This is a genomic window from Skermanella sp. TT6, from assembly GCF_016653635.2.
Lineage (GTDB): Bacteria > Pseudomonadota > Alphaproteobacteria > Azospirillales > Azospirillaceae > Skermanella > Skermanella cutis.
This window is the reverse complement of the sequence record NZ_CP067423.1, coordinates 57,672-115,342: the sequence shown is the minus strand read 5'-3', so window position 1 is coordinate 115,342 and position 57,671 is coordinate 57,672. Positions and strand designations below refer to the sequence as shown.

Here is a 57,671-nt window from a genome sequence, read left to right as displayed (position 1 = left end):
GTATACCCTTGCGGTTCGATCCGACGGCAAGGGCGTGGACGCCTTCGCCGACGAGAACGAATTCCTCGCCAGCGCCATGTCGGAACTCGAAAGCGTCTCCGGCCGGAAGGCGACCAACCTCAATCCGACACGGGATGATGAAACCGCAAAGGTCATCCGACGCCGCTTGTTTGCGTCGATTGACGATTCCCGCGCGACGGAAGTGATCAACGGTTATCGCGAACTTTGGAGCATCCATCGCGACATTTTATCGGAAGAAGCCAGGCGCTCGACCACCAGCGCAGAATTCGCGCAGACCTATCCCTTTCACCCGGACGTTCTGGATACGCTCACCGGGAAAACGGCCACGCTCGGCGGCTTTCAACGCGTGCGTGGAATGCTGCGCATTCTGGCAAAGACCGTTGCGACCGTCTGGGCAAGCCGTCCTTCCGATGCGTCCGCGATCCACCTGCATCACGTCGATCTGGGATCGGATGTCATTCGCCGGGAATTCACGACGCGGCTGCAGCAAGGCGCCTTTGTGCCGGCGATTCTCAATGACATTGCTGGGCCGCCCGAGAAACTGGCTTTGGCCCAAGAGCTGGACGCGAAAAACTTCAAGGGCCTGCTGCCTTATGGCACCTACGTCGCCCGCACAATCTTCATCCACACCCTCGCGTTCAACAACGACCTTAAGGGCGTCGCAGCCGACCACTTGCGCTATTCGATCCTCAGCCCTGCAGCGGACCTTTCCTTCATCGACGATGCGAGGACGAAATTTCGCGCGGAATCCGCCTATCTCGATGATCGGCCGAACGCACCGCTGCGCTTCAACGCCGAAGCCAACCTAACGCAGGTCATCGGTCGGGAGGAGAAGAACATCGATCCCGGTGAGGCGCGCACCCAGCTTGTGGACAGGGCAAAGGCGATCTTCGGCGGCCAATCCTTCGACCTCGTGCCTTTCCCCGGCGGGCCATGGGATGTCCCGGACGACGTATCGGACGGCAAGCCGCGGCTTGTGCTGCTTTCTCACGACGCGCTGGAAATCGGCGCCGATCTTCGCGAGATGCCCGAGATCGTGGGACGCATGTTTGAGCGCAAGGGCGCCGACGGCAACGGCCTGCGGTCCCTGCGGAACAATCTGGTTTTTGTCGTCGCGGACGAAACCAAAGTGAACGAGATGAAGCGCGCGATCGTGCGCCGCCTGGCCCTTCAGGAGCTTAAGCGGCCCGAGCGCGTCAAGGAACTTGCCGAGCACCAGCAAGCTAAGGTCTTCGAACTCGAGAAGAAGTCCGAGACAGAGGCGGCTATAGCGATCCAGCAGTGCTATCGCCACATCCTCTACCCCTCGCGCAATGCGCTGAGCGGCACGGGCTCGGTGCAGCTAGCGCATTCGGTCATCGATATTCAGAATGCCTCCGAGCGCCCAGGATCAGGCCAGCTTCAGGTCGTTCGCCAGTTGCAAAGTCAGAACAAGGTTCGAGACGCTTCCGACTCGCCCGATTCCCCCTCCTACATCCGCGACCGCACACCCTTGAAGAAAGGGCAGATGACGACGCGCGATCTTCGCGACGAATTCCGCCGCGACCCCTCACTCTCGATCCTCCTGTCGGATGACGTGTTCCGCAAGGCGGTCCGAAAGGGCATCGAGGAAGGCGTCTATGTCTACAAGCGCGGCGATCTCCTGGCCGGGCAAGGCGATCCGATGCCGTCGATCAACATCGATGAAGAAACGACGATCTTCACGATGGACTTCGCCAAGACCAAGGGCGTGTGGCCTCGGCCGGCGCCCGCGTCGGCGGCCCAACCCGCATCGGCCGGAACTGGCGCTTCGATTTCGGGCGAGCCGCTCCCGCCGATCGGCGGAGCACCGGGCGAAGGCTCGGCGGTCGGCTTCGGCGAACGACCACAAGGTGGCCCGGATGGAGCTGCCGTCGCAAATGCCAAAGTGTTCACCGCCGAGGGCGTCTTGAAGGAAGCACTACGGAAGGTGATCGAACAAGCCAAGACCGCGAAGCTCGAAAAGGTAGATCGCGTGGTGATCCGCCTGTTCGAATATGGTGACGCCTTCAAGCTGATCCCGATCGCAAACACCGTCGCTGGAACAAAACGGTCGGTGAAGCTCACGGGCAGCTTCATCACAACGCAAGACAGCGAGATGCAGTTCGAATTCAGCGGCGTGGCGCAAGATGCGTCGACGATGAAGGACTACCTCGAACCTCAGTTCAGGGCGGCGAAGGAGACCGATCTGCAAACCAGTATTTCGTTTGATTTCGAAAACGGGCTCGCGCTGGATGGGGATGCCGCGGACAAATTCATCGAAAAGCTGACGCGCTTTGCGAGCGCGGCTGCGTATGTCGAAGCAACGGCGGAGGTGAAGTCATGAATGTGCCGCGCCGCAAGGACGAATTCATAATGGTGTCGAAAACCCAGCCCGTTTACGAACTGCGCGCCCGTCGCCATGGCCCTGGCGATACCGAGGTTGAAGTCTGGCAACTGCCATCGATTGTGACTCCACAGATCACCGCTCCGATCCGCCTTGCGGGCCTTCGCGGACGTAATCTCGAACTGGCTGAACACCGGGTACTCAAGCGCCTGAAGGAAAGCGGCATCCGCCTTGATCTCCTGCCGATCGAGGGCATGGGATCGGCTTTGTCGGAAGAAACCGCGCTGCGCCTCGCGCTGCTGTTCCGGACGCTCGCCCCAATGCGTAACCGCGACAACATGCGCCTCGTCGCCGAGGGCATCGAGGTAATGGGCAAGGAAGAAGCTGGCTATTGGCTCGGCATGTCGGTTCACCGCAAGAATCCGCGCCGCGTGCTGACTGCGCTCCGCATCCTGCTCACTGACCCAGCGAAATGATGGAAGATGAGCGTATGTCGGATGTGCGGCTGATTGAACGTTGGTTGCCGATCGCTGAAATAGGCATTGAGAGTCTTCGGGAACGCACGCCAATGACGCCGTTCCCTGCTCCCAACCGCTTGCACGTCTGGTGGGCGAGGCGCCCTTTGGTTGCGTCCCGGGCTGCCGTGTTGGCTTCGTTGTTGCCAGCCAATGCCGACCACGATGCCTTTCTCCATGTTCTGGGCATTCACGGTGATCCAATGGCGTCGCGCCGACGGATCGACCGGGCAAAGCGGATTGGCGAACGATTTGAAGGCGAGGCCTACACTTACAAGCGCGCTTTCTCATATTCACCTTCTCCATCGGAAATGGCTGCAATCCGAAGGCAGATTGGAAGCAACATATCTGTCCTCGATCCGACGGCGGGCGGCGGAAGTATTCCGTTCGAGAGCAGTCGGATGGGCTTTAAGTCGTATGCCAACGATCTCAACCCAGTAGCAGCTACGATTCTGAAGGCGACAGTAGAAACTCCGCAGCGTTTCGGCGTGAAACTTCTGGACGAGTTTGATGAAATCTCAAAGAAATTCGTCGCGCGACGCGAGGTCCTCCTTCGTTCGGCATACCCGCCTGAGCCGGAGAAGAACTGCGTTGCGACCAATTATATTTGGGCACGCACGATCTCCTGCCCGTACTGCGCGGGAACGATACCGCTCTCTCCGAACTGGCGCTTGAATGGGGCCGGCCTTGGGGTTCGATTGAAGCCCCATTTGGGCATTGGACCAGGGACCACTGGTCGCTTCTGCTCATTCGAGATCGTGACTAACATTTCAGAGCATTCGGCTGGAACCGTTTCCGATGGCGACGCCACTTGTCCCTTTCCAGATTGCGCCCGCGTTATCGATGGCGACGAGGTCAAGCGCCAGGCACAAGCCGAAGGAATGGGCGATCAACTGTTCACCGTCGTATTCAAGCGGCGCATCGAAACTAGGCTCAAGTCTGGGAAGCTTGGCAAGCCGAGATGGGAAAGGGGTTATCGAGCTCCTCGCACGGAAGACAGCATCGAGGCGGATATTGCCGCCCAAATAGATAGGAAGCTTCCAGAATGGGAGGCGCTTGATGTCATCCCAAGCGAAGCATTCCCTTCGGACACAAATGACGATCGACCACGTCAGTATGGTATGCCGCTTTGGCGGGATATGTTCTCGCCACGCCAGCTTCTTGGTCATGGACTGGCATCCGAGATTTTTCGTGACATGGTTGAGGAAGACAGACTCGCCGGTCGTCTGACTGATGTTCGCCGGGCCGCCTACATCTATCTCAGCTTCAGCCTCGATAAACTCCGCGACTACAACTCTCGAATGACACGGTGGCACGGCAATCGCGAAATCATGGTCAACACCTTTGATCGCCATGATTTTGCGTTCAAATGGTCGTATGCCGAAATGGTCATTACCACGGATAGTGTTGGTTATGATTGGGCTATCGAACAGACCGCGAAATGTATCAAGGAGCTTGTAGAGCTATCGACACCTACAGGGTCCAAAGATGGACCACTCTTTGGAGGAGAAAAGGTAGCGCCGGCCGAAGTTGTAATCTCGTCAAAGTCCGGCTCTTCTCTTGATCACATTGCCGACGGCTCAGTCGATGCTGTCGTGATGGACCCACCCTATGGCGCGAACGTTATGTATGCGGAGCTGTCCGACTTCTTCTATGTGTGGCTGAAGCGCACCGCGGGGCTAGTTGCGCCCGAGCTTTTCACAAGACGCCTTACCGACAAGCAATCCGAAGCAGTCGCCAACAAGGCCCATTTCAAAGGCCAGAAGGGCGCCGACGCGCTCGCGAACCGCGACTATCAGGAAAAGATGGCCGCGATCTTCGCGGAAAGCCGGCGAGTGCTGAAACCGAACGGCATCATGACCGTGATGTTCACGCACAAGGACACAAGTGCGTGGGATGCGTTGACGAAGGGATTGATCGAAGCGGGCTTCATTATCACCGCCTCCTGGCCGGTGAATACCGAGGCCGAAGGCTCTCTCCATATCAAGGACAAGGCCGCCGCCAACTCCACAATCTTCCTCGTCTGCCGCCCGCGCCCGGCAGATCAGGGCGACGAGACGACCTATTGGGAAGATGTCGAGCCGCTGGTGGCCAAGGCCGTCCGCACCCGGGTTGAAGAATTCCAGAAGGCCGGGATTACCGGCGTCGATCTCTATCTCGCGTCCTTCGGGCCCGCGCTGGAAGAATTCTCGCGCCATTGGCCGCTGAAGCGCGGGACACCGCGACCCGAACCGCTGGCGAAGAGACGCCGCAAGCAGGCCGAACTATTCGAGGAAGAGTTCGATCCCTACGCGGTGACGCCGGAAGACGCGCTCGATGCCGCACGTCGCGAGGTCAAGACGTGGCGGTTGAACCAGCTCACCCATACCAAGGGACGTGGCGATCTCGATGCGACCACCTCGTGGTTTGTGCTGGCCTGGGACGCGTTTAAGGCGCCGGTGTTTAGCTACGATGAAGGCCTGCGGCTCGCCCGTGCAGTGGGCGCCGATCTCGATGGCCAACTGATTGGCAAGGTCTGCGAAAAGAAGGGCTCGGATATCAAGCTCTGGGATAGCGCCACGCGCGCTGCCAAAAATGCACTCGGCCCCGCCGACGGATCGCGCGCCATGATCGACGCGATCCACCATGCCGCCCATCGTGGCAGGACGCGAACCCTAGAAGCGGCTTTCGATCTTCTCAAGGATGCGGGGATCGATGGCGATTCCCAATTTCTGGCCGCTCTCGAAGCCGTGCTGGAAGTTCTGCCACCCTCGCGTAACTTTGTCGGCTTCGATGTTGCCACCGGCGATGCAAAATCGGCGGCCGATGATTTCGACGCCCTTGAGAAGCTGCGTCGTCTCGCCTTCTCCGACAAGGTTGATGAGCCCCAACAGCTATCGCTCTTCACAGAGGAGGCTGCTTGACGCTTCTGCGCGACACCGCATGGCGCCTCAAATATACACCGGACGATGGTGACCTCGTCCGGCTATTCTATGTGCCTGCGTTGCGCTCGGCCACTCGATACGATCGCCTTACAGGCTATTTCTCGGCACGCGCCTTGGCGCTTGCTGCCCGGGGCGTCGAAGGGCTAATCGTCAATAATGGGCGGATGCGCCTGATCGTCGGCTGCACTCTCGGCGAAGAAGAGGTTGCGGCCATCGAGCGCGGCGAATCTCTCCGCGACGCCGTTGAACGGACGCTAATCAAGATGCCGATCTTGACGGCCGATCCGCGGACGATCGATGCCCTCGAACTTGTCGCCTGGATGGTGGCCAACAGCTTTCTCGATGTGAAGCTTGCCGTGCCCTGCGACCTCGACCGCCGGCCGATCCGCGACGACAGCATCTTTCACGAAAAGACCGGCATCATCGAGGACAAGACCGGCGATCGGATGGCCTTCAACGGTAGCATCAACGAAACCGAATTCGGTTGGACGCGGAACTGGGAAAGCTTCAACGCCTTCACGTCGTGGAATGACGGCCCGCGCGTTGACGAAGAAGAAGCAAGCTTCGCGAAGCTCTGGGCTGACCGCGCCCGCCGGGCGATCACGCTTGATGTGCCAACGGCGCTGCGCGAGCAACTGCTGACCTTCCTGCCCGACCCCGAAAAATTGCCTAAGCGCCTCGCTGAACACGACGACCAATCGACGGGACCATCGGCACCCAGACCGACTCAAGGACCGGCCCATGATGATGAGCCAATCACTATTGGGCCGGGGCCAAGTGTTTCGATCGATGAAGAACGCCAGGCCGTTTGGGAAAAGATCGCCAACGCTGCCGTTCAAGCCATCGGCGGCGATCGCGTGGGCGAAGCGACTTCCGCGGTCGTGCCTTGGCCGCATCAAATCCGCGCCTATCATCGCCTCTATGACAACTGGCCGCCGAAGCTTCTGATTGCCGATGAAGTTGGTCTCGGGAAGACGGTTCAGGCCGGGCTGCTGCTTCGCCAAGCTTGGTTGGCGGGCAGGATCAAGCGCGCGCTGGTCCTCGCGCCCAAGAACGTCTGCAAGCAATGGCAGATCGAACTACGCGAAAAGTTCAACCTGAATTGGCCGATCTACGATGGCCAGAAATTGACGTGGTATCGGTCGCCGGCGCGGGATCATGATTTCGAAAAGCCGGTGTCTCGCGAGGCGTGGCATCGTGAGCCATTCGTGATCATGTCGAGCCATCTCGCGAGGCGCCAGGATCGACAACGCGAAATTCTGGAAGCGGCCGATCCGTGGGATCTCGTTGTCCTTGATGAAGCGCATCACGCCCGAACGAAGGGCGCTGGAACGCCGCAAGCCAAAGGCCCGAACCGGCTTCTCCAATTGATGCGGTCGTTGCGGCGTCGAACGGACGGGCTAATCCTCCTTACCGCAACACCCTTGCAGGTCCACGCCACGGAACTCTGGGATTTGCTCGACCTGTTAGGCCTGCCGCCTGAATGGACACCGGATGCCTTCGTCCGCTTCTTCTCAGAAGTCGCGAAGGAACCTGTAACCAACGAAAGCCTCGATTGGCTTTCGGCGCTCTTCCGGGCGAACGAGGCCCATTTTGGAGAAGTCTCGCGGGCGGATGCGGAACGGCAGACCCGGCTGAGCGGACTGAAGACCCGGAAAGTCCTCCAAGCGCTGCGCGATCTGGTTTCGATACCGCGCCGGCAGCTTTCGCCGGAAGAACGCCGCACGGCGATTGCGATCATCAAGCGATCGACACCGGTCGGCGCGCTCGTTTCGCGCCACACACGCGAATTGCTGCGCAAATACTTCAAGGCCGGCAAGATGTCGGCTGCCATCGCAACGCGGCAAGTCGAAGACCGCTTCATTCCGCTGTCGGTAGAGGAAGGCGACCTCTACCAGCAGGTCGAAACCTACATTTCCGAGACATACAATGCCGCGGCGCCTGATGCCCGCAACGCCGTGGGATTCGTGATGACGATCTATCGCCGGCGCCTTGCGTCAAGTTTCCATGCCCTTCGGCAGACGATGGAGAAGCGAAAAGGTGGTGTAGGAGGGTTTCTCACCGCAGCCGATGAAGCCAGGATCGATGAGGACGTCGCCGACCAAGTCGAGGCCGGCGAAGAAATAGATATCGAAACTGTGTCAGAGGACGAGCGACGCGCCCTCGCGTTCGAAGAGATCGCGACCATCGAAACTATCGTGGCTGATATCACACTGCTGCCGACCGACACTAAGGCCATCGAGCTTTCGAAGGTTCTGGCCGAGCTCAAGGGCAGCGGCTATCCGCAGGTGATGGTGTTCACCCAGTTCACGGACACGATGGATTATCTTCGGGACCTGCTTGTCGGCGCCGGAAACTCGGTGATGTGCTTTTCCGGTCGCGGCGGTGAAGTGCGCAACACCGATGGCACTTGGAGGTTGATCACGCGCGACGATGTCAAACGGCGCTTCAAGGAAGGCCGTTCCGAAGTCCTGGTGTGCACCGACGCAGCTGCCGAAGGTCTGAATTTCCAGTTCTGTGGTGCTTTGGTGAATTACGATATGCCTTGGAATCCGATGCGCGTTGAACAGCGGATCGGGCGCATTGATCGCCTCGGTCAGCGGTTTTCTGATATTCGGATCATCAACCTGCACTACGAAGATACGGTCGAGGCCGACGTCTATCGCGCGCTGCGCAGTCGCATTTCGATCTTCGAAAAGGTTGTAGGCGGGCTTCAACCAATCCTCACGCGCTTGCCACGGCTCATCGAAGAATCGGTCTTGTCCACCTCGAACGCCCCTGACGCCAAGCGCAATGATGCTCTTCAGGCGCTCGAAAATGCGATATCTGCAGGGGACGATTCTGCCCTCAACCTCGATGAGTTCGCGGATGAAGACCTCGAGGTGCCGGTCCGTCTTGATCCGGCCATAACGCTTTCCAATCTCCGTGCCGTTTTGGACAGGCCGATATTGCTGCCGCTCGGGACAGAAGCTGTTCATCTCGACGAGAAGGATTACCGCCTCGTCGATGGATTTTTACCGCATGCGGTGCGTATCACCGTAGACCGCGAATTCTACGAGATGCACGCCGATAGCGTGGAGTTCTGGACCCCTGGCAGTCCAACATTTCCGGATTTGGATATCTATCGGCGCTGACTCACCTAAATGCGGTCATCTACGGATGGTCCTACATTAGCGGCGCATCTTGACTGACTGCGAAATCCGCGAGAGCTCGGCTGGCTACCCGCCAGCATCGCCTAAACACCACGGCTCGCGCCGGCCGCTCCAGATTCTGGCGAGGCCTTCACTGACGAGAATGTCGCCGACGTCCCTGCCGTTGACGCTCACGCTCGCAAGCGTGCGGCCATAGCGGTCCGTGCCTTGGCGCAGGACCTCGACGCGCTGACCCTGCAACAACTCCGCCAGTCGATGTTTTGAACGCTGCGCCAGATCGCTTTCATAGGCACACTGCCCCTCAATCTCCGGCGCATCGATGTTGAAGATGCGGATCGCCTCGGACTCCTGCGTCATCCCGAGCCGCAGGGAGTCCCCGTCCCAGACACGGATTTCGGCCGGTTCGCACGACAGTACGCAAAGCATGATGGTGACGACGACGTGGATACTCATTGCTCTTTATTGTTGCTGCTAATTCCGGAGAGATCGATGCGGATACCGGCCTTGTTCGGATCTTCCTCCGAAAAAGGCGGCTCCGATGGGCCGGTGCTCTCTGCCGCAACCCGAGCGCCCTGCTCCGCTGGCTGCGGCTCGGCAAGCTCGGTTTCGCCGGGGTCGGACTCATAGAACACCTGCTTTCCGTCGAACCACCCGGTCTTGTAGGCGAATATCGCCTCCTCAAGGACCTCCTGGGCGGGTGCTCCATACCATTTGGCGACGATGCGATAGACCTTGGCAAAGAGCGCGGTGCCCATGCCAATGTTCTTGCAGGAATCGAGTAGGTCCGGGCTGAGCTCGGAGATGTCCTGAATGCCGAGGCCGGCCGGGTACTGAGTCACTCCTACCCTGACAATCGACTGACCCAAATTCTGCTGGATGAGTTGCATCGCCTCGTACTCGGTCGATGGTTTCGGTACAAGGATGATGCGCTCCCCTGCCCTAACGGTGACGGTCAGATGGTCGGCACCGCCGGCCTCCTCGATGAATTTTTGCACGATCTCGACCTTGAGGCTGGGATCGGCACATTGCTGGATCAGTTCGGCATCGATCATGGTTCCCTATCCTATTCGTTGAACGCCATCACCAGCGGCAGGCCGAACAGCGAAGCCCACGCCTGCGCGCTCGACCGCTGGATGGCGACGATATTGGTGTCGCCGGTCCACCAGGCGTTGCCGGTTGCGACAAGCGCGTCCGGCGCGAAAAGCATCGACTGGATGACGGGCCAGATGATGAGCTGTTCGTAGCAGATCAGCGGCGCAACCCTCAGCCCGGCGAACTCGAAGACCGGATTGGCGAACAACCGCGCGTGCGCCCCGCCGGTCGTCCAGGGTTGCCACATGGAGACCGGGACCGGCATGCGCTCGCGGTAAAGGATATCCGCGCCCTTCCCCGAAACCCCGATCATCACATTGTCGTAGCCGACGGGATCGACGATCGCCGCACCGCCATTGACCAGGATGTCGAGGCTGGAAAGCTCGCGGGTCCAAAGCCGCTCTGTGGTGGCGCTCCACAAGCCCATGGCGCTTTCCGGCAGGATCACGACACGCGCGCCGTCGCTGGCGGCGGCCTCGACCAGCTGTATCGTCGAGACCTGCTGACGGTAGTCGGCATACTGGCCCGAAGCTTCGAACCTGAACCTGGTGTCGATGCCCCGCCAGCCTTCCGGCTCGGCCGGAAGCGTCCAATTAAAGGCGGACCAGGCGAAGGCGAGGGCTGCAACGCCGGCCGCAATCGGCCATAGGCGGGTCGTCATCGTGATCAACAGGGCGGCGGTTGCGGCAAGGCCGAACCAGGCCCAGCCCGGGAAGAGAATTCCAGCTGCGGTGATCGGATGTGCCCAACCGACGGTCCCGAACGGCGGCACGCTCATAAGGACGGCCGCTATCGCGTAGCGAAGTGGCTGGCGCCAGCCGCCACGCGACGTCCAGAGTGCAGTGTGGACGGCAACGAACATGAGCGAGGCGGCAAGCCAGAGGCCAAGGCCGATGGTGAGCTGCGCCCCGAAAAAGATCGAAGCGCCCTCCGGCAGGCCGCGCGATGCGCCGAGAAAATGCGCCAGCGCGACCAGGGCCGCGACCGTGCGCGACGGAGCGAGGGCCCAAAGCGCAGGGAAGGCTATGCCGAGGGCGAAGGTGAGCGGATGCCCACTCCACCCTATCGCTCCGGTGGCAGCGCCGCCGGCGGCGAATAGAATGGCCTGCAGAAGGCTACGGCGTGAAGGTGAGGATTTCCCGTGCGAGGCCGAGGATGCCGTCGGCAGGAAGCGGCCCAAAATATCTTGAATCATAGGAACCACCGAAATCGGAATGAAGAAACACTTCGCCCTTGGGCACGATGCCGCCCATCCAGGGCTTCATCGGCCGCCCCTCGGTGTCCTGTGCGTGAACGGTCGAAGCTGCCAAGGGCACATCATCTATGATGACCTGGCCCTCGACGCGGATGGACTGTCCGGCCAATGCGACCACGGTCTTGATGAGCGGCGCTGTTCCGGCCGGGCAACGACCTCTGGGCAGATAAAAGCGCTCGCGGGCGAGATCGACGGCAGGACCGGAAGGCGGGCAGATGAACACTCTGTCGCCGACCGCAACCGGGCGGTCCAGCGTTTCTATCTGCCAAAGGCCAAGCGGATAGGAGGGCGTGAAGTTCACGCGATAGCCGCCCCATGCAAAGGCTGCCGCCATCGAACCGAGAAGCACGGCGCCGGCGCCGATGATCGCAAGCGCCCTGCAATGTCTCGTCATCGGCTCATGCCCTGATCGCGGACCTGGCTCTGAGCCCGCGTCTCCTTCTGCGCCCGCTCATAGGCCGCAACGCGCTGGGCGGCACTGAAGCTCGGCCAGGCTGCCACCAGTTTCGAGCGGTCGCCCTCGGCGACTTGTGCCGCGGCTGCATCATAGGCCGGCCCTTTGGCCTCTTTCGAGCCAAGGAATGCCCGTTCCCCAAACCGCTGGTCGAGCGCCTTGTTGAGCTGGTCGATCTCTGCTTTCGCCATTTTGTCAGCAAGGGCAAAACCGAGCGCGGCCGAAAGGTCGTTGCGATCGATCGCATCGCGGATGCGGTCAAGCACGCCCTGCGCCGATCCGGACAATGCAGGAATGTCGACCCGGCTGCGATCGCGCTCGCGTGACAATTCGACGGTGCGAAGATCTCCGATCTCGGCGCGCAGCCGCACATATCGGGCAATATTGTCCTTGAGTGCCGGAACGTTGTTCAAGGCCCGCTGCCGCTCGGCCTTCGCGTCCGATGAGGCAAACATGCCGGTCTTGCCGCGCATCGCGCCGAAGGCTTCCGGATCGCGACCGAGCTGGTCGACGATGCGGCTTTGCGCTGCCTGCCTTTCCGCTACATTGGCGCTCATGATTGTGGAAAGGTTCATCGCATCGATCGCGCCATCGGGCTTCTCATAGACTTGAGTGACGCGGTCTCGAAGCTGGGTCCAGGCATGGGTGAGTGTGGCGTCTGATTGCAATTTGGCCTCCACGAGCTGCGGGATGGATTGCGCCCAGGTCGCGAGGCCGCGAACCCAGGGCTGGGAAACGGGAGAGGCAGTCGCGGCAGCCGCTGCCTGACGATCGGCGGCACGGCCGAACCGCCCGATGAAGCTTGCGAGCCTGGCGGCGGCCGTCTCGAGCCGATCGCGCTGCTCCCTGATCCAACGGAGCTGGTTTTCGACAAGGGCTTTCGCCACGCGCGCGCCGTGGAGGCCGCGGCTGTTGGCGTAGGAAAGCGCCTGCTCGTAGAGCTTCGATCCGGTGAAATCGAGCGTCGTGTCCTTGGCCCCGCGCTTCGACAGGTTCTGAATGAGCCCGCCCGCCTTCTCGAACGAGCGTCGTCCGAAATAGAGTTTTGCGTCATGCCGGTGCCGGGTCATCGCCACATAGGTCAGATGCCTGTCGAGCGAGAGGGTCGCCAGCACCTTCACCCGATCGATGGTGGCGCCTTGGGACTTATGGATGGTGGTCGCATAGCCATGATCCACATTGCGATAGAACCGCTGGTCGATCTCGACGCGCCGTCTGTCGTCTCCGATCTCGGTCACGATACGGCCCGTCTCGGCCTCGACAATGCGGCCGATCATGCCGTTCTTGACGCCAAGCGAACCCTCGTTCTTCAGGAACACGATCTGGTCGCCGACCGCGAAGTTCCGCATGCCGTCTTCCGTGCGGAAGGCATGGCCGTCTTCGATCAATCCGCGCTCGAGGAGCGCGCCACGCGCCAGCTCGTTCAGTGTCCGCACATCGTGGCGAAGATGCGCAAGGATCAGGCTCGACCGGTTCGGGTCGTAGTCGGCAATCCAGTCGCGAATGAGCGCGCTGACCGCCTGGTCCTTCAACTCCATTCCGACCAGGCGTCCCTTCCCCTTATAGGCGGAGATCGCCGCCCCGATCTTGCCTCGGGCAAGATCCATCGAGGCATCGCGCATCCACTGCTCACGCTGGCGGTAGATCGTGCCGAGCTCGGCATAACCGACGCGATCGGCAAGCGAGCGGAACGCAGCGCCCGCCTCGATCGGCTGTAATTGGTCGGCATCGCCGACAAGAACGAGCTTGGCGCCTGCATGGGCAACAGCAGAAACGAAGTCGGCCATCTGGCGCGACGACACCATGCCCGCCTCGTCCATGACGAACACGCATCTGTTGTCCAGGTGAAGGCGGCCCCCCTCCCATTGGAGCTGCCAGGACGCGAGCGTTCGCGACGCAATGCCCGCCTCCTTCTCCAGCCCCTCGGCGGCCTTGCCCGCGAGCGCACCGCCGACAACACGATAGCCGGAAGCCTCCCATGCTTCGCGCGCGGCCTTCATCATCGTCGTCTTGCCGGCGCCGGCGCGGCCGACGATGATGGCGAGGCGCTCGTTACCAGTGATGCGTTCCAGGCCGAAGCTCTGCTCGTCGGAAATCTGCGCATGGCCGGCAACGACTTCGGCGCGCGCGCTGATTGAGACGCCGAACCGGCCGTTCGTCGCAAGATGCTCGGCCTGGTTCCCCATCTCGGCCTCAATGCGGATCATGTCGCGCGTCGCAAAACGCTCCGGCAATCGCTCGCCGGTCTCGGGATCGACGCCCTCGACTTCAATCCTCACGGCCTCCGGACTTCCCATGACGCGCGCCAGCAAGTTGGCGAACTGGCCGGGATCATCGACATAGCGGTGCAGATATTTGGCGACATCGCGCTCGTCGAAGACGCTCTTCTCGCGCGCGATCGCCTCCAGCACGATCTCCGGCCGGCGCTCTATCCGGCGCGCATTCTCGCGCCGCGTTTCCTCGTGCAATGCGAGCCGTTCAAGCCTGGCCGCGCGCCCTTCAGCCTCCGCTTGCCGCTGAATGTTTTTGCTGGCAACACCGATATGCGAAGTCGGTTCAAGGTCGATGCCACGCTCGGCATAGGAGCGGCCATCGACGCGAATGTCATGGCCGTTCAATTCCAGATGCTTGTTCTGCGCGGCGTACCAGGCCTCGCGCATAGCGAGGAAGTCCGCCTTGTCACCGGCCCAGAGCTTGTAAACGATCTGGCCGGATTTCGACCTGACCGGCCGTCCGTCCTCTGCGATGACAAGCACCTTCTTGCCGCCGAAACCGTCTTCCGTCAGCGGGCGCAATGTCGTCATCAGATGCACATGCGGATTGCCCGGCGCGTCATGGTAAACCCAGTCCGCAACCAGCCCTCGCGTGCTCACATGTTCCGCGACGAACTCGCACATCATTGCGATATTCTGCTCGGCGGTCAGCTCGCGCGGCAGCGCCAGTATGAACTCCTTGGCGAGCTGAGCGTCCTTGCGGGTCTCGAACGCCTCCACCTTATTCCAGAAGGCTTCGGACGCGCCGGCAACCGAGCGATCGGCAATAAGCGCCCTTGCCCAGTCCGGCGCATCGCCCGGCAACACAAACTCTTCATGGACCATTCCGGGCTTGCGCGAGAAGTCTGCCACCCTGCCCTCGCGCTCGTTCTCCATGCGGGCGCAATGGCGATACGCAGCCGCCGCAACAGCACTGCGGCCTTCGCCGCGGCTGATCAATTGGGGTGTGAAGTGCGTGATCGCCACAGGGCAGGTGCTCTCTCGATCCGAACGCGAATGCTGTTCGGTCGAGCGCGGCCCATCCAGGGCCGGACGCGGGAACGTTGCTAGCAACGTATTACTGCGCCCTTGGACCGTTCTTCCGAACGGCGGGATTCTTCCCGCAATGCATAGGCTTCGCCTACCTGTGGTTTTTCGCAGGGTGCGCTGCGCGCACGTCAAATGCGATTCTCCGCATCGCAATGACCATCTACGAAACCGGAGAACCCCGCCGATGAGACGACCCTCTTCCCGTATCCGCGAGGAAATCGAACGCCTACAGGAGCAGCTGAAGCTTGCCGAAACCAAGGAGGCCGAACGCATCGGCCGGCTCGCGCTGAAGGCCGGATTAGGCGAAGTGAACGCATCCGACACAGAGCTGGTCACAGGCTTCGAAGAGATGGCAAAGCGATTTCAAGCGGGGACGAAACAGAAGACCTCCGGGCCGGCTGCTCGCTCTCAAACGGGCGCTCCTGATGCATGAGCGCCGCTACCGGGCGTCACAAACGGAAGCCCGGAAGAAGGATGCGCGCGAGAAGATCCAGCTCGGCGGTCTCGTCGTGAAGGCGGGACTTCGCAGTGCGGATCGCGCCGTCATTCTCGGCGCCCTCATCGATGCGGCTGCGCGGCTCAGCGACGCAACCGAGCGCGCTCGATTGGCCGCAATCGGAAAGGCGATATTCGATAATGACAGCGAAGAAACTGATGCTGCTGACCGCACCGGCGATGATGATGTTGGGAGCCGTTCTGGGGCTCCAGGGGATTGAGTCCTGGCTCGCCGCTTTCGGCACTTCGCCGGAAAGCTACCAGACCCTCGGGCGCGGCGGCCTTGTCGTCCCCTACGCCGCCGCGGCCGCGATCGGCGTCATTTTCCTCTTTGCCGCCAAGGGCTCACTTGCCATTCAGTCGGCCGGCCTCGGCGTCCTGATCGGCGGGGTTGCCGCCGCCGCGTTCGCCGCCATTTCGGAGACGCTACGCCTGTCCGATTTCGCCAGCCAGGTGCCGCAAGGAACGCTGTTTTCCTTACTTGACCTTTACACTATCGGCGGCGCGGCGACGGCCTTCGTCGCCGGCATGTTCGGATTGCGGGTTGCGCTGCGCGGCAATGCCGTCTTTGGCGCGACGGGTCCGAAACGGCTCTCCGGCCGTCGCGCCATCCATGGCGATAGCCATTGGATGGACAGCGCCACAATCGCAGGACTCTTTCCCGAAAGCGGTGGCATCGTCATCGGTGAGCGCTATCGCGTCGACGAGGATTCCGTCGCCGGCGTCAACTTCGATCCGCGCCGCAAGGAGACGTGGGGCAAGGGCGGAAAATCACCGCTCGTCTGCTTCGACTGCGGATTTGGCTCGACGCACGGCATCGTCTTTGCTGGTTCCGGCGGTTACAAGACCACCTCCGTGGTCGTGCCGACGGCGCTCAAGTTCAAGGGCTCGATGATCATCCTCGATCCCTCGACCGAGATTGCGCCGATGGTCGCCGCCCATCGCGAAGCGCATGGTCAGGACGTGCTCATTCTCGATCCGAAACGACCCGACATCGGGTTCAACGTGCTCGACTGGATCGGCCGCTTCGGCAATGCGCCGGAGGAAGACATTGCCTCCGTGGCGGCGTGGCTGATGTCGGAAAAACCACGCGTCACCTCCGGCGCCGACGATTTCTTCCGCGTCTCGGCCGAACAGCTCATCACCGGCGTCATCGCCGACGTGATGCTGTCCGATCCGGACGATACCAAGCGCGAACGATCGCTGCGCATCGTCCGCGCGCGACTGGCCGAGCCGGAAGAAACGCTCAAGGAAAAGCTCGCCGATCTTTATCAAAGCTCGACCTCCCGGTTCGTCAAAGAGGTCATCGCCCCCTTCATCAACATGACGCCGCAAACCTTCTCCGGCGTCTATGCGACCGCCGCCAAGGAGACGCACTGGCTCTCCTACGACAGCTACGCGGCCATCGTGTCGGGCAACACTTTCAGGACGGACGACATCGCCAATGGGCGCACGACGGTGTTCATCAATGTCGATCTGTCTACCTTGGAAAATCACCCCGGTATGGCTCGCGTCGTCATCGGAGCGTTCCTCAAGGCGATCTACAATCGCAATGGCGATCTCGAAGAGCGCGCCCTGTTCCTGCTCGATGAGGCCGCCCGCCTCGGCTACATGCGCATCGTCGAAACCGCCCGCGACGCCGGCCGCAAATATGGCATCACACTCCTGATGCTGTTCCAGTCGCTCGGGCAGATGCGGGAGGCCTTTGGTGGGCGCGACGCGACCAGCAAATGGTTCGAGTCCGCTTCCTGGGTGTCGTTCTCGGCGATCAATGATCCGGAAACGGCGAAGTACATTTCCGAGCGCTGCGGGATGACCACGGTAGAGGTGAACCACGTCAGCCGCACCTCGCGCGACATGGGTTCGTCCCGCACCCGCTCCCAACAGCTCTCGCAACGCCCGCTGATCCTGCCGCATGAAGTCACCCAGATGCGCGCCGATGAGCAGATCATCCTCACCGGCGGTAATCCGCCGCTACGTTGCGGTCGCGCCATCTACTTCCGCCGTCCGGAAATGGCGGCGCTCGTCGGCAAGAGCAATTTCCAACCGAAGACGGGAGCAGCTGGATCCTGAAACGGCAGCCGTCCCGCCCCCGTTTACCACAAGCTCGGGGGCTTCTCTTCGGCGCAATGTGGGAAGCGCGTTCAGCCCCCTCGCCTGCTCCGCTTCGCTTCGCCCCGCCTTGGGCGGGGTGGAAAACAGGGACGGCACGGGACTCTGTGCCTTGGCCGCATGACGGGCGGCTGTTCACGCAACTATTCTCGCTGACGAAGGGGGATCATCATTCAAGCATCACGACAAAAACCGACGTGGCTGGGTCCCGGCAAGGACTCGGATTTCGGCATTCGGACAGTTGCTGACCTTTGTCGAACGGCCAGCAACGTGACCCATGATCCAATGCCACTCATCCGGGGGCTCGAAACCAGGCGTTGGGCACAAGTGGCGCTCCTGCCCAGGCTAAAACCCACTGTGGCGCCTTCAAATGCGGGCGACAACTACCACCGCCGATTTCCTTTGCAATTCTATCTGTCGTTTGCTATCGCTAGATATCAGATTGTGAGGATGTATGACGGATACTGACGGTTGGCTCTCTCTTGAAGAGACCGCGATCTACTTAGGAATGGGCAAGACCGCGCTGTATGCGATGGCGCGCGAGAACCGCATCCCGGCGCGGAAGATCGGCAAGAAATGGATCTTCGAAAAGAGCGGGCTCGACCAGTGGGTACGCACCGCCCGCCCCCTGCAGTCGTTCTTCCTGGACGCTGAATTCGTCATCGACGGGAACGACCACCTCCGCGACCCACAGCGCGAAGGCTATCTGCGCACTTATGAATTCTTCCGGGCGGGAAAGAATAAGGCGATCCTCCAGGTTCCGGTCGGATGCGGCAAGACCGGCCTGGCTTCTCTCCTGCCGTTTGGACTCTCCGAGGGCAGGGTCATTGTTATCGCGCCCAACCTCACCATCAAGGACGGGCTTTACGAAGCGATGGACATCACAAACCGGCAGAAATGCTTCTGGCGGAAAGCGGGTGTGCTCAGCGCTGACCAGATGTTGTCTGGTCCGTTGGCATGTACGCTGGATAGCGGCAACATCTCGATAGCAACAAAGTCCCATATCGTCATCACGAACGTCCATCAGCTCGCGACCAACGTCGATAAGTGGCTGACCCAGTTTCCCGATGACTTTTTCGACATGATCATAGTTGATGAGGCGCACCACAGCGCGGCCGCTAGCTGGCAGAAAGTCATCGAGCGTTTTCCAAACGCCAAGGTCATCCTGCTTACGGCGACCCCATTCCGGGGCGATCGCCAGGAACTCGATGGCGAATTGGTGTTCCGGTATCCATTCCGCAACGCCACCCTGAAAGGCTATATCAAGCGCCTCAAGGCAAGTTACGTCGCTCCGTCGACCATTGAGCTCGGATTTTCCGACGCCGGCGGGCGAACGTACACCTTGGACGAGGTGCTGAAGCTCAAGGAGGAAGAATGGTTCAGCCGCGGCGTGGCGCTTGCTAGGCTGTGCAACAAGCACATCGTCGATAGCAGTTTGCAGAAGCTCGATGAGCTTAGACAAAGCGGGACGCAGCACCAGCTCATCGCAGTCGCGTGCTCCATCAATCATGCGCGGGAAATCCGTTCGCTGTATCAGGAGCGCGGCTTCAACGCCGACGTTATCCATAGCAAGCAGACGGAGGATGAGCAGGCGGCCATTCTTGCGGCACTGCGCAACGGCTCACTCGATTGTATCATCCAGGTGCAGATGCTTGGCGAGGGGTTCGACCATCCCAAATTGAGCGTTGCAGCGATCTTCCGCCCGTTCCGGTCATTGGCGCCCTACATCCAGTTTGTCGGGCGCATAATGCGGGTCGTTGTGCAGAACGATCCGGGTCATCCAGACAATGTCGGCCATATCGTCACCCATCTGGGCATGAACCTCGACGCACGCCTGAAGGAATTCAAGGAGTTCGAGAACGACGACCAGGCGTTCTGGGACAAGGTCATTGGCGGCGACGAACCGGAGGTACCGCAAGGGGTGCTCGACGGTAGCGCGCGGCTTCGTGCGGGCGACCAGGTCGTCGTCCACGGTGAGGTCGTCGATTCCTTGTGGGAAGAAGATTTCACGTCGGTCGAGGACACGCAGATCGTCGCGGACCTACGGGAACGTTTGAAGCTCCTCGGCCTCGACGACAGCAAGGCTGAGGAAATGGTTCGGCTCGCGCAGCAGTCTCCAATGCGAAAGAGGTCGGCCACGGCACCTTTCATGGTCCAGCCACAGCGTGAGTGGGAAGAGGCCAGGAAGCGCATGCAGGAGCAGGCTAAACGCCTCGCAAACGTGTTGCTGAATCATGTTGAGCTTAAACAGACCGGCAATGAGATGGTCTACAAATACAAATCCTTGAAGCTCACCGGCAGGAACAACTACATCTGTGCGCTGATGATGGTGAACAAGGAAATGCAAAAACGCCTGGGCAAAGAGAGGCAGCAGGCGACAACAGAAGAATTCCGTTCTGTCCTCGATAACCTGGACGACCTGCTGCAAGTGCTTGTCAGGCGCGTTCGCAAAGCGAAGGCGGAGTATGACAAAATCGAATCCTAGAGGGCCAACGCCTTCGCTGATTGGAGGCACGAACGGCCGCCCCAAGCGGACTCCCGTCAAACGCCTCAGCAAATGCTATCGCTGCCACGACGACCTCGTCATGGGAACAACCTGCATCGAGATTCCAAAGCTTGGGCAGGCCTATTCGACTGAACGGCGTGTGTGCGATGCGTGCTTCCAACTCATTCTGCGCAAGACAGACGATGACCTTGCCGAGATCAGGAAACTCTCATCCGTAGACGCTTCGGGCTAAATGGAGTCAACCGTTGCCGCGGTATTCCCGCCGACGCCGGTCATACTGACACGCTGCGTATGATCAATCGTGTGAAGCAGGCACAGGCCGGCAGATTCTAAGCGCCGACCAAAGGGGGCGGATATCAGTCGGAACCTGAAGGTCAACACCGAACCGGTCAAAGGTCAGCTTCTGGGCCATTAAACCGCCGAGCTCGTACGCTAAATTTTAGCACCAGCGTGACGCTGCACGGCCGCTCGGGGTGGCGTGCGGTCATTGAACCCCGTCGTCCTCTTCCTCGCCCACGCCGATTCAAGACTTGCGGAAGGCGTGTGCCGTTCAATCTGCAATGAGCGCGCGGAAATCGGATTCAGACATGGCCCGAATAGGAATGCCTTGGCCCGCCAATTCCTCGGCCCTTCTCCACTTGCCGGAACGTTCCCCACGCGCGAAACGATCATCACCCACGACGACCAACGTCGTTTTCTTGGTAACGCTATTTTCCACCTCGCAGCCTGCATAGGCGGCCAAATTGGCCTGTTCTTCCTGCCGCAAATCGAAGCCCCCTGTGAGGACGACAACCTCGCCATACAGCGGTCCATCAATGTTGCCGTCCCGACGTAGGTCGGTTTTTGCGCTTGAATTGCCTAAGATTGGTCTTCGGACCCGTTCTGCCCATCCGGCTACATCTAGTGAGCACTCTAGGCTCGCTCGAATGACAATTTCCGCCACAGCCCGCGCATCTTCGCCAGCGTCATGGTGCAGAAATTCAATGCCTAGATCGGCCGCGACATTCTTCAATCCGTACCCCGTCTTCCCGTACTTTTCCGGCCATGCTCGTCGCACGACTTGCGCACTATCAAGCCAAGTAGTCTCTGCGAAGCTGTGCCCGCACGCGTCGCAAGCGCGACCGACCGCGAAACGGTCATAGGGTGTATGACTAAAGACCGCCCCACACATCAGATGCGCAATCGATCGAGCGATCTCAGAAAACGGCGGAGCTCGATCAATGTCCTCTTCGGTGATCGACAAATTGGCTTGTTGCCACCACCCGAACCGATGATGTGTATTTACGGTCTGCGTAAAAGTCTCGACGATGCGCCCTTCGCGAACAATCACGAAGCCCATTTGGCAGATACTTTCTGGAAAGCTGCTATCCGCTGTTTCTACGTCTAGTGCGACAAAATCTAACCCCACCATCATCTTCGTCCTCCCGCCCTCTGGTGAGGTTTAGCTTAGAGTCCGGCGTCATGGAACGGAATTCCGGTAATCCTCCGCTGTCTTGGTCCGCAAACGGTCGACTTCAGCTGCAGCGCAAAGGTTGGGTTGTGGAGAAACGGCGCATGGCGCTGCCTGCTCGTTCAGATCGAGAAAACGTACGACAGATGTCCCCCACAAGGGGAGGTCCAAAGAGGGCTGAACGACCGCGCTCGGCGGGCCGGCCGGCACAGCTGAATGCCACGTTCCAGACGGCATGGGATTATCGGGTGGGGCCGTGCCTATCGAGAGACCGTAATTGTGCCCTGGTGCACTCCTGAGCCTGGGCTCGGTCGAGCGCCTTCAGTACGCCTGTCGCTTCCTCGAGCCGTTTCTCGTCGACGCCGTGCCTGGTGGCAAGTGGACCGAGATTCTTGCCCGAGCGCAATGCGGCCAGATCATCGCCGAAACGGCGCTCGAATGCGCTCGTGGTCTGCCGCAGCTCGACCTTGAGCTCGGGCGACAGCGCATCACCCCTATCAATCGCGCTCAGGAGCTCGCCGCTTGGCCGCCGGACCTCCACGCTGGCCCGCCGCACCTCATCATGACGCTGCTGCTGCATCGTCTGCCGGATTCCGTACACGATCTTGAGGTAACTCTCGGCGATCCCGCGAAGCGTGCGCTTTGCAGCGATCGCTTGCCGGTGTGCCTCCCGCTCCTGCCGGCTCGCAAGAATAGCGTCCCTTCCGGCAAGCGGCCCGAAACGCTCCGGAGCATCCCGCAACTCCGAAATCACCTGCCGATTGCCGATCTCGCCCTCAAGAGCGGCATTCCGGATAATTTCCACCACCGGCCCGTGGTCGGCAAATACCGCCTTTGCCGTGGTGATAAGGCGTTTCATAGCCTCGGTGGCGCTTTCGGAAGCGGCAATCCGTTCTTGCAGCTCGGCCTTGAGAACTTCCGGGGCAAGGGTACGGCCGGGAAGCAGTACAGCCCGCTCCGACTGTCCAATGTCAGTGCGGCTTTGGTTCCCCATGCGCGCCTGGCTCTGCTCGCGCGCATGTTCGCGTTGGCGCGCGTCGGTCAGGATGCGTGTCAGATAATGAGTTTCGCCATGGGTGCCGACCACCAGCGCATGGCGGACATATTCAGCATTGGTACGGATCAACTCACGGTCGAGCGCGAACCCCTTGGCCGCCGCAAACTGGTGCATGAAGGTCATGGTCGTGCGCGTATTGCCTTCCCGGAACGGATGGACCTTCCAGAGGTCGACAACCATGCCTGCAAATGAGGCCATGTCCTCCGGCCGCGACAGGTCCATGAGACCCGACCAGTCGCGGGCATTGAGTTGCTTCAGGCAGTGTTCGGCCTGGAGACGCGCCAGATGGAACGGCGCGTACTCGACACTGCCGCCGCCCAGTTTCTCCTCGGCCTTGACCATATCGATGCGGCGGATTTCGCCGGCGAACGGATACACCGGCGCGAAGACGCGCCGGTGTATTTCCAGCAGGTGCGCGAGGTCGAATTCGCCCTTGACCGGATTGTCGTAGAGACCCTTCAACGTCTTCAGGGTCTCCCGACGCTCCTTGCTGTCGAGTTTGGCCTGATCCCTGATGTTGAAATGATTGATGAGGACTGTTGTGCCCGGGTAAAGATAGGGGTCACTCATCAAGCGGCACGGGCACGCCTCGCTTCGACATAGGCTTCGCCCAGCTGATCGCAATCCGCTTCGCTCAACCGCCCGGCCTCTTCACACAGGACGAGGAACTGTTCGAACAGGTTCGGCTCATCTCGCGACACGGCCATTGCCGAAAGCGCGGCCTTGTGGCCGTCGGTCAGCATCGCTGCGACGATGGGCTCAAGCGGCTTCGGGTCGAGGGTCTTGATGACCTGTTTGGCAAGCCGCAACGCGTGTGCTCGATCCGCGACAACGGGGCTTTCCATTAGCGTTGCGGTCATGTTTCAGGCTCCTGTAACTTGCTCTTTTGTATAGCCGAAATTCGGCTCGAAAGCCAGTCTCGGCAGTCCTTTCGCCGCTAAGGCTGGCCATTCCATTTGACCGTGGCGTCAAGCAGAAGGCCCCGCTCCGGGGCGGCGAGGGCGTGCAGTGGCGCCGGTCACAGCACCTCTCCGTCGATGCCGAGGGCCTTCAGACGGGCATGGTCCTCGAGCGGCACGACCTCGTAGTCGTCGGACATGAAGCCGTATTCGCCGTTCCAGACGTCGCCGAGTTCGGCCCATGTTCCGTCCGGCCAGACGGCGATGTCCTGAGGATGAAGGGCCTTCGCTTCGGCGCGGTTGGTAGTCGTCATGTATGGTTCCTTTCGGTTGTGGCTGCTCGTCGGTGGAAGGCTGAAGGCCCCGCCTTGCGGCGGAGCCCTCTGGCGGGAGCCTCAGTCCCGGTTCGGTCGGGACCAGATCAGCTGAAGGCCTTCCTCGCTTTCCACCTCAACCAGGGTGGCATAGATCGGAGCGGGGAAGCTCGGATCGTCCAGCTTGACCGAAAGGTAGTCGCGGCCCTCGTTGGAGGTCTTCTGCCAGGCGGCGCCCAGTTCGACGTTGGCTGCCGCGAAGATGCGAAAGTGCGGACCTTTGTCGGAAGGGTTCTCGACGCGGACCAGCTTGGCCTTGACGTTGAGGTTGAGGGTCTTGATGACGCCGTTGAAGCCGGTGCCGGTGGAGGTGAAGGTGCCGATGGTAGCCATTTGTCTCATTCCTTTGATTTCTCGGGCCGCGACCGCCGCGACCTCGATGGCGGTCGACAGACCGGAGGCGATCGACCGGCACCCAACGGGCCGGAACGTCAGTGGAGGGCGGCAGGATGAGACTTTCTTGATCCGCGCGGAATGGCGGCGAAGCCGTCAGGGGAAGAAAGTCGAGACCAGCCGTTGCGGGGATGAGAGCGAGACCGAGCGCAGCGAGATCGGCCTTCGGTCAGACCAGCCACATCGAGGACGCAGTTGGGCGTGCCCGTAGCAGAAACAACCGGAATGAAGACGGACGTCCCTACATCGGCATCACCTTGCGGATCCCCGCGCGGCGAGAGGTGCCATCCCCATCCCGACCTCCCGTCATTGACCGGCCAGCGGCAGAGTTCCCGCACGGCAACGGTCGGGCCCTGGCATCAGGCCGCCTCCGCAATCCTGGCCGCCGGCTGAAGATCGTGCAGGTAGGTCGCTGCGCGTTGAGCGTGCGCGGCGGCCGAGAAAATGAAGCGCTTCTCGTTGGAGAGCACCTCGAGCCAGGACGCGAGGTAACTGGCGTGGTCAGGCCGCGGCTCGAGCTCCGGTACGATGCCGAGATCGGCGCAGAGGAAAACCGCCCCCAGTTCGGCGATCAGCTCCTCGCGACTGCGTTCGCTACGATCCTTGTGGTAGCGGCTGAGATCGCGGTTGACCCGGTGGGCCGGAGCTGTCCAGTGGATGGTCTCGTGCGCCCTGACGGCAACGAAGGATTCCGCGTCGCGGAAGCTCTCGAAGACTGGGAGCTGGATGTGGTCGGACGAGGGCGCGTAGAATGCCTTGGCGCCGCCATAGACGACCCTGGCGCCGGTCGCGTCAAAAAACGCATCAGCGTGGGCGATGCGCGTGACGGGATCGGTCACCGGCGGCGGCGCACCGTAATAGTGGTCCGGCAATCCCTCGATCTGGTCGACGTTGAAGACCGAATAGGCCTTAAGGAACGGGATACCGCGCTCGACCTCATCGCCGCGCTCGTCGGTTTCGGTCTTGGTGAATTGGCTGGCATAGACGACGGTCGAGCCGCTCTCGCCCTTGCGGACATGCCCGCCAAGCTCGATCGCTTGCTTGAACGTCATCCAGATGGGCGAAGCGAAGCCGCGTGCGACCGCCTCCGACCAGAGCAGGATGATGTTGATGCCCTGGTAGGGCGTTCCATTATGCCGCAGCGGTCGCGTGATGCGGCCGGCGGTGTTGGCTTCGCTCCAGGGTCTTACCCATGGGCGGACGCCTTTCTCGAGATCCGCGACGATGCGGTCGGTGATCTTCGCGTAGATGTCGACGCGGGGTTTGCTGTCTTTCCTGTTCATCATTCGAACCTCCATTCGAGGCCGCGCCGATCGCGGCCGTCACGAGGTCCGCCCGCGAGAGGACCGCAGGTCCGCGAACCCGGAGGATGAATCGGAAGAATGAGAGAGGTCGCAGCCGGGCCGGAACGGCAGTGGAGGACGGCTTCGCCGTTTCGCGGAACGAGGACCGGAGCAGGACCACCAATCGTGACGGCCGCGATTGCGCCGGCCGCGCCATGCGTCTTCCTGCTTCCCTCCGTCTCCCGGTCCCGCGCAAGCCGGACGCGGGTAAGGCCGCCCTATACCTGCTGAAGTTCCCGCCACCTATCACGGGAATAAATCGATCCCTTCCCAGTGATTCAAACCTGTCATTGGACGACGGATTCCGGCTGCGCGATTCTGCTCAGCATGATCGCGCAGCCATACCATCTCTATGTCGAACGCACAGACCCGGACCGGAGGATGGCGCGGTTCTACGCGCTGTCGATCGAGGAGACCCTGTTCGGCCAGACCCGCCTCGTTCGCCGGTGGGGCCGGATCGGAACACGAGGCCGAACGGTCCAGCATTCGTTCGACAACGAGCTAGATGCGGTCAGCCTATTCCTCGACCTGTTGCGAGCTAAGAGGATGCGAGGCTATCAGCCGAGGCGGGATTCTGTCGAACGGGCCCACACTTCCGGCCGCCATGCCTCGATAAGTCCCTCAACCTCGAGACGATACTCCTCGGGATAGATGGCGTTCGAACGGCGGGCGATCCCAAGGGTGGGAGCCCCCGAGGATGGGCGGAGCCGAAGCTCCGCCCGCGGCCCCTATCCGAGAGCGGCCATCTGCAGGTCGGCGGCCTGCCGGCTGACGGCCTGGCCGGGATTTTCGGCCTGACGCTCGTAGGGCTTCCAGCTCTCGCCGACGATGTGCTCGTAGGCTGCGACCACGCCCTCGGCGGCCATGCGCAGAGCGTGGGCCTGGATACCCATGTCGGCGGCGAACTCACGCTTGCGCTGGGCGGCGCTGTCGAACCCGACCGGGCCGTCGCGATCCTCATCGCGCATGTCGTTGGCGAGCCGGGCGGTCGCGTCCTTGGCCTCGGTGACAGCCTTGGAATAGAACTGCCCCGCCCCGTAGGCAGACCCGACATGGGAACCGACGATCCGCTGGAGATGGATCTGCATGGCCTTCTCGGAAAGGCCGTCGGAGAGGGTGTCGGCGCTTTCGATCAGGGTGCGCTCGTGGAAGTCCCGGATACCGTCGCTGTCGAGGACAGCGAGCCCGAAGCTCTCGGAGATGAGTGCGGCCTGGTTGGCATCCGGGCAGCACAGGCGCACCATTTCGAGGGTGGTGCCCTTGCGGAGTTGGACGACGCGAGCCTTGGTCTTGGTGGAGCGGGTTGAACTGGACATGAAGCAATCCTTTCTAGCGATGCCCTTCGGGCGATCCGGCCCCGTGCCGGTCTTCCCTGCGGGTGCGGTCAAAGAGAACCGGCGGAAACTGGACGCTTCAGGGTCCGGGGCCTGCCAGGCGAGCAAGGTTGGCTTGCGGACAAGCGGGGCTAACAGCCCTGCGCGGAACGCGGGCCAGCCTTGTCGAGACCGGCGGGCTCCGGCCGCATCGCGGCGCAAAGCGGCCTTGAAGGGGTCAGCCGCCGGTTCAGACCGCAGCAAACCCGCCGGGAAGACCGGCACGGGGTCGTTTCCATGAATTGGCTCGCGCGAGGAAGTGCGACAGATCAATCCGCTTCGCCGGCATCACGGCCGGACAGTCGCCGCAGGCCCTACCCGGATATTGCCCCGTTACCCGCACAGCCCGCCACACGGTTTCGGACAGGGCTGCCCTCCTGATCGCAGGTCGGGGCTCACGAAACCGCGCATGGAGACGCGCTGCGAAGGATCAGGCCGCGGAGGACCGCCATATCCAGCTCCGGATCGACCTCCGAGAACCCGTGCCGGCGACGGAAGGCGGCGATCGCCGCATCCTGGCGGGCGAGCTTGCGCGACAGACCATCGACCTCGCGGTGACGGGAAAAGTTCAGCTCCGATAGCGTGGCCCGGTAGAGCTGCTCGTCGGCATGGCTCCATGTCGACCTGGACTTCCGGTAATCGCGTGATCTGGCGCGGAAGGTGGTCATCAGGCGCTCCGCGCGCGCCGCAATCTGCCGCTCGATCAGCCCGAGATGGGCATGCGTCTCCCGGCGGGCAGCTTCCATGCGCGCCATTATGGCGATGTGCTCTGCAATCGTCATGAGGCGGCCTCCCGCAATCGTTTAGGTGTGGACGTGAGGGATCGCGGCCAGGCCTCGGGATACCAGTGCCGGATGGTCTCTTCGGCGCAACGTTTCTCGAAATCGGTGAAAAGATCGGGAAAGGCCTGCGCAACGGCCGCCCAGCAGCAATCCTCCTCGTAGAAGCCGTCGGCGCTTCTCAGAAGGGGATGGATGTGGGCATTGCGGTCGGGGTCGAGATGGAACCCGCCATGGCTCGGGGTCGAATGGCAGACGACGCCTTCGGCATAGTGCGTGGCATGATCCGAGAGCCCCCATGGGGTTGCTTGCCGAGCCGGGATGCTGCGGCGGGCCAGTCTACGCAATTGTGCCTGATGTCGGGCGTTCTCCTCGACACGGGCGCGGAACGCCGCTTTGCCGTCGAGCTGCCCGCCGTGACCATAGAAGCTGGACTGTTTCCATTCGGAGATGGGCAGAGGCAGCTTCCATGCATGGCCGAGATAGCGTCCGCCATTGTAGGCAGGGATCATCGCAAAAGCGTTCTCCCCAACCAGTGCCGCGAAGAGGCCATCGCTCGTTCGCCCGTAATACACCTCCGGGAATCCGGAGGTGTTGTCGATCGTTGCCTCGGTTTGAGCAGTCGCGTTCATGCCGCCCTCCCCTCGACGGCGTCGGCCGCCGCGGTATCGGCCGATACGTCCTCGAGCACCGCGTTAGGATACCGATGAGATTGCAGCCAGGTCTCCGCGTCCTGCCGGTTGGCGGCGAGATAGACGAGTTCGGCACCCTCGCCGGCGCGATCGAAGACCTGGACCGAGCCCGGTGCGGGTCGGGAGATCACCACGAACTTCGAGCCGCAATCGACCGAAAAGCTCTTGTGGACGCGCAGGACGATGACACCGCCGCTGCCATAATCGCCTTCATGCAGCGTGAAATGCGCGGGCGACGAATACTGCCCGGTCTGCCGGGCTGGCGTCTTGCGGATCAGGCGGCCGCCGCTATTGGCGCTCTCCCATGCCGAGAGTTTCTTGCGATGACGCTCGGGCGGGCGCGGTGTGCCGTCGGAGTAGCGGATGATGGAACCGAGCGGCACGAGATCGTAGATCAATTGAGCGGACATATTGTTTCTCCAGTGGTGCTGTTGATGAAAACAGAACCGCCGCCGGCGCGATTGCCGGCGGCGGGGTGGGTTGGGAGGAAGTGGATTGGCGGCCTATTCGGCGGCGACGCGCCAGGCTTCAGTTTCTTCGACGGTGTGGCCGTCATCGACCGGATGCTCGTTTGCCGTCGCCCCGGTCTGATCACCGTCGAGCTCATCGACTTCCCGCGCGGTGTCGTCGTCAGCCTCGTCCGGCGCGGCGTACCGGGCCGTCCAGCTCGTCAGCTCGGCGACGTCGGGCGCGAACAGGGCCGAGGGATGGACGAAGTGGCCTTCCTTGAAGTGCTCGACGAGGGCTGCGCGCGTGTCCTTGACGCGGGCACGCGGCAGGACTGGCGTGTCCTTGCAGGACGCCTCCAGCGCCGGCCGCGACAGGCACGACATGAACTCGTCCGTGCCCATGTTCGGCAGGAAGCCGTCGGCGCCGACGGTATCGCCGGCGACCCGAGCGACGATGCCGCTGTTGGTCCTGTTCTCCCGGCATGAGAGGACGTCGATCAGGACCTTACGCGCGACCTGGTTGAGCGTCTCACGATCGTATACGGGCCTGCCGTCTTCCCCGAAAAGAAGGGCTGCATGACGCTCCAGCCGCGCGTGGCCGTAGACCGTGCCCGAGGAACCGGAATCGACGGAGACGTTCCTGCCCGCGAAGGCGAGAACGAGCAGCGCCATCAGCATGTCCTCCTCGATTGGCGCGCGGGCGAGCGCCTCGTGCAGCGCATCGGTGCGGAAGTCCCCGATCATCTCGATCCCCTTGCGCGTCACGTCCGGACGGGCCTTGGGAGCGACCAGCCCCGTGTCTGTACCTGCGGCGTCGGTTGCATCACCCTTGCCCTTCGGCTTCTTTGCCTCGGGCATGCGATAGGCGACCGTCTGCACCTTGCCCTCGCGGTCGAGATACATCGCGGTATGATCGGACTTGCCGGCCTTGCCATAAACTCGCTCGGCCTTCGGTGGCAGCTTGGCGTCGCCCCATTGGCCCGCGTCGACGATGACGCCGCGCTTGGGAAGGTTGTTGGCCATCCATTCCTGCTGGGCGCCAAGATAGGCGTCGACGTCGGTCGTATAACGGCTGTCCTCGTCTGCCGGGGCGAACAGATCCTCGACCCAGGCGATTCCGTAGGCATGTGCCAGATCATCCCCGAAACTGGCATGTTTTGCGAACATGCGGGTCTTGGTCAGACCCTGCGCGACAGCCCACCATGAGACCTGCGGGTCGGCCTTGGATGGCTTGTGCTTCTTCCAGATCTCTTTCTGATCCTCGAGTGCGGCGGAAGCGATGGTGCGAAGCTGGCGCTCATCGGGCATGTCGCCCTTGGCCATCTGATCGAGCATTGATGGCAGGACGTTCGCCAGAAGCCGCAGCTTCTTGATCTGGCGAACCGGCAATGCCAGCGCGATGGCGATCGCCTCCTCGGTCCAGTTGAGCGCAACCAGGCGCTCGATCGCCCGCCACTGGTCGACGGGATTGAGCTGCTCATGGGCGAGCGTCTCGGCCAGCGATCGCATGGCGCCACCGTCCTCCGCGCGCTCGATCACCAGCACGGCGATTTCCTCGAGGCCCGCCGCGATTGCCTGCTTCACGCGACGATGCCCGGCATCGATGACAAAGCCGTTGCCGCCTTCGGTCTCGGGGGCGACGACAGGCGGCTGCACGATGCCGACAACCTTGATCGTGGCCAGCAACAGGGCGTCCGCCTGCGGGCTCGATTTGGAGCGCCGCGCCTTGTCGGGATTCTCCTTGAGCGCGCGCGGATCGACAAACTTCAGTTCCATTGGGATGCTCCGTTTCGGGTTGCGGACACCGCCGATCGCGGGTCCTTCTCCGTCTTCTTTTCTGAAGACATCCCCCGGCCCGCGGAGCGGACGGGCCGGTGCAACTGCCTGTCGAGCATCCCTGCCCGGCAAGCCAAGCGGGGCTAATCAGCCCTGCGAAGGACGACGCGGCCGGGATCGCGAGCCAGGCGGTTGAGCGCAGGCGTCAGCGGTGCGGCCGATCCGCGAGGAGGGTTTCTTTCCCTCCCTATTTTGCCAATTGGTTGCGGCTGCTTGCTGATCGTCTCGCAAGAACCGAGAATGTCGCCGTTCCTGTCGCTTTCTGGAATGAGCAGGACGCTAGAAGCGATCATCAGATCCCTGGAACGGAACGGCTGCTTTAGCGAATTTCCGCGGCTACGATCGCAAGCCATTTGGCTAGGAGGACACATGGGCGTACCGGACAGATTTGCCATCGAATATCCGCAACGCGCATTACAATTGATCGAATTGCTGGAAGAACCTGCGCGCAAGCACGATTTGCTCGGCTCGTTCGGTCTGCTGGCGGCAGCGGCGATCCTTACAATTCCCTACGAACGTATGCGGGCATCGCATGTCCTGGTTGATGGAGAGCGCGACGTCGATCTGGTGAAAAGCCTCAAGACGCTCGAAAAAACCAAATTCTTTGAGGCGCCGTTCTGGCAGTCTGCGCCGGACGTAGGAGCATGGCGGCAATCGCGCATCGTCAATTCCGTTGATGAAGTGCATGGCTGGCACGATCAGGAAGGAAGGCATCCACTTTCCGATGATGCGAACACCATCGAGAATCGCAAGGCCGGCGAGGTTCTTCGCGTGCTTCGCAACGCCTTGGCGCACGGCAATATCATCTATCTCGACAAGAACGGTCAGGAGATTGCTGGAAACCGGATGGTCTATATGGCCTTCCTGTCCCGTTACGAGGAAACACCTGAACAACGCGAGCAGGCTGAAACCTATCGCGTTCTGGTGACGACTGAGGAAGCCTTCCTCCATTTCGCAAAATCATGGGCGAACTGGGTTTGCGGTCTCGACCTCGACCCGCGCGTGGCGAAGGCAGCATGAACGGCGACCAAAGAAGGTCGCCGTTCTTTTCGGATCACGGGCGACCGCTCTTGTTCCGGGTCGCATCGACCAACTTGTAGGTCTGGCCGGACTTCGGCGTCGGCGGCATCGGCTCGCCGCGCGTAACGGTGCGCTCTTTGCCGGTGTCTCCACCACGGGGCCCGAGAATCCCGTATTGTCCAGAACGCGGGGCAGCATGCCCCGGCTTGAAAGTCTTTGTCATGATTGCCTTTCCGGAGCGCGCCTGATGCGAGCCCACATCCAACAAAATATCAGTACTTGACTTCAGGATCAAGTAGGAGAAAATAGGTCCCAGTTTCTAGCAACCCCGGAGGTCAATGTGGCCGCGTCAGCATCACCCCTTCTAAAGGCGACTCCTGTTCCCTCGTCGTCGTTCCTGCACGATCACGACGAGGTTTGCCCGCTGTGTGAACAGCAGATCCCGCACGACCAGATGGATGAGATTAAAGCGCGGATCGAGACGCGGCAGAAGAAAACTGCGGAGGAACTCTCGGCTCGCCTTCAGGAGCAGTTTTCCCGCGAGAAGGCCGATGCCGTTGACAAGGCCAACAAGGACGGCGCCGCCAAAGCCGTCCTCGCCCGCGAAGAGGGCCGCAAGGCCGCCGAGGCCGCAGCCCAGGAGGCGATCGCGGCGACGGTACTCGCAAGCAAAGAGGCTCAGGATCTCCTGTTGAGCCGCGTGACGCAAGCGGAGGCCGAAAAGCAGAATGCCGAACAGATGCGGGTCGCTCTCGAGGAGCGGCTTGCCCAGCAACAGCAGGAGCGCGGCGCCGCTATCGAGGCGGTCCGGCAGGAGGCCCTTGCGAAGCAGGACAGTATTCGGGCAGAGGCCAAGGTCGCCGCTGAAGCGGCGGCCAACGAGCGGGTCGCGTCTGCGGAGGCCGCCAGGCTGAAGGCTGAAGAGGCCGGGACGAGCCTCAAGGCACAGCTCGACACCATTACAGCTGAAACGGAAGCGAAGATCACGGCGCTGACAGAGTCCGCAGCGGCGCGCGAGATCGAAATCCGTTCGGAAGCTTCTGAGGCTGCCGCTGTGGCCGCCCAAAGCAGGCTCACTGAGCTTGAAGAGGCGAGGAAGAACGCGGAAGCCAAAGCGGCTACGGTCGAGAAGCAGCTCGCCGATCATCAAGCCCTGCTGGATCAGCGCCTCCAAGAACAGCGCGAGGCGCTCGAGCTCGCTCAGACTGCGGCCGTCAATGCCGAGAAGGCTCTCGCGTTTGAGGAAAAGCTCAAGCTGTCCGCGAAGGTGGCGGAGCTGACTCGGGCTCTCGACAAGAAGACCAACGAGGAGCTTGGCGAGGGCGCCGAGGTCGATCTGTTCGAAGCTCTGAAGGCTGAGTTCGAGGGCGACAGGATCGACCGCGTCAACAAAGGGCAGCCCGGTGCCGACATTATCCATGTCGTCATTCACAACGGCAAGGAGTGCGGCACCATCATCTACGACTCGAAGAACCATGGCGCATGGCGCAACGACTTCGTCAGCAAGCTTGCAACCGACCAAATGGCAGCCAAGGCGGAACATGCCATTCTTTCGACGAGCAAGTTTCCCGCCGGCGCGCGGCAGCTGCACCATCAGGATGGCGTTCTGCTAGCCAATCCTGCCCGCGTTGTCGCTCTGGTTCAGCTGATCCGCCACCACATCGTGCAGACCCATATTCTGCGCATGAGCGGTGAGGAGAAGACCCAGAAGACGGCTGCGCTCTATGACTTCATTACCTCGGAGCGCTGTACCGATCTGATTGCCCGGATCGACACTCACACGGACGACCTGCTCGACATCCAGGTAAAGGAAAAGAAGGCGCACGAATCTGTCTGGAAGCGTCAGGGCGAGCTCATTCGGTCGGTGCAGAAAGTGCGCGCTGAGCTGAGTAATGAGATCGATACGATCATCGGCACGGCGGGGGTGTGGGAGCAGGATAATGAATAACCCCGTCCCGATGGCGGGTCGCGAACGCGACAACGTCGTTAACCTCCAGGAGCGCCGGCTCGATCGTACCGTTCTTCGGACGTACCGCACGAAGGCTGACATCGACTCCATCCTTCCCAATGACAAGCAGCCGAGGCTCGGGCCTAAGGTTGACGAAGAACTGCAACGGCAGATCGAAGCCAATGGCGGTTTGTTCGAGCCACTACTCGTCGAACCCCATCCCGATTTCCCCGGAAAGTTTCGCATCATCGATGGCGATCGCCGGTGGACGAATTCGCGGGCCTTGGTAGAACAGGGGAAAGAAGAATTCCGCCAGCTTCCCATCGAGGTTACCGACCGCACACTGAGTGACGAGGATCGGCTTCGCGCGTGGATCTATATCCATCGGCAGCGCAAGGAATGGGACGCCAAAGAGAAGGAAATGGTGGCCTACCGCCTTGTCGACCTGATGGGACGCGCCAGCGCCGCGAACATACTCGGAATCACCGTTCGGGAACTGGACAAACTGGTCGATATTTTCGAGCTGTCGGAGAAGTTCACCAGCCTTCGCGACCCAAGCGCCGCCATCACCTGGGCGCGTGAGATGATGGGCGTCAGCAAGAAGCTGTTCACTCCCAGCATCGTCGACGCCGTCGTCAAGAAGGTGAACGACAAGCGCATAACCAACTCCAAGGACCTGCGCAAACTACGATCGATCCTCCCCGATCCGGTGGCACGCGCGCATTTCCTCAGCGACGCGGGGGATCTCGATTCTGCAATGTTGCGTCTGGGACCCACCGAGAAGAAGCCAAAGGGCGGATTGTCCGGGGATCTGGAGGCCGCGGTTGAAGCGATGAAGGGGGTACCCTGGACCACGTTGCAGGATCTCAAGGGCGACCCCGACATCCTGAAAAAGATCGATGACGCCGAGGCGCTCCTTCGATCATTGCGCAAGGCGCTTTCGTGAGTCCCGATCAATCTGCAACACGCGTTACGCGGCGCCTATAGGAGGTCCGATGATCATCGGCAACGTACTGTTTCTCGAAGAGTCGCTCGACCGGTACCTGCGCGCACAGGAGGGCGCAGTCGGCAACCACGTCCGCCAGAAAGTCAGCAGGGTGGACTTGATCAAGTCTGACGCGGAGATCGTGCACGCCCTTTTGCCCGAGGCTCGTGTCGCCCCGCTAAAGGTGGACTTCGACAATCCACAAAAGGACGCGCAGGAGGCACGCGTGCGGGTCCACGACATGTTTGACGGGATGGTGGAGATCGACGGAGTTCGTGCAACTCGTAGCTTCGCGTTCTCCGGCGACCCTGGCCTGTTTAGGTTGCGGACCAATCCATACTCAACCACCCTGCCTCATGGCGAAATCAGCAACCGGCGGGTCATTATCGGCATGTCAGGTCGGAACGACGCCGAGACGTTGAAGCGGGAGATCGATCGCCAGGAGCAGCTCTTGCGCGAATATGTGGAAACCTCGACAAAGCAGATCGAGGCGTACAACGACAAGCTTGGGGCGCTGCTTGGCGAAGCCGTCGCCAGCAGGCGCCAGCAGCTTGCCAGCCTCGAAGATCTCAAGAACCGCATTTAGGTTTAGGGCGGGAAAGCGGGTTTCCATTCATGCCGCCTGGCGGGTCGCATGATCAGCCGCCCCTACCACAACGCCGGGACCGTCATCCGTGCTGGCGGCGAGATCGGCTTCGAGATCGGCCAACTGCTCCCGCTTCAGTTCAAGCTCGGCCTCGAAGGCGAAAGTTTCGCCAATACGTGGCTGATAGGAGGCTACACGCCGGCGGGCATCCTCCAGCCGACAGCGATAATTATCCTGCTCGCCCTCGAAGTTCGACAGAGCATGCTCGAGGCGAGCAATCGCGCCGAGCGGCGTGACCGTGACGGCAAGGTCGATCTCGTAGTCGGCGCCGGAGCGCATCAGCACCGTGGTGTAGCGATACCCGTCCCGGCCGAAGCGCTCGCCTGAGAACTCCAGGTCGAAGCCGCCAATCGCGGCTATGACGACCTCGCCCTCTTGGCTGAGCTGAACAAGGGTGAGGATCTCCTTCATCAAGGCGCGGCCGGCGAGCTTGCGTTCGGTGAAGGAGGTTCCGGTGACGGTCATTGTGAAGGCATCGCCAGCGGTCGACACCAGACGCGCGATGTCCGTTCCGATTTCGGCGATGCGCCGGCTCGAAAGCTCGATCTCGCGCTCCGCGTCGCGGACCTGGCGGCGGATGGCGTGCTGGTCGTCGATATGGGCGGCATGGAGCCGGTCGAGACGGGCGATCTCGGCCTCAAGCCCTGCCTTTTGCATCAGGCGCTGATCGCCCGATGCGATGGCCTTGGCCATGGCGAACTGGTTGGCCTGCCCCTCGCCCATATCCTCGAGGCGGCGAATGGACGTGTCGCCCGATAGAGCCGCCGCGATGAACCGGGCCTTGCGCTCATTGTTCTGCCACATGGTGGCGTCGAGTGAACCGAGCGTCGCATAGGCATAGAGTCCGATTTCGTCGTGCTGATTGCCCTGGCGGATGATGCGGCCTTCGCGCTGCTCGATCTGGGAGGGGAGCCAGGGAACGTCGAGATGGTGCAGCGCCTTCAGCCGCGCCTGCACATTGACGCCGGTGCCCATGGTTTCGGACGACCCGATCAGGATGCGGACCTTGCCGGCATTGAACTCGTTGAACAGCCGCTGCTTGGCCTCCGACTTCTTGAAGTCCTGCATGAAGGCGATTTCCGACGGCGGCACACCGAGGCGGACGAGCTCGTCGCGGATCCAGCGATAGGCCGAGAAGCCGCGGGAGGCTTCGACATTGATGGTGCCGAGATCGGAGAAGATGAGCTGGCCGGCGCCGGACTTGTCGAAGGGCTTGCCGTCCTTGCGGACATATTCGTTCTCGGCCGTCTCCTGCCAGATGCGGAAGGTGTTTCGGACAAGCGCGTTGAGCTTGTTGTCATCCTCATTGTCCATGGCCGGCATGACCAGGCGCAGGTCGATCGCGGCATGGCGGCCATCGGTGATGACCGAGAGCAGGATATCGTCGCCGGGCTGCGCCGGACCCTCGCGCTCTTCGATGGCCTTGATACGATCATCGAGGTGACGCTGATAGGCCTTGAAGGCAGTGGTCGGCTCCGCCGTGATGATCTGCCGCTTGCCGCCGGCGATCTCCGGAACTTTCACATATTTCCGCAGGTCGGCGGGCTGCACCACGTCCGCGAAGGACCGGAACATGGCGATCAGCTCGGGGACGTTGACGAACTGGGCAAAGCGCGTGACCGGCTTGTATTTGCCGGACGGCTGCAGCTCGAGTTCCGTCGAGGTGTCGCCGAAGGTGGACGCCCAGGCGTCGAACTCGTGCAGTCCGCGCGCTGCGAGAGCAGCATTGTCCATCAGCCGCTGCACGGTGAACATTTCGCCGAGCGTGTTGGTAATCGGCGTGCCGGAAGCGAGCACGAGCGTCCTGCCCGGATTTCTCGTCTCGACGAATCGGGATTTCACGTAGAGGTCCCAGGCCCGCTGCGAGCCGCTGGGATCGACGCCCTTCAGCGTCGACATGTTGGTGGCGAAGCTGAGCTTCCTGAACTCCTGCGCCTCATCGACGATGATCTGGTCGATGCCGATCTCGGAGATGGTGAGCAGATCGTCCTTGCGGCTCGACAGCGCCTCCAGCCGCTCCTTGTGCCCCTCCTTCATGCGCTCGATGCGCTTTCGGGAAAGCCGGTCCTCGCGGTCGACCTTGGTCAGCAACTCCTCGTAAGCCTCGAGCTCGTCCTGAATCATTTGCTGCTCGAAAGCCGAGGGAATCGAAATGAAGCGGAACGCCGAATGGGTGATGATGATCGCGTCCCAATTTGCGGTTGCCGCCCGCGACAGAAAGCGATGGCGCTTCTCCTTGACGAAATTGGTCTCGTCGGCGACCAGAATCCGGGCATTTGGATAGAGCGCCAGAAACTCGCGGGCCGCCTGCGCCAGGCAGTGGCCGGGAACGACCAGCATGGCTTTGTTGATCAGCCCGAGGCGGCGTTGCTCCATGATCGCCGCCGCGATCGAGAGCGTTTTGCCGGCGCCAACGGCGTGGGCGACATAGGTCGAGCCAGCCGAGATGATGCGCCAGATCGCCCGTTTCTGGTGCCCATAAAGAGAAAAGGCGCCGGAGGCGCCTGGAAGCAGGAGATGGTCGCCGTTGAATTTTCGCGGCGCGATGTTGTTGAAGGTGTCGTTGTAGAGCCGCGCCAATCGGTCAGTGCGATCCGGATCGCTCCAGATCCATTTCTGGAACGCCGTCTTGATCTTCTGCAGCTTTTCCTTGGCCGCTTCGGTCTCGACGGTATTGAGGACGCGCCGTTCGGTGTCGCCGTCCTTCACCGTGTCGAAGATCTGCGGGATGGAGGAATTGAGCGCGTCGGACAGCAGCTGCCCGGCATCGCGACGATGCGTGCCCCATTCGGTCGTGCCGGCGGCGCTCCAGCCGAGTTGGCGCGCACTGACCGTCCAGCATGCAAGTTCGGGCGTGTGATGGATGCTGATGTCGGCATCCATCGTCTGTTTGACAAATGTGACAATGTCGGTCGCCGGAATCCAGGGTGCGCCGAGGCGGGCGGTGATGTCGGAGGGCCTGAGATCGGCGGGCTGGACGCCCTTGAGCGCTTCGACATTGCGGGCAAAGGCTGGATCGAGCGCAGCGGCGGCCTCGGCGGCAGCGAGCTTGGAGCGAACGGCGCCGGAGAGATACGCATCGGCGGTTTGCCAGGAACCGGACGTCGGATCCCGGAAGATCGCCTGCCCCAACTCGTCAACGACATCGGCGACATCGCGATGCAGCAATTCCGCGATGTGATCGGCGTCGACATGGCCACGTTCGTTGAGCACGACGGCGAGGGCATCGGCGGCCGACGTGATGATCGGCGGCGGCGGCGGCGCGATGACGCGCTCGGTGAAGATCGGGCCGGACCGGGCGGTATTGGTCTCGAGGTCGTAGTCCTCGATGGATGCTACCAGCCAGCAGTCGGGGTCGTCGAGGAAGGGCTGGAGATTGGGACGGCGATGCGTCTCCCGCACTTCGCCGGTTTCTGAGTCTTCGGTGGTCGAGACGGTGGTGAAGTTGATCGGCCCGAATTCACGCACGAAGTTCGACCAGGCAATGCGCAGCTTGACCTGCGCCGGCTTCCACTGCCGGTCGAATTCCTGGAGTTTCAGCACCTCGCGCACGGCGTCGCGGATCGGGATCAGCTTGCGAATGATGCGGGCCTGCTTGTCGGAGACGCCGTCCCCTCCCCGTCCCTTCCTGACGGTGATGGTCACGGCCTCGCCGTCGACCATTTGCATCAGGGCGGCGTTCTTGCCTATGAAATAGCTGCCTTCACGAGCGGTCGCGCCGTTCGGCATAGTCGCAGTTGATGCCGGGTCGTCGCCACTGTCGTCTACGTCGGGACCGCAGTCTTCCGGCTTGCCGTCATAGATGGCTTCTGGAAGCGCCTGGATCGCGGTCGCGAGCGCGGCGTCGAGATCGACGTCCGGGCGCGGTAGGCAGGTATAGGTCTCGTCGGTACCGTAGATGCCGCGCCGCAGCGCATGTTCGCCAAGAACCATATCGGGGTGCTCGGCGAACCAGCGATTGACCCGGATACCCCCGTCGTCCTCGCTCAGTGGTCGCACCTCCGCCAGATCGAGCCAGCCTTGATCGCCCGCCACCTCTCCGTCCTTGCGCTTGCGGAAGAAGAGGACGTCGACGATGACATCGGTTCCGGCATCGGCACGGAAGCTGCCCCCTGGCAAACGTATGGCGCCGACAAGATCGGCCGCAGCCGCGATCGTCCCGCGTGCACGGCCATCGGCCTTGTCCATGGTGCCGCTCGAGGTCACGAAGGCGGCCAGCCCGCCGGGCTTCAACGCCCGAACCGCCTTCACGATGAAATAGTCATGCAGGCGCAGGCCGAGCGCGCGCAACGCGCGGTCGCTGCGCACGGTGCGGTCGGAGAAGGGAGGATTGCCGATCGCCAGGTCGAAATGCGCCGGCAGATCGACCCGCGCGAAATCCTGATTGAGTATTTTGGCGCGCGGCTGCAGCAGACGGGCGATCCGGGAGGTAACCGGATCGATCTCGACGCCCGTGAGATGGGTGACGGGATGTAGCGCCGCCGGCATCAGCGCCGGAAACAGTCCGGTGCCGACACCGGGCTCGAGCACACGGCCGCCGCGAAAGCCGAGCCGCTGCAGGCCCGACCAGATGGCCCGGACGATATATTCGGGGGTGAAGTGCGCATACTGGGTGCAGCGGGCGAGCGACGCGTAGTCGCCGCCGTCGATCGCGTCCTCGAGGTCGGCGCCGATGTCCGCCCAGCCCTCGCGAAACTCAAGCTCGCCTGGGAGACGAAACACGCCGTTGGCGAGCTCGGAAGCGCCGAAGCCGGTGAACCGGATCAGCGCGGCCTGCTCGTCGACCGAGGCCGGACGCTGCTCATCGACGATCGAGGCGGCGAGCCGGATCGCCGCGATGTTGTCGCGGGCGCGCTCCCGCCAGGATTTGGCGAGACCGCGCGTGCCGGCGAGATGGAAGTTCTCGCCATTGGGCGCCCGGCGCAAGAGTTGAGCATCCGCCGTGGCGGGCACGGCAGGCGTGGGAGAATGCGGGGCCGGGTCGTCATCGTCCGGATCGTTGGCCGCACTGTCGGAAAAGGCGGTCACGCCAAGGCCGAGACCTGAGGAAAGTGCGGTATTGCCGAACAGGTCGAGCGTGAAGGGGTCGTCGTGGGACACGGGATATCTCCTGGGATTATGGCGAGCGCGATCACGCGACCCGCGTGTGCGGCCGCGCGAAACGCTGACGGGGTTGTGGGATGGGCTAGCGGGCGATCAGCGACAGCGAGACGTCCGTCTCGGTCAGTTGCACGCGCAGATGCGTGCAGCGCGTGTTCCGGTCGAACAGCGGGATCAGTCTTTCAGCGTCGAGGAACTCGATGCCGTCGTCACCACCAAAATGCCGGTTCTTGTAGTGCCACCAGTCGGGATTGCCGACCGGGTGGCATTCATCCGAATAGATCACGAGGGCGCGCTCACCCTCGGCGAGCTTGCCGTTGGAGAGGAGATAGACGCCCTGATCGCCGACCAGCCAAAGTCCCGGCTTTTCATCCTTACCGGGCTTGATGCCGTAGTAGGGATTGCGAAATCCCCCATTGACGGCGGCATCGGCGATGCCGCGCTCGATGACCTTGCGAACGCCGAGAATAGGAAATGTGAACATGACAGCCTCCGATCAGGCTGCAATCGCGGCGGGCAGGTAGCGGAGATGGACCGGCAGCTTGGCGCTGATCTCGGGGGCGGTCAGATCGTCCAGAAGCTTCAGGACCGTCCCTTGGCCGCCGCCATAGACCAGCACGGTTCGCTTGTCCTGGTCGGCCTCGGGCCACCGCTCACCCGCATAACCGCGATAGTCGGCATGGGTCGTGCTCCAGATATGGTCGAGCCGCTCCGCGCGCGTCATGGCACGGACGGGGCGGGATTCCCGCTCGATGATCACATCGCGCATGCGCTCGGCCGAACCCTTGGCCGACATATCGCAATAGGCGTGGAAGTAGCGTGGCCGCCCATCGATCGAGAGTGCGAAGAAGACGCTGGTGATCGAGCCGGTCATGAACTCGCGCATTGCGAACATGTCGCCGCGAATCCAGAGCGGCGGCAGGATCTCGAACATGTAGTCGTGCTCGGCCCGGCCGATCTCGAACCACTCGCCGTCATAGAGGCGGCCGGTGAGGCGTGCCTTGCTCATCGGCGCCGGGCCATGGCGATCGAACATATGGAACATCTGTTGGCGCGTGGCGACGCCCTCGAAGACCTTGCGGAAGGAAGTTTGGGTGATCATGGCGGCTCCTGTCGTCCGTCGGCATCAAGCGCGATCCTGTCCATCCGACCGGATCATCACCTTCATGCCTTCTCATCACCCATTCCCGCGGCCGCCTCTCCGGTCCGGCGGGTCAAGGGCCGGCGCCAGCCGGGCGCAGCTTCCCTTGACGCGACGGCCGGGCATGCGGCAGCGATTCCGCTCTGATATCCCCTTCCACTCCCGGGTTTCCTTTCCCCTGTCCTTTCAGATCGCTGTTCCAGTCCTGCGTGGATGGCCGCAGCCGCTCGTACCGGCACCCAGTCTCACGCACGATCTCCTGCAAACGACGGGCATAGATCTCGCCCTGCCGATCGTTGTCGGTGGCTGCGGCCATCAATATGTCGGGGTTCGAGGCGATCGACCGGATCGCGTTATCGCTGACGGGCGACCACCCGCCCCCGGTGCTGACGTAGAGGGTGTCGGCACGCATGCCCTCGAGTGCGGCAAGGCTCATGGCGTCGATCGCCGCCTCGGTGACGCAGAGCCGAAGCGCAGCCTCGTTGCCGAGACGGAACAGTTGCTTGCTGCCGCCGGTGGAGAAGCCGCGCCACTGGGGGCCGCGTTCTTCCCAACCGATCAGTTGCCTGGTTTGGTCGACATGCGCCGTCCAGATGCTGCCGCTCGGCCCCTCGCGCAGCAGGCCTTGTGCGATAGCGGCCTGCAGAATGGATACTGGGATCGCACGCTCATCTGCCAGATATCGCCAGGCGCGAGACCCGATGGTTGGAGGTCGTCGGCGCCGCCATCGGTCGGTGATCGAAAGTGGAATGCCTGTGCGCTTCGGGCAATTCCAGGACGGCGTGGCCGGAACATAGCCGACGAGACTGCGAACCGCCTCGACGGCCGCCGGAAAGGCGATACCGGCCAGGTGACCGGCGAGGGTGAAGACGTCGCCCTTGGCATCCGAGAGTGGATCGAACCAGCCCCTGCCATTGTGGATGACGATGATGATCTCGCCTGCCCCGCGCCGGTACTTCACGGCGCGTGTGGTGCTCTCCTTGACGTCCACCGTCCAGCCCTCGCGCTCGAGCACGGCGGCGCAGGGCACCTTGTCTCGCAATGTCTCGATTTCATGCTGCTCCATGGGTCAATCCCGCCGGCGCCGCGGGGCGTCCGGCCCTTTCCTTGTCCAGATCTGTTTGTCTACCTTTCCGGCAGGCCTCGAGGTCGGCCGCGAAGCCGGAAGGCCGCAGGGGCGCACCGGCTTGCCGGGGCGGCGCAGCCTCCCTTGCGGGCTTCCCGGCGCAAGCGGCAAAACCTCGTCCCAATAAGGGCTCGTGGCGTCCCGCCACCAGCAGGGAAAGGACGATGCGACGCGCAACCCGGCCTTCAGACGGCCGGGCGCTTGGCGCGCGAGGAAGGCCGGCTCAATGAGCCGGCCGACCGCCCTGGTAGGGATCGTATTCGAAGAGCGGCTCGATTTCGGCGTCGTCGAGTTCGTCGGCGGGCATGACGCCGTATTCGTCGTCGACCTTGAAGAGAATAACCGGCACCATCAGGGTGCGGGCGAGGTTCCAGGCATGGTTCTGTGCGAGTGAAAGATCGTGCGACATTGAAGGGCTCCGTCCATGGGCGGGGCCGATCCCCGCTCTGGTGCCCGTCGGGTCCGGGGCCCGGCCGCAATCACCGCGCAGGCGAAGCCGCAGCGGCCGCACGCTCGCGTAGCGGACCCCTTGTGGGTTGATTGGAGGAGGACGGACCTGGACCAGGAAGCCAGCACAGCAAGCGGGGGCGGACCTGCGCGTGGATGGATCCGCACCCAGTCGCATCCTTCCCGGTAGCAGAGAGCCATTGCAGAGACCGGGCTTGACGTGCCCTCAGTATTGTCGCGGCGACCCGCCTCTTCGTGTCATGGCTCAGGATCCGAATGAACTCGATGACGAAGTTCGTGATCGACAATCGACCGGACGACGTCGATATCCATCTCGGCCGACGGTTCTATCCGCGCCACCTCGGCAGCTACCTTTGCCCAGTGGAGGAACTGGCCGTCTTCGATCGCGCGGGATGTTGCGGCAAGCCGTTGTGCCTCATAATAGGCAGTCGGGCCGTGGAGACGGACGAGGCGCCTGGCGTCTTCCCGCCATCGGCGACGGATCGCACGCCGCCTCTCTACCCACGCCAAAATCGCCCTCAGCATCTCAGAAGCACTCCCCCCAACTGCACGAATGCCCCTGCCCGCGTCAGGGATGGACGCCCGGAGGGTGAAGACCCGCACCGCGGGGCTTCAGCTTCGCCGACAGTCCGGTTCCGGAGGAAGACGCCCCACCCCTCGAAAGATTTTGAAGTTCACGCTATCCTTACCGGATGTGCAATGCCTATGAGCAACACGTTCGCTGGGTTGAATACTGCCAGATGATGCAGGCGTTGGAGCTGGAGATACCAACGCAACAGACAGAACTCGATCTGCCCCAGGCGGACGATATCAGGATCAACGATATGGGACCGGTCATGCGTGCGGCCGGCGACATGATCGAACTCGTCCAGATGAACTTCAGCTTCCCGCCATCGGGGCCCAGGGGTGGGCCGGTCTTCAATTTTAGATCGGAAGGGCGAGACTTCGCCGACAGCAAGCGCTGCCTGATCCCGGCATCGGGATTCTACGAATTCACCGGCAAGAAGTACCCCAAAACCAAACATCGCTTCAGCCTGATCGGAGCCCCCTTCATGGCCATCGCCGGGCTATGGCGTGAGGCCCAGGGCAATCACCCAGCCTCCTTCACGATGCTGACGACGAGTCCAGGGCCGGACGTCGCGCCCTACCATGATCGTCAGGTGGTCGTGCTCCAGCCAGATAACTGGGCGGACTGGCTCCGTTTAACCAAGCCGCAGGGCGAACTGCTCAAGCCCACCGGCCGAGGCCTTCCCTGCAATTGCAGTTAATTTGAGAATCCCGCAGCCCATATTCTCATGATTAAATGGTCAACCCGAACCAAACCGGCGCATTCTTTCGGTTAACTGCTAAGCGACAGCAGGGGAACAACTTCGACATTGTCGATCAGTCGTGTGTTGCCGAGCCAGGCGGCCACCAGCAGACGCGCGGGACAGTAAAGTGCGTTCAAAGGCCGAAGATCGGCGTCTGCTCGCAATTCCAGATATTCCACCTCCCGGTAGCCTGCCGAAAGGATGGCAGCGCGCGCCTCAGCCAGTGTCAGGCTGACCGGCGCTCCGTTGGCGATCTGTCCGGCTGCTGTGTGCAGAATCGACGCGAGCTTCGGTGCAGCCAGTCGCTCCGCCAGTGAGAGCCGGACGTTGCGCGAAGAGAGCGCCAGCCCGTCTTCTTCGCGGACTGTCGGACAGCCGATGACGGTGATCGGAATGTCCAGATCCCGCGCCATGCGGCGAACCACATGAAGCTGCTGGAAATCCTTCTCGCCGAAAAACGCGAGATCGGCTCCGGTCTGCAGGAACAGTTTGGCGACGACGGTGGCGACGCCATCGAAATGACCCGGCCGAAACGCGCCGCACAGGCCCTCGCTGACGCCGCCGACCGAAACCGCGGTGGCAAAACCCTCCGGATAGATTTCAGCAGCGTCCGGCGCGTAAAGCAGATGCGCACCCAGTGGCGCCAGCTTTGCAGCGTCCTCCACCTCGGTACGCGGATAGGCGGCAAGATCGGCTGCGCTGTTGAACTGCTTTGGATTGACGAACAGCGTCACGATCACCCGGTCGGCCTTTTCGAGCGCGGCACGCACCAGGCTGAGATGCCCTTCATGCAAGGCACCCATAGTGGGCACCACAGCAATGCTGGCTGCTTCGCGACGCCATCCCGCAACGATCGTGCGAAGATCCGCCACGGCCCTGACAATCGGAACATTCATGCCGCTTCTCCACCCTTGATCGTTTTGGGCTGATCGCGAAAGACATGCTCTGCACCTGGAAAGCGCCGCTCGCGCACTTCGTTTGCGTAGGCTGCGATCGCGGCTTGTGCCCGCTCCCCGAGTTCAGCGTAGCGCTTGACGAATTTCGGCCGGAAGTCCGTGAACATGCCAAGCATGTCGTCGACCACCAGGATTTGGCCGTCACAGGCTGACGAGGCGCCGATACCGATGGTGGGGATGGCAATGTCGGCGGTAATCCTGCGAGCGAGCGCTTCCGGCACCTTCTCCAGCACAACGGCAAACGCGCCGGCTTTTGAAACCGCGTCGGCATCGCGCAAGATGCGTTCCGCATCGTTGCCACGCCCCTGCACCTTGTAGCCGCCAAAAGTATTGACTGCCTGTGGTGTCAGGCCGACATGCGCCATCACCGGAATGCCGCGCGCGACCAGGAACTGGATCGTCTCCGCCATACTCTCGCCGCCCTCGAGCTTGACGGCGGCGCAGCCGGTCTCGGCCATCAGCCGGGCGGCATTGCGAAAGGCCTGTTCGGGCCCTTCCTCATAGGACCCGAACGGCATGTCCACAACCATCAGTGCCCGCTCGATGCCACGGCGCACCGCTTGTGCGTGCATGATCATCATGTCGAGCGTGACGCCCAGCGTGGACGGCAAGCCGTGCAGCACCATGCCAACGCTGTCACCGACAAGCACGATATCGCAGGTGGTATCGACAAGCCTCGCCATCGGTGTCGTGTAGGCAGTGAGACAAACCAGCGGCGTCCCACCCTTGTGTGACACGATATCGGGGGGCGTCAGGGCCTTCACTTCACCTGTCGCGCTCATGGCATTCCTTCCCTTACGTTAACCGCCTGAGGGCGTTTGGCACAATTTTGTGCAGATGCGAAGAACAAAAACTTCATGTCGCCGGAGACGTTGACGGCTGGTCGGGGGCAGTCCACGTTCGTCGGAAGTTGAACCAATCAGCCTCGACGGAGGCTTCGGACACAAGCCGTACGCAATGGAAGATACTCCCTCCAAAAACACTGAGGAGAACCAGAAAACGGGACCAGGGCCACGAAGTGAACGTGGATCTGATTGCGGTGCTTGTTCTGACCCCTACAACAGCGCCATTCCGGGTAAACTGGAGCGTGGGGTAGCTTCTGCGATTGCTGGGCCCGGGGACGGCAAGCAGACTGATTGCTGACAAGCTGACGGCGTCTTGGAGATGTCTCCCTGGTGCCGGTATTCTGACCGCACAGTGAGGAGCGTTGCCGACCTCCTTCCCTAGCTAGACGTGGACGAAGAAGCCTTCAGCGCGGCGATCTCTTCTTCATTCCGAAACAGGGCAACCTCATAGCGAACGGAGGACGTTCCGAGCCTGGCGACGCGGATACCGGCCGTTACCTTATCGGGGAAAGCAAGTTCAGAAAAATAGCGGCACCCGGTTTCGACGACGAGCCCAATCTGGTCGCCGCCATGGATGTCCAGCAGGCCCTCGCCGATCAGCCAGCCATTCACCGCAGTGTCGAACAGCGAATAATGCACCGCATTTGTTCATGTCACCATAGATGTCGTTATCCATCCAGCCGTGGTGATTGTGCGAAACGCGTTGTAGGCATTGCGCGACGTGGGTGAAGACCGCTCGCTCATCGTCTCACCATGCCGCGCGATAGATGGCGAGCGCATCCGGCTCCGAGACATTGCGCGGATTGTTGACCAACAACCGCTGCTGCTTCATCGCATCCGCCGCCATCTTTTTCAGATGCTCTTCGCCGATGCCGACATCCCGCAGGCGCGGCTGCAGGCCAAGTCTTTTCGATAGCGAGGCCAGTTCCTCAATGAACGCCGCGCAGCGCCCCTGCACACCTTCCTCTTGTGCGAGACGTGGGAAAGCGTCCGTGGCGATCTCGGCGTAGAGATGGGCGGCGTCGGGCGCGTTGAAGCACAGGACATGCGGCAGGACAAGTGCGTTCGAGAGGCCGTGCGGGACATGGAACGTCCCCCCGATCGGATAGGCAAGCGCGTGGACGGCGGCCACCGGCGAATTGGCGAAGGCTTGACCGGCGAGCATGGAGCCGAGCAACATCGCCCCCCTCGCCTCGACATCCTTACCGTCAAGCACCGCTTTTTCGATGCTGGCGCCGATGAGTTGCAGGGCCTGTCTGGCCAGCATCTTCGACAGCGGATTGTTGTTGGCGTTCTTCGAGGCATAGGCTTCGATTGCGTGCACCATCGCGTCGACGCCGGTGGCTGCGGTGATTGCCGGCGGCAGGCCCAGCGTTAGTTCCGGATCGAGCACCGCAATGTCCGGCAGGATGATAGCGCTGGACACGCCGCGCTTCTCCTCGTCACCGACGGTAATGATTGAAACCGGGGTGACTTCCGAGCCTGTTCCTGCCGTGGTGGGCGCCAGCACCAGAGGCAGGCGCGGTCCCTTCGCCTGCGCCACGCCCCAGGCGCCGTCGATGTCTTCGCCGGAGCCGAGAAGAAGTGCGGCCACTTTCGCCACGTCGAGCGACGAGCCGCCGCCGAAGCCTGCGACGCCGGTCGCGCCGGCTGAACGACCATTTTCCACCGCCTTCATCACGGTCGCCAGCGAAGGATCGGCTTCAACGGAATCGAAAATCGCAACCGACGCTCCGACGCTTTCCAGTGAGGCGATGGCTGCGTCGCACAGGCCGAGTTTGCGCAGGCCGGGATCGGTCACGAACAGCACCGTCGGGCCCAGCCGTTTGCCTGCGATCGCGCCGAAGCGCTTGGCCGAACCGGCTTCGAAGACGATCGAGGGGGTCGTATTGAAGGTGAAGGCTTGCATCGGGCGAATTCCTCTAGAGTCAGACGGCCGGAACGACTGGCTTTTCGACCAGATCACGCGTGTTCAAACTGATGCCGCCGCAGTTTACGCTGCTGCAGTTGCAGCAGCGCGCGGTGGAGGCGCATGCCGGCCGTCTGGTCCACAAGCAGAATTTTCGCCGGCTGATCGAACAGCAGGAACTGGTGGTTGATCCGCTATCACGGCTTCCTAGGAGGCCCGTGGGAACATCTCTTGCTCTAGTTCAGGCGCCGACCTCGTAGTATCGCAGAGTGCATTATTTGGCAGATCCCGAGCATGCTTCGACCTCACGAAGCGTTCCGGCTGCACGAGCTGCTTCTTCCCTGAGTAATTGGCGCCGCCAGTACCTGCCTGGCAATCGCGGCAGGTGTTATTCGACTCTCGCGCGGCCGAGCGAGGCAAGGTCGCCCCGGCGGGATCGTTCCAGCGGCCTGCGCCATGGGCGAAGCCGTCACGGCGCGGGCACCTCGGGGCTGGTAAGCGGACCGGCATTAGCCCGTCAGGCCAGCGTATAGGCCGTTTTGACGGTCGTGTAGAACTCGGCGGCGTAGCGGCCCTGTTCGCGAGGGCCGAAGCTCGATGCCTTGCGGCCGCCGAACGGCACATGGAAGTCGACGCCGCCAGTGGGCAGATTGACAAAAATCATGCCGGCGTCGGCATTGCGCTTATAGTGCGTCGCATGTTTCAGGCTGGCCGTGCAGATCCCCGAGGACAGGCCGAATGCCGTATCGTTCGCGGTCTCCAGCGCCTCTTCATAATTCTTGACACGAATTACCGCCGCGACGGGACCAAAAATCTCTTCGCGGCTGATGCGCATATTATTGGTTGCCTCGGTGAACAAGGCAGGCTGCAAGAAGAAGCCGGGCGTCTCACGGTTCAGCCTTTCGCCTCCACACACCAGCTTAGCGCCCTCCTCACGGCCAATGGCGATATACTTCTCGTCCTGACTGAGTTGGTTCTCGTCCACCACCGGACCGATCTGCGTTCCCGGCTTGAGCGCGTCGTCGACGACGAGGCTCCTAAGCTTTTCGGTAACTGCCGAGACAAAACGATCGTGGATGCCTTCGGTGACGATCAGCCGTGAGGAAGCCGTGCAGCGCTGGCCAGTTAAGAAGTATGCACCGTTGACGGCGCAGTCGACCGCCACGTTGAGGTCCGCATCATCGAGCACGACCAGCGGATTCTTACCGCCCATCTCGAGTTGGAACTTCCTGCCGTGTTCGACGCAGGAGGCCGCCACACGCCGGCCGGTCTCCACTGAGCCTGTGAAGCTTATCGCATCTACGTCGGGGCTATCGAGCATGGTCTGGCCGACGACCGAACCACGGCCCATTACGAGATTGAGTACGCCCTTTGGCAGCCCGGCGCGGTGGAGAATGTCAACCAGCTCCCAAGCGCAGCCAGGGGTGAGATCAGCCGGCTTGAATACCACAGTGTTGCCGTAGCAGAGCGCCGGCGCAATTTTCCACGCCGGAATGGCGATTGGGAAGTTCCACGGCGTGATGATAGCGATCACGCCGACCGGCTCACGCGTCACATCCACCACGACACCCCGACGCACAGAGGGCAACGTTTCGCCGGCCAGCCGTAGCGTTTCGCCCGCGAAGTAATCGAAAACCTGGGCCGCACGAATCGTTTCGCCGACTGCTTCGGCCAACGATTTGCCTTCCTCGCGCGACAAAAGTCGGCCGAGTTCGTCCTTGCGGGCGAGAATTTCGTCTGCCGCCTTGCGCAACACCGCGTGACGCTCCAAAGGGCTCGTGCGCGACCATGTCGGGAACGTACGTTTAGCGGCGGCGATCGCGGCTTGGGAGTCAGCTCGAGTAGCACGCGCATAGGTGCCGACGACTTCGTTGGTGTTGGAGGGGTTAATGTTCGGCGCGGCTTCGCCTTCGACCCAAGCTCCATCGATCAGGTTAGCATGCAAGGTTGTCATGGCGAGGCGGGTTCTCCATATCGAGTTTTTTGCGGGATTGCGGACCTTGTCGGAGATACTATATGGGTCGGACTCATGGTCCAGAGCGCTTCGGAAGGAAGTGTCGAACCGACAGCTCAAACTATCTAGAGATATTTCTTCAAGTCGTTCTTCTTTATCTTTCCATTCGGAGCGACCGGCAAATCGTGCATAACGATAATCTGTTGCGGCAGCTTATACTGGGCAAGGCGGCTCTTCAGAAAGGACTTAATCTCATCCACCTCGCACTGCCGTTCAGGCAACATTTCAACGAAGGCAATAATTTCCTCATTTCCCTCAACAGGACGTCCGAGCACGGCGGAATTTAGAATGCTGGGATGTGCATTCAGGGCGGCTTCGACTTCCGGAGGATAGACATTGAAGCCGGAGCGAATGATCAATTCCTTTGATCGGCCTTGAATAACCAGTTCGCCGCGTTCGTTGCGACTGACGATATCGCCTGTGTGAAGATAGCCATCCTCGTCGATAACTTCGGCGGTCGCTTTCGGCTGGCGATAGTATCCCAACATCACATTGGGGCCCCGGACCAGCAATTCTCCCGGCTTTCCCTCTGGGACATCGAGACCGTCAGGCCCGACGATCCGGATCTCGACCCCTTCTATCGGTGGACCAATATGGATGTCGTCGGTGCCAATCGAATAGTGAGACCGGCTGATCGTCGGCGACGTTTCAGTCAATCCGTATCCGTTCTGTAAGACCACGCCGAACAGCCGTTCGACATTTTTACGCAGTGACAGGTCGAGCGGCGCGGTGCCCGTGTAGACGTACCGGAGGTTATTTGGCGTGAGCTTTTCGCCCGTCTGTTCAACATGTGCCACCACCCGTGTCAGCATGGCTGGAACGGCGTTGAAAACCGTCAACTCTCCGCTGCGAACAGCATCTAGGGCCTCCTGTAGTGAAAATCGTGGCATAATTTTCATACGCGCGCCAGCGTACAACATGCCTTGCATCAACACGAGCCCGTACGAATGAGATATCGGCATGACACACAGGGCGACATCATCGGGAGCGAGAGACTGTGTTCGTCTTCCCCTGCTTGAGACGAAAATCAAATTGCGATGGCTAAGCATGACGCCCTTAGGGCGCCCCGTGGTCCCGGTAGTATAGATCAGAACGGCGACTTGCTCTGCGGATCCTTCGTGAACTTCTTCCGGCTGGCTGTTCTCATTTAACGGACCAACCGTTACGGCGCCGATATCAGTAAAGAGCCGAACATCAGCATTGCCGTCGTCCGCATTTTGTGCAGACAAGTTGGAATCGGTGCGAAATATACGCCGCGGCTGGCAATCCTCTTCAATAAGGGCAAGTTCATGCTTGCTGAGCCGGGCATTCGCTAGCACCGCCCATGCATCCAACCGGCTTGCTGCATACATTAGAACCACAGCCCTGATCGAGTTTTCGCAGATGATCATCACCCGATCACCCTGCCGAACCCCGAGTTGTCGCATTTCATCAGAGACAGCTGCGACCGTGTCGATCAGCCGGCGGAAGGACCAATCAATCCCGTTTTCATCTGTAAAGGCGATACGGGAGTCGCCGAACGTTGCCCCTTCCTCCAAGATCATATGAATGCGACGAGGCAGCTCGGCCAAAAAATCCATCTCAATTTCCCCAAATCCTGATAGCCTGCGCGGCAATTGGTATATCCAATTTGGTCATCCAATTTACTGGCTGTCAAGTAGATAGTGGATCCATCAGCCGAGTTCGTGGTCACGTATTGGGCGATTTCAAACGGCATTTCGGCCGCGCAAAATTTCCAAGATCCTGCGCCAGCCCCATAGGGACCGCCCTGCATCAACTGCCCCTACGCGGCCTCAGGCGCGACGAATAGACCGCCGCGCCTGAGGCCTGGGAGGATTTTGTGTGATTGTTACGAACTGCCGTTCTTTCCGAACATATTCTTCCAAGCGTCGGTGCCCGGCTTCGCTTCCCACTGCTTGCTGTCGGACAATGTGTCTATGCCCGCACGAACCCCCGGACGGTCTTTGATCGCCTGGTACCAACGATCAATGTTCGGGTACTCCGACAGGTCGCGTCGATGCAATTTCCGCGTGCGAACCCAAGGGAATGTGCTGATGTCAGCGATAGAATACTCGCCGGCGAGATATTCATATTCGGCAAGGCGCTTCTCGAGAATGTTGTATATTCGACCAACTTCCCGGTCGTAACGTTCGATGGCGTAATCGATCTTCTCAGTCGCATACACCATGAAATGATGTGCTTGGCCCAGCATTGGGCCCATCGTGGTATTCTGAAACACAAGCCACTTTAGCGTATCGTATCGTTTTTCCGGGTCCTGAGAAAGGAACTTTCCGGACTTTTCCGCAAGATAGAGTAGAACAACCGCCGATTCAAAAACAGCGTAAGGCTTGTTGTGCGGGCCATCGTGGTCAACGATGGCCGGCACTTTGTTGTTTGGATTGATCTTCAGGAATTCCGGCTCAAATTGCTTTCCTGCGGTTATATCAACCGGAATAACACGGTACTCCAAGTCCAGCTCTGCAAGCATTATAGCGGCTTTATACCCGTTGGGGGTTGGCCAGAAGTATAGATCAATCATCGCTGAAGAACCCCTATCCGACGATCTTGAGCCCTGTGGGCTTGTCGACGATCAGCCCAGGATTCAACATCCACTTCGGGTCCAGCTCGGTCTTGGCGGCTGCCAGCACACGGCGGAACAACGGATCGACTTCTTTGTCGTACCAAGGACGGAACGATTTGCCGACAGCATGATGGTGCGTGATGGTGGCGCCGAGCTCTATTAGGGCGTCCGACGCCACGTCGTGGAGCATCGAATAGGCTTCGAGGCTGTTGGCATGTGTCGAAGGAGCCATGATCGAGTAGTATGGAGCCGGACCGTCCGGATACAGGAAGGAGAACCTGCGGCAGACGATGCCACCGCCAAGATGTTCCTTCTGGGCCGTTCGCACGCGACGCATGATCTCGGTATCGACTTCTTCGAACCGATCCCAAGTATAGGCGGTTTCGAACGTGAAGCTCACGATTCCCATCGCAGCGCGCGTATGCATCAGCCGGGGCAGATACCTGAACTGGTGCCGCCAGTTACCCTGCGGCCCGCTGCGGCTGGTTTCCAGCGCGTTGTCTGCTGTTCCCGCGCGCTGCTTCACGACGCCACCGAAGTCCTTGCAGATTTCGAGACCACGCTCCAGCCATGCGTCCACCGGATGGTCGGCGGATTCGAAGCCCAGCAGCAAGACGGAATCGGTGCCGTCTCCAGCGCCGTAGAATTTGGCGTCCTGCTCGTCGAGATAGCGAGCGTTCGCCGGGAACAGTCCCGCTTGGGTGATTTGACGGACGGCCTTGGCACCCTCATAGAACGACTTGAAGGAGATCGATGCATTCGCACGGAATTTCACACGCCCCTGCAGACGCATCCATGCATCAGTGATGATGCCCATCGTGCCTTCAGACCCGATGAACATGCGATCCGGATTTGGTCCCGCACCTGAGGCAGGCAGCCGGCGATTCTGGATCGTCCCCGCTGGCGTGACGACGCGCAGGCTTTCCACCATGTCGTCGATATGCGTGAGATGGGTCGCATAGTGACCGGACGACCGGGTTGCGATCCAGCCGCCCAGCGATGAGAATTCCCACGATTGCGGAATATGGCGCAGGGTGAGGCCGTGCGGCTTCAGTTGTTCTTCCAGAGCCGGCCCGAGAATGCCTGCCTGGATCCGCGCGCAGCGTGACACAGGGTCGATTTCGAGAATCTGGTTGAGGTTGCCCAGGTCAATAACGACCACGCCGGGAAAGGCGTCGCGCTCGGGACCCCAGAAGCCTCCTGTGACGCTCGATCCACCGCCATACGGTATGCATGCATAGCCGTTTTCGCCACACCAGTCGAAGATGGCGGCAATATCTTCTTCGTCGCGCGGATAGGCCACGACGTCCGGAGCCTTCTTGAAATCGCGCCGGTAGATAAGGGTCATGTCCTTAAAACCCTTACCGTAGGTATGGACAACTCTGTCCCACTTTTCCGTGGTGCAGAAATCTTCCAGCGTTCGCGGGATCTTTATGCGCGACGGATAAAGTTCAATCTCATCAAGGGTCGGGTCCGAGAGAACTTCGATATCCTTAATCCCAAGCCGCTGCTCCACGCGGTCTCGCATGGTACGGATTTCGTCCTGGGAGTTATCTTCACCTTCATATCCCCACGACCAGAATTTCCTTCGCGTGCCATAGTAGCCGCTCTTTTCCTTCGCCACGGCGCTTCCTCCTTCGAGATTTTCGACGTCCAACCATCCAGGTGCGCATCGTTTGGGAAAACATCGCGATCTGGTTTGACCAATTTGGCATATCCAGTTTTCTCAGTCAATGGCTCTCGGAGCAGATCACGCTCCGAACTGCGCCACCGCTATAGTCGCGACCTCGCTTAAGGTCGCCATTGGGGGCGCACACGCTTCCACCGCCATGGCCGTGATCGGGCCAATTCCCGGCGTGGTCCGAAGGTGGGTGTATCCTCCCCGCGTGGGGCTTCACGGCGAAGGATTTCTCCAGCTCTCCAATCTTCGCGGCTCAACCGGTCGACCTGCTCGAGGTACGCGACCAAGGTCGAGGACCAGTTGGGGCATCGCTGGTTCGGCGGCATCAATCGCGGCAGCTAAGGTTTTCAGGTGAGCCGGACCTTGTGGTGCGATGATGCCGCGTTCGGCAAGATGCCCGCGCTGTAAAGGGCGGATGAAGCTTCCCCAGATCGGGCGGGTGAATAATCCCCAGTCGGTTTGTCAGGTTATAGGTCGGTGTCTGGCTGGGTAGAGGTCATTTTCGGTGGTCGTCCCCGGCGGCGTGGTTGAGGTTGAGGGGTAGTGATGGATCGGGTTCGAGTGTTGTCCGGGATCAGGTCGGCGTGGCGGCGGAGCCGGTAGCTGGCTCCCTCGATCTGAACGACAACGGCATGGTGTAGCAGGCGGTCCAGCAGCGCGGTGGCGACGACGGTGCCGCCGAAGACATCGCCCCATTCGGCAAAGCCGCGGTTCGAGGTCAGGATCATCGCGCCGCGTTCGTAACGGGCATTTACCAGCTGGAAGAATAGGTTGCCGCCCCCCGGGATGACGGGCAGATAGCCGATCTCATCGACGATCAGCAACTGGGGCCGGCACAGAAAACGCAGGCGTTCGCGCAGGGTGCCTTCCCGCTCCGCCTTGGCGAGCGAACTGACGATGTCGGCCAGGGTGGCGAAGTAGACCGAACGACCGGACTTGACCGCCTCGACACCGAGGGCCAGCGCCAGATGGGTTTTGCCGCAGCCGGGTTGACCGAGGAAATGGACCGCCTCGTGGCGATCGACGAAGTCGAGCTGGGCCAGCGCCATGATGCGGTCGCGGTCAAGCGAGGGCTGGAAGGAGAAGTCGAACCCGCCCAGGGTCTTGATGTTGATCAGCCGGCCCATCTTCAGCGCGGACCTGACGCGTCGCCCCTCCCGCAGGGTCAGTTCCTCGCCGAGCAGGGTGTCGATGGCCTCCAGGGCCGAGATCTCGCCGCGTTCGATCCGCCGCAGGATATGCTCCAGCACTTCGAGCGCGCGCGGCATGTTGAGACCGACCAGGTGAGCGCGGATGCGGTCGAGCGTGGCGGGGCTGGCCGCCGGATCGAGGGTGGTTGCGGTCATGGGACACCCTGCTGGCTGGCGAGACGGCGGCCGATCGCGTCGTAGATGGCCAGCGAACGGGGTGTCACCGTGCTGCCCCGAGGCTCGGGCCTGGCCTCCTCCCGGGCCGTCCTGCTGTTGGCCGGCGGCGGCTGGGTGCGGTGACCGGGAGCGATCCGGCGCTGGCCGCGGCCTTCCTGTGCCGGATGGGAGGCGATGAGGATGCCGTCCTCCAGGATGTTGACCGCGCCGGCGGTAATCTGCACCTCGACGGTCCGCCGGCGGGTGCTGTCGGGCACGGAGTAGAGATTGCCGGCGACGGAGACCATGCCGTCGCGGGTGATGCGGCGCTCGAGTGCCAGCACGGTGTTGAAGGGACCGGCCGGGAGGGCCTTGAGGTGATCGCGCTCCTCGGCGAAATGCTCGACGACGACACGCTGGGTGGTGGCGTGCAGGCGAACGTTGGCGACCTGGTCCAGCCACTGGACGAACTGGGCGTTCAGGTCGTCCAGATTGCGGAAGGTGCGGGCGAGGAAGAAGTCCTCCCGGACATAGCGGAAGGGCCGCTCCACCTTGCCCTTGGTCTGTGCCCGGTAGGGCCTGCAGGCCTTCGGCAGGAAACCGTAGCAGGCGGCCAGATCGAGGAGCTTGGCATTGTAGGCGATCCCCTTGGCCGGCTGGTCGGGGTCCTCGACGTCACCGAGCACGGCGGTCTTCATGCGGTCATAAAGGATCTGCTCGGGCACGCCGCCGAACGCCTCGAAGGCGGCGATGTGGCACCGGAGCACGGTCGGCAGATCCTGGCGGGCGACGAAGCGGGCCCACATCATGCGGCTGTGGCCGAGCACGATCGAGAACAGCCAGACGATCCGCTCGACGTCGGGCTGGTCGGTGAACACGGTCTTGAAGAAGGCGAAATCGACCTGGGCCTGCTTGCCGGGCGGTGTCTCGAACCGGCGCTCGAACTGTGTCTCGGGCCTGGGCCGGACGGTACGCAGGAAATCCTTCAGCACGGTATAGCCGCCCTGGTAGCCGAGCGCGCGGATGTCCCGGAGCAGACGTCGGCCGCTGAGTTCCGGGAAGGCCTGGAGGCGCTCCCGCAGATAGGGTTCAAAGGGGCCGACAAGGGTCTGTCGCGGGGGCCGCGGCGTGTAGGCGGGCGGCTCCAGCCCCTTGGCGATGTACTTTCGGATGGTCTTGCGGTCCAGGCCGGTCCGGCGCGCGATTGCCGACACGCTCAGCCCCTGGCGGGCGAGATCGAGAATCATGACGAGTTCCCCAAGTGTGACCACCCACGCCCTCCCTCAATCGACTGAGGGGATTATGGGCCAAGGGCGGCTACACGGTTCCGAGGCGCCTGCTCCGGAGCCGTGCCGTTGCGTCAGCCTGGGGAAAGTTCATCCGCCCGATCTGAGGAGTATTCACCCGGCACTTACACGCGCAAAGCGTCGATCAGCTGCGTCCGCTGGCGCACCTGCACCGACCAGACCAGATACGCCAGCTGAACGTACTCAAGCATCCCTTCGGGCGTGACGGTTTATGTTGCGAGCACGCCGGTCGACTTCCGCAAAGGGGCCGCGCTGTCGGTGAAGGCGGCCTGAATAGAAGCGGCCAATAACTAAAGGAGGTCCCACCCCGCCAATTGCAGCCAATGGCAGGAGATGGCGAAACGGTCACCCCGTCGCTTCCAGAACCTGATGTGTGGACCGGCATGGCGTTAACCAATGTCATCGGGGCTTTGAGGTGGAAGCGGCGAAAACCCATCAACCCATCGAGGCTCGCGGCGAAGACGTTGTCCA

General features: G+C 61.6%; 46 protein-coding genes and 1 pseudogene (1 of these 47 only partly in view). 15 read left to right on the top strand and 32 right to left on the bottom strand.

Translation table 11 applies throughout. From position 1 onward, the window contains the following. The 4 genes in view from IGS68_RS34140 to IGS68_RS34125 are tightly spaced (each overlapping or abutting the next) and all read left to right on the top strand, a layout consistent with a single transcriptional unit that may run on beyond the window. On the top strand, positions 1-2,365 hold the 3' portion of the coding sequence (locus tag IGS68_RS34140) for an ATP-binding protein (protein ID WP_246765470.1). The gene continues 659 nt to the left of window position 1, outside the view; 2,365 of the gene's 3,024 nt are visible here — the last part of the coding sequence; its start codon lies beyond the left edge, outside the window; its stop codon occupies positions 2,363-2,365. Continuing rightward, the gene (locus tag IGS68_RS34135; RefSeq protein WP_154386576.1) at positions 2,362-2,841 is read left to right on the top strand and encodes a DUF7680 family protein; all 480 of its coding nucleotides are present in this window, start codon (positions 2,362-2,364) and stop codon (positions 2,839-2,841) included. Before IGS68_RS34140 ends, IGS68_RS34135 begins: the two co-directional genes overlap by 4 nt. Then, a complete protein-coding gene (locus IGS68_RS34130; RefSeq protein ID WP_246670855.1) occupies positions 2,838-5,783 on the top strand; it encodes a DUF1156 domain-containing protein in 2,946 nt (981 codons plus the stop codon). Before IGS68_RS34135 ends, IGS68_RS34130 begins: the two co-directional genes overlap by 4 nt. After that, a complete protein-coding gene (locus IGS68_RS34125) occupies positions 5,780-8,938 on the top strand; it encodes a DEAD/DEAH box helicase (RefSeq protein ID WP_154386577.1) in 3,159 nt (1,052 codons plus the stop codon). The genes IGS68_RS34130 and IGS68_RS34125 overlap by 4 nt, the downstream gene beginning before the upstream one ends. Positions 8,939-9,022: 84 nt before the next feature. Here IGS68_RS34125 and IGS68_RS34120 read toward each other — a convergent pair whose 3' ends face one another. From IGS68_RS34120 to traA, 5 genes are read right to left on the bottom strand one after another with little or no spacing between them, the layout of a single operon-like run. Then, positions 9,023-9,409, bottom strand: a complete 387-nt coding sequence (locus IGS68_RS34120; protein WP_154386578.1) for a thermonuclease family protein — start codon at positions 9,407-9,409, stop codon at positions 9,023-9,025. Further along, the gene (locus IGS68_RS34115; RefSeq protein ID WP_154386579.1) at positions 9,406-10,008 is read right to left on the bottom strand and encodes a TraH family protein; all 603 of its coding nucleotides are present in this window, start codon (positions 10,006-10,008) and stop codon (positions 9,406-9,408) included. The genes IGS68_RS34120 and IGS68_RS34115 overlap by 4 nt, the downstream gene beginning before the upstream one ends. Positions 10,009-10,019: 11 nt before the next feature. Continuing rightward, positions 10,020-11,243, bottom strand: coding sequence for a conjugal transfer protein TraB (locus IGS68_RS34110; protein ID WP_154386580.1), 1,224 nt, complete (start codon positions 11,241-11,243; stop codon positions 10,020-10,022). Next, positions 11,164-11,697, bottom strand: coding sequence for a conjugative transfer signal peptidase TraF (gene traF, locus IGS68_RS34105; RefSeq protein ID WP_154386581.1), 534 nt, complete (start codon positions 11,695-11,697; stop codon positions 11,164-11,166). The genes IGS68_RS34110 and traF overlap by 80 nt, the downstream gene beginning before the upstream one ends. Beyond that, positions 11,694-14,996 (bottom strand): Ti-type conjugative transfer relaxase TraA, encoded by a 3,303-nt coding sequence (gene traA / locus IGS68_RS34100; protein ID WP_185910479.1) that lies wholly within the window; start codon positions 14,994-14,996, stop codon positions 11,694-11,696. The genes traF and traA overlap by 4 nt, the downstream gene beginning before the upstream one ends. A gap of 247 nt (positions 14,997-15,243) precedes the next feature. On the opposite strand from traA, the gene IGS68_RS34095 reads away from it, so the two are divergent. The 4 genes from IGS68_RS34095 (at position 15,244) to IGS68_RS34080 (ending at position 20,151) form a co-directional block, all read left to right on the top strand. Continuing rightward, positions 15,244-15,492, top strand: a complete 249-nt coding sequence (locus IGS68_RS34095) for a TraC family protein (RefSeq protein WP_154386583.1) — start codon at positions 15,244-15,246, stop codon at positions 15,490-15,492. Next, on the top strand, positions 15,485-15,775 hold the full coding sequence (gene traD, locus IGS68_RS34090; protein WP_154386584.1) for a conjugal transfer protein TraD: 291 nt from the start codon (positions 15,485-15,487) through the stop codon (positions 15,773-15,775). The genes IGS68_RS34095 and traD overlap by 8 nt, the downstream gene beginning before the upstream one ends. Further along, entirely contained in the window at positions 15,696-17,627 is a 1,932-nt protein-coding gene (gene traG, locus IGS68_RS34085) for a Ti-type conjugative transfer system protein TraG (protein ID WP_154386585.1), read from the top strand. Before traD ends, traG begins: the two co-directional genes overlap by 80 nt. A gap of 493 nt (positions 17,628-18,120) precedes the next feature. Continuing rightward, complete coding sequence (locus IGS68_RS34080) at positions 18,121-20,151, top strand: DEAD/DEAH box helicase (RefSeq protein WP_154386586.1); 2,031 nt, start codon at positions 18,121-18,123, stop codon at positions 20,149-20,151. Positions 20,152-20,722: 571 nt separating this feature from the next. On the opposite strand, the gene IGS68_RS34075 is transcribed toward IGS68_RS34080, so the two are convergent. From IGS68_RS34075 to IGS68_RS34050, 6 genes are all read right to left on the bottom strand, one after another. Next, a complete protein-coding gene (locus tag IGS68_RS34075; RefSeq protein ID WP_154386587.1) occupies positions 20,723-21,586 on the bottom strand; it encodes an exonuclease domain-containing protein in 864 nt (287 codons plus the stop codon). 277 nt (positions 21,587-21,863) lie between these two features. Next, entirely contained in the window at positions 21,864-23,249 is a 1,386-nt protein-coding gene (locus IGS68_RS34070) for a Fic family protein (protein ID WP_154386588.1), read from the bottom strand. Then, positions 23,249-23,539 (bottom strand): hypothetical protein, encoded by a 291-nt coding sequence (locus IGS68_RS34065; protein WP_154386589.1) that lies wholly within the window; start codon positions 23,537-23,539, stop codon positions 23,249-23,251. The genes IGS68_RS34070 and IGS68_RS34065 overlap by 1 nt, the downstream gene beginning before the upstream one ends. Before the next feature lie 158 nt (positions 23,540-23,697). Beyond that, positions 23,698-23,892, bottom strand: a complete 195-nt coding sequence (locus IGS68_RS34060; protein ID WP_185910478.1) for a hypothetical protein — start codon at positions 23,890-23,892, stop codon at positions 23,698-23,700. Between the two features lie 81 nt (positions 23,893-23,973). Next, the gene (locus IGS68_RS34055; protein ID WP_154386590.1) at positions 23,974-24,285 is read right to left on the bottom strand and encodes a DUF736 domain-containing protein; all 312 of its coding nucleotides are present in this window, start codon (positions 24,283-24,285) and stop codon (positions 23,974-23,976) included. A gap of 419 nt (positions 24,286-24,704) precedes the next feature. Further along, positions 24,705-25,628, bottom strand: coding sequence for an ArdC family protein (locus IGS68_RS34050; protein WP_154386610.1), 924 nt, complete (start codon positions 25,626-25,628; stop codon positions 24,705-24,707). A 387-nt stretch (positions 25,629-26,015) separates the two neighbouring features. Here IGS68_RS34050 and IGS68_RS34045 point away from each other — a divergent pair, with 387 nt between their 5' ends. Then, positions 26,016-26,339, top strand: coding sequence for a WGR domain-containing protein (locus IGS68_RS34045; protein WP_154386591.1), 324 nt, complete (start codon positions 26,016-26,018; stop codon positions 26,337-26,339). A 77-nt stretch (positions 26,340-26,416) separates the two neighbouring features. On the opposite strand, the gene IGS68_RS34040 is transcribed toward IGS68_RS34045, so the two are convergent. The 5 genes from IGS68_RS34040 to IGS68_RS34020 all read right to left on the bottom strand — a co-directional run bounded on the left by IGS68_RS34040 (position 26,417) and on the right by IGS68_RS34020 (position 30,757). Beyond that, positions 26,417-27,004 carry a hypothetical protein gene (locus tag IGS68_RS34040; RefSeq protein ID WP_154386592.1) on the bottom strand — a complete coding sequence of 196 codons (588 nt, stop codon included), beginning with the start codon at positions 27,002-27,004 and terminating at the stop codon, positions 26,417-26,419. A gap of 452 nt (positions 27,005-27,456) precedes the next feature. Next, a complete protein-coding gene (locus IGS68_RS34035; RefSeq protein ID WP_185910477.1) occupies positions 27,457-27,843 on the bottom strand; it encodes a hypothetical protein in 387 nt (128 codons plus the stop codon). Next, positions 27,840-28,472, bottom strand: a complete 633-nt coding sequence (locus IGS68_RS34030) for a DUF7007 domain-containing protein (protein WP_154386593.1) — start codon at positions 28,470-28,472, stop codon at positions 27,840-27,842. Before IGS68_RS34030 ends, IGS68_RS34035 begins: the two co-directional genes overlap by 4 nt. Beyond that, positions 28,469-28,942 carry a hypothetical protein gene (locus IGS68_RS34025; RefSeq protein ID WP_154386594.1) on the bottom strand — a complete coding sequence of 158 codons (474 nt, stop codon included), beginning with the start codon at positions 28,940-28,942 and terminating at the stop codon, positions 28,469-28,471. Before IGS68_RS34025 ends, IGS68_RS34030 begins: the two co-directional genes overlap by 4 nt. 93 nt (positions 28,943-29,035) lie before the next feature. Further along, entirely contained in the window at positions 29,036-30,757 is a 1,722-nt protein-coding gene (locus IGS68_RS34020) for a ParB N-terminal domain-containing protein (protein ID WP_154386595.1), read from the bottom strand. 429 nt (positions 30,758-31,186) lie between these two features. Between IGS68_RS34020 and IGS68_RS34015 the strand changes: the two genes are divergently transcribed. Next, positions 31,187-31,837, top strand: a complete 651-nt coding sequence (locus IGS68_RS34015; protein WP_154386596.1) for a hypothetical protein — start codon at positions 31,187-31,189, stop codon at positions 31,835-31,837. A gap of 34 nt (positions 31,838-31,871) precedes the next feature. Here IGS68_RS34015 and IGS68_RS34010 read toward each other — a convergent pair whose 3' ends face one another. Further along, positions 31,872-32,060 (bottom strand): hypothetical protein, encoded by a 189-nt coding sequence (locus IGS68_RS34010; protein WP_154386597.1) that lies wholly within the window; start codon positions 32,058-32,060, stop codon positions 31,872-31,874. A gap of 117 nt (positions 32,061-32,177) precedes the next feature. Here IGS68_RS34010 and IGS68_RS34005 point away from each other — a divergent pair, with 117 nt between their 5' ends. The 3 genes from IGS68_RS34005 to IGS68_RS33995 are packed head-to-tail and all read left to right on the top strand — an operon-like array spanning position 32,178 to position 35,356. Further along, the gene (locus IGS68_RS34005; protein ID WP_154386598.1) at positions 32,178-33,785 is read left to right on the top strand and encodes a DUF2130 domain-containing protein; all 1,608 of its coding nucleotides are present in this window, start codon (positions 32,178-32,180) and stop codon (positions 33,783-33,785) included. Further along, a complete protein-coding gene (locus tag IGS68_RS34000) occupies positions 33,778-34,731 on the top strand; it encodes a ParB/RepB/Spo0J family partition protein (RefSeq protein ID WP_185910476.1) in 954 nt (317 codons plus the stop codon). The genes IGS68_RS34005 and IGS68_RS34000 overlap by 8 nt, the downstream gene beginning before the upstream one ends. A gap of 49 nt (positions 34,732-34,780) precedes the next feature. Further along, a complete protein-coding gene (locus IGS68_RS33995) occupies positions 34,781-35,356 on the top strand; it encodes a hypothetical protein (RefSeq protein ID WP_154386600.1) in 576 nt (191 codons plus the stop codon). Positions 35,357-35,383: 27 nt separating this feature from the next. Here the strand turns inward: IGS68_RS33995 and IGS68_RS33990 are convergent, their stop codons facing one another. From IGS68_RS33990 to IGS68_RS33970, 5 genes are all read right to left on the bottom strand, one after another. Then, complete coding sequence (locus IGS68_RS33990) at positions 35,384-40,516, bottom strand: helicase-related protein (protein WP_185910475.1); 5,133 nt, start codon at positions 40,514-40,516, stop codon at positions 35,384-35,386. 85 nt (positions 40,517-40,601) lie between these two features. Then, positions 40,602-41,000: a DUF3085 domain-containing protein gene (locus tag IGS68_RS33985; protein ID WP_154386601.1), complete on the bottom strand. Its 399-nt coding sequence runs from the start codon at positions 40,998-41,000 to the stop codon at positions 40,602-40,604. A 12-nt stretch (positions 41,001-41,012) separates the two neighbouring features. Continuing rightward, entirely contained in the window at positions 41,013-41,615 is a 603-nt protein-coding gene (locus tag IGS68_RS33980) for a DUF1419 domain-containing protein (RefSeq protein ID WP_185910483.1), read from the bottom strand. A gap of 115 nt (positions 41,616-41,730) precedes the next feature. Continuing rightward, the gene (locus IGS68_RS33975; protein ID WP_154386603.1) at positions 41,731-42,723 is read right to left on the bottom strand and encodes a DUF3991 and toprim domain-containing protein; all 993 of its coding nucleotides are present in this window, start codon (positions 42,721-42,723) and stop codon (positions 41,731-41,733) included. Positions 42,724-43,006: 283 nt separating this feature from the next. Beyond that, on the bottom strand, positions 43,007-43,192 hold the full coding sequence (locus IGS68_RS33970; protein ID WP_093037073.1) for a hypothetical protein: 186 nt from the start codon (positions 43,190-43,192) through the stop codon (positions 43,007-43,009). A 751-nt stretch (positions 43,193-43,943) separates the two neighbouring features. Between IGS68_RS33970 and IGS68_RS33965 the strand changes: the two genes are divergently transcribed. After that, a complete protein-coding gene (locus IGS68_RS33965; RefSeq protein ID WP_093037070.1) occupies positions 43,944-44,519 on the top strand; it encodes an SOS response-associated peptidase family protein in 576 nt (191 codons plus the stop codon). Between the two features lie 71 nt (positions 44,520-44,590). Here IGS68_RS33965 and panC read toward each other — a convergent pair whose 3' ends face one another. From panC to IGS68_RS33945, 4 genes are all read right to left on the bottom strand, one after another. Then, positions 44,591-45,457 carry a pantoate--beta-alanine ligase gene (panC, locus tag IGS68_RS33960; protein ID WP_093037067.1) on the bottom strand — a complete coding sequence of 289 codons (867 nt, stop codon included), beginning with the start codon at positions 45,455-45,457 and terminating at the stop codon, positions 44,591-44,593. Further along, entirely contained in the window at positions 45,454-46,299 is an 846-nt protein-coding gene (gene panB / locus IGS68_RS33955; protein ID WP_093037064.1) for a 3-methyl-2-oxobutanoate hydroxymethyltransferase, read from the bottom strand. The genes panC and panB overlap by 4 nt, the downstream gene beginning before the upstream one ends. A gap of 441 nt (positions 46,300-46,740) precedes the next feature. Next, positions 46,741-47,001, bottom strand: a complete 261-nt coding sequence (locus IGS68_RS33950) for an acyl-CoA thioesterase (protein ID WP_334155710.1) — start codon at positions 46,999-47,001, stop codon at positions 46,741-46,743. Positions 47,002-47,110: 109 nt separating this feature from the next. Continuing rightward, complete coding sequence (locus tag IGS68_RS33945; protein ID WP_093037061.1) at positions 47,111-48,271, bottom strand: iron-containing alcohol dehydrogenase; 1,161 nt, start codon at positions 48,269-48,271, stop codon at positions 47,111-47,113. Positions 48,272-48,321: 50 nt separating this feature from the next. Here IGS68_RS33945 and IGS68_RS36410 point away from each other — a divergent pair. Continuing rightward, positions 48,322-48,456: pseudogene (locus IGS68_RS36410) on the top strand (NrtR DNA-binding winged helix domain-containing protein); the annotation flags it as partial. Positions 48,457-48,788: 332 nt separating this feature from the next. On the opposite strand, the gene IGS68_RS33935 reads toward IGS68_RS36410, so the two are convergent. The 6 genes from IGS68_RS33935 to istA all read right to left on the bottom strand — a co-directional run bounded on the left by IGS68_RS33935 (position 48,789) and on the right by istA (position 57,164). After that, positions 48,789-50,225: an aldehyde dehydrogenase family protein gene (locus IGS68_RS33935; RefSeq protein WP_093037055.1), complete on the bottom strand. Its 1,437-nt coding sequence runs from the start codon at positions 50,223-50,225 to the stop codon at positions 48,789-48,791. A gap of 125 nt (positions 50,226-50,350) precedes the next feature. Further along, positions 50,351-51,865 (bottom strand): class I adenylate-forming enzyme family protein, encoded by a 1,515-nt coding sequence (locus IGS68_RS33930; protein ID WP_093037052.1) that lies wholly within the window; start codon positions 51,863-51,865, stop codon positions 50,351-50,353. A 269-nt stretch (positions 51,866-52,134) separates the two neighbouring features. Continuing rightward, entirely contained in the window at positions 52,135-52,824 is a 690-nt protein-coding gene (locus IGS68_RS33925; protein ID WP_093037049.1) for a glutathione S-transferase N-terminal domain-containing protein, read from the bottom strand. 13 nt (positions 52,825-52,837) lie between these two features. After that, a complete protein-coding gene (locus IGS68_RS33920) occupies positions 52,838-54,490 on the bottom strand; it encodes an FAD-binding oxidoreductase (protein WP_093037046.1) in 1,653 nt (550 codons plus the stop codon). A 524-nt stretch (positions 54,491-55,014) separates the two neighbouring features. After that, positions 55,015-55,893 (bottom strand): IS21-like element helper ATPase IstB, encoded by an 879-nt coding sequence (gene istB, locus IGS68_RS33915; protein ID WP_201083767.1) that lies wholly within the window; start codon positions 55,891-55,893, stop codon positions 55,015-55,017. Continuing rightward, complete coding sequence (gene istA, locus IGS68_RS33910) at positions 55,890-57,164, bottom strand: IS21 family transposase (RefSeq protein WP_201083765.1); 1,275 nt, start codon at positions 57,162-57,164, stop codon at positions 55,890-55,892. Before istA ends, istB begins: the two co-directional genes overlap by 4 nt. Between the last annotated feature and the right edge of the window lie 507 nt (positions 57,165-57,671).

Bases quoted from the DNA above. Each gene is read 5' to 3' on its own strand.
- IGS68_RS34135 (WP_154386576.1), top strand. From the start codon at position 2,362: ATGAATGTGCCGCGCCGCAAGGACGAATTCATAATGGTGTCGAAAACC.
- IGS68_RS34130 (WP_246670855.1), top strand. From the start codon at position 2,838: ATGATGGAAGATGAGCGTATGTCGGATGTGCGGCTGATTGAACGTTGG.
- IGS68_RS34120 (WP_154386578.1), bottom strand. From the start codon at position 9,409: ATGAGTATCCACGTCGTCGTCACCATCATGCTTTGCGTACTGTCGTGC.
- IGS68_RS34115 (WP_154386579.1), bottom strand. From the start codon at position 10,008: ATGATCGATGCCGAACTGATCCAGCAATGTGCCGATCCCAGCCTCAAG.
- IGS68_RS34110 (WP_154386580.1), bottom strand. From the start codon at position 11,243: ATGATTCAAGATATTTTGGGCCGCTTCCTGCCGACGGCATCCTCGGCC.
- traF (WP_154386581.1), bottom strand. From the start codon at position 11,697: ATGACGAGACATTGCAGGGCGCTTGCGATCATCGGCGCCGGCGCCGTG.
- IGS68_RS34095 (WP_154386583.1), top strand. From the start codon at position 15,244: ATGAGACGACCCTCTTCCCGTATCCGCGAGGAAATCGAACGCCTACAG.
- traD (WP_154386584.1), top strand. From the start codon at position 15,485: ATGCATGAGCGCCGCTACCGGGCGTCACAAACGGAAGCCCGGAAGAAG.
- traG (WP_154386585.1), top strand. From the start codon at position 15,696: ATGACAGCGAAGAAACTGATGCTGCTGACCGCACCGGCGATGATGATG.
- IGS68_RS34080 (WP_154386586.1), top strand. From the start codon at position 18,121: ATGACGGATACTGACGGTTGGCTCTCTCTTGAAGAGACCGCGATCTAC.
- IGS68_RS34075 (WP_154386587.1), bottom strand. From the start codon at position 21,586: ATGATGGTGGGGTTAGATTTTGTCGCACTAGACGTAGAAACAGCGGAT.
- IGS68_RS34070 (WP_154386588.1), bottom strand. From the start codon at position 23,249: ATGAGTGACCCCTATCTTTACCCGGGCACAACAGTCCTCATCAATCAT.
- IGS68_RS34065 (WP_154386589.1), bottom strand. From the start codon at position 23,539: ATGACCGCAACGCTAATGGAAAGCCCCGTTGTCGCGGATCGAGCACAC.
- IGS68_RS34060 (WP_185910478.1), bottom strand. From the start codon at position 23,892: ATGACGACTACCAACCGCGCCGAAGCGAAGGCCCTTCATCCTCAGGAC.
- IGS68_RS34055 (WP_154386590.1), bottom strand. From the start codon at position 24,285: ATGGCTACCATCGGCACCTTCACCTCCACCGGCACCGGCTTCAACGGC.
- IGS68_RS34050 (WP_154386610.1), bottom strand. From the start codon at position 25,628: ATGAACAGGAAAGACAGCAAACCCCGCGTCGACATCTACGCGAAGATC.
- IGS68_RS34045 (WP_154386591.1), top strand. From the start codon at position 26,016: ATGATCGCGCAGCCATACCATCTCTATGTCGAACGCACAGACCCGGAC.
- IGS68_RS34040 (WP_154386592.1), bottom strand. From the start codon at position 27,004: ATGTCCAGTTCAACCCGCTCCACCAAGACCAAGGCTCGCGTCGTCCAA.
- IGS68_RS34035 (WP_185910477.1), bottom strand. From the start codon at position 27,843: ATGACGATTGCAGAGCACATCGCCATAATGGCGCGCATGGAAGCTGCC.
- IGS68_RS34030 (WP_154386593.1), bottom strand. From the start codon at position 28,472: ATGAACGCGACTGCTCAAACCGAGGCAACGATCGACAACACCTCCGGA.
- IGS68_RS34025 (WP_154386594.1), bottom strand. From the start codon at position 28,942: ATGTCCGCTCAATTGATCTACGATCTCGTGCCGCTCGGTTCCATCATC.
- IGS68_RS34020 (WP_154386595.1), bottom strand. From the start codon at position 30,757: ATGGAACTGAAGTTTGTCGATCCGCGCGCGCTCAAGGAGAATCCCGAC.
- IGS68_RS34015 (WP_154386596.1), top strand. From the start codon at position 31,187: ATGGGCGTACCGGACAGATTTGCCATCGAATATCCGCAACGCGCATTA.
- IGS68_RS34010 (WP_154386597.1), bottom strand. From the start codon at position 32,060: ATGACAAAGACTTTCAAGCCGGGGCATGCTGCCCCGCGTTCTGGACAA.
- IGS68_RS34000 (WP_185910476.1), top strand. From the start codon at position 33,778: ATGAATAACCCCGTCCCGATGGCGGGTCGCGAACGCGACAACGTCGTT.
- IGS68_RS33995 (WP_154386600.1), top strand. From the start codon at position 34,781: ATGATCATCGGCAACGTACTGTTTCTCGAAGAGTCGCTCGACCGGTAC.
- IGS68_RS33985 (WP_154386601.1), bottom strand. From the start codon at position 41,000: ATGTTCACATTTCCTATTCTCGGCGTTCGCAAGGTCATCGAGCGCGGC.
- IGS68_RS33975 (WP_154386603.1), bottom strand. From the start codon at position 42,723: ATGGAGCAGCATGAAATCGAGACATTGCGAGACAAGGTGCCCTGCGCC.
- IGS68_RS33970 (WP_093037073.1), bottom strand. From the start codon at position 43,192: ATGTCGCACGATCTTTCACTCGCACAGAACCATGCCTGGAACCTCGCC.
- IGS68_RS33965 (WP_093037070.1), top strand. From the start codon at position 43,944: ATGTGCAATGCCTATGAGCAACACGTTCGCTGGGTTGAATACTGCCAG.
- panC (WP_093037067.1), bottom strand. From the start codon at position 45,457: ATGAATGTTCCGATTGTCAGGGCCGTGGCGGATCTTCGCACGATCGTT.
- panB (WP_093037064.1), bottom strand. From the start codon at position 46,299: ATGAGCGCGACAGGTGAAGTGAAGGCCCTGACGCCCCCCGATATCGTG.
- IGS68_RS33945 (WP_093037061.1), bottom strand. From the start codon at position 48,271: ATGCAAGCCTTCACCTTCAATACGACCCCCTCGATCGTCTTCGAAGCC.
- IGS68_RS33935 (WP_093037055.1), bottom strand. From the start codon at position 50,225: ATGACAACCTTGCATGCTAACCTGATCGATGGAGCTTGGGTCGAAGGC.
- IGS68_RS33930 (WP_093037052.1), bottom strand. From the start codon at position 51,865: ATGGATTTTTTGGCCGAGCTGCCTCGTCGCATTCATATGATCTTGGAG.
- IGS68_RS33925 (WP_093037049.1), bottom strand. From the start codon at position 52,824: ATGATTGATCTATACTTCTGGCCAACCCCCAACGGGTATAAAGCCGCT.
- istB (WP_201083767.1), bottom strand. From the start codon at position 55,893: ATGACCGCAACCACCCTCGATCCGGCGGCCAGCCCCGCCACGCTCGAC.